General features: G+C 70.7%; 53 protein-coding genes. 18 read left to right on the forward strand and 35 right to left on the reverse strand.

The window, feature by feature from the left end; all coding sequences use genetic code 11:
- Positions 1-807: glycosyltransferase family protein (locus ABT297_RS30855; protein WP_350555913.1), on the reverse strand; the 807-nt coding region annotated here is incomplete at its 3' end.
- Positions 808-1,571: 764 nt separating this feature from the next.
- Between ABT297_RS30855 and ABT297_RS30860 the strand changes: the two genes are divergently transcribed.
- Positions 1,572-3,083, forward strand: coding sequence for a lipopolysaccharide biosynthesis protein (locus ABT297_RS30860; RefSeq protein WP_350555914.1), 1,512 nt, complete (start codon positions 1,572-1,574; stop codon positions 3,081-3,083).
- A gap of 74 nt (positions 3,084-3,157) precedes the next feature.
- On the opposite strand, the gene ABT297_RS30865 is transcribed toward ABT297_RS30860, so the two are convergent.
- The gene (locus ABT297_RS30865) at positions 3,158-4,186 is read right to left on the reverse strand and encodes a hypothetical protein (RefSeq protein WP_350555915.1); all 1,029 of its coding nucleotides are present in this window, start codon (positions 4,184-4,186) and stop codon (positions 3,158-3,160) included.
- A 377-nt stretch (positions 4,187-4,563) separates the two neighbouring features.
- On the opposite strand from ABT297_RS30865, the gene ABT297_RS30870 reads away from it, so the two are divergent.
- Entirely contained in the window at positions 4,564-5,553 is a 990-nt protein-coding gene (locus ABT297_RS30870) for a TIGR03621 family F420-dependent LLM class oxidoreductase (protein WP_350555916.1), read from the forward strand.
- Positions 5,554-5,591: 38 nt separating this feature from the next.
- Here the strand turns inward: ABT297_RS30870 and ABT297_RS30875 are convergent, their stop codons facing one another.
- The gene (locus ABT297_RS30875; RefSeq protein WP_350555917.1) at positions 5,592-7,082 is read right to left on the reverse strand and encodes a sugar transferase; all 1,491 of its coding nucleotides are present in this window, start codon (positions 7,080-7,082) and stop codon (positions 5,592-5,594) included.
- 819 nt (positions 7,083-7,901) lie between these two features.
- Here ABT297_RS30875 and ABT297_RS30880 point away from each other — a divergent pair.
- A complete protein-coding gene (locus tag ABT297_RS30880; protein WP_350555918.1) occupies positions 7,902-8,828 on the forward strand; it encodes a glycosyltransferase family 2 protein in 927 nt (308 codons plus the stop codon).
- Between the two features lie 25 nt (positions 8,829-8,853).
- Here ABT297_RS30880 and ABT297_RS30885 read toward each other — a convergent pair whose 3' ends face one another.
- The 4 genes from ABT297_RS30885 to ABT297_RS30900 form a co-directional block, all read right to left on the reverse strand.
- Complete coding sequence (locus ABT297_RS30885; protein ID WP_350555919.1) at positions 8,854-9,180, reverse strand: Rv1322 family protein; 327 nt, start codon at positions 9,178-9,180, stop codon at positions 8,854-8,856.
- A gap of 23 nt (positions 9,181-9,203) precedes the next feature.
- Entirely contained in the window at positions 9,204-10,991 is a 1,788-nt protein-coding gene (locus tag ABT297_RS30890; protein ID WP_350555920.1) for a 3-hydroxyacyl-CoA dehydrogenase family protein, read from the reverse strand.
- A gap of 140 nt (positions 10,992-11,131) precedes the next feature.
- Positions 11,132-12,142: an alpha/beta fold hydrolase gene (locus ABT297_RS30895; protein ID WP_350555921.1), complete on the reverse strand. Its 1,011-nt coding sequence runs from the start codon at positions 12,140-12,142 to the stop codon at positions 11,132-11,134.
- Between the two features lie 55 nt (positions 12,143-12,197).
- Entirely contained in the window at positions 12,198-12,602 is a 405-nt protein-coding gene (locus ABT297_RS30900) for a DUF7144 family membrane protein (protein ID WP_350555922.1), read from the reverse strand.
- 140 nt (positions 12,603-12,742) lie between these two features.
- Here ABT297_RS30900 and ABT297_RS30905 point away from each other — a divergent pair, with 140 nt between their 5' ends.
- The 4 genes from ABT297_RS30905 to ABT297_RS30920 all read left to right on the forward strand — a co-directional run bounded on the left by ABT297_RS30905 (position 12,743) and on the right by ABT297_RS30920 (position 16,201).
- Complete coding sequence (locus tag ABT297_RS30905) at positions 12,743-13,099, forward strand: DoxX family protein (protein WP_350555923.1); 357 nt, start codon at positions 12,743-12,745, stop codon at positions 13,097-13,099.
- A gap of 56 nt (positions 13,100-13,155) precedes the next feature.
- Positions 13,156-13,680 carry a MarR family winged helix-turn-helix transcriptional regulator gene (locus ABT297_RS30910; RefSeq protein WP_350555924.1) on the forward strand — a complete coding sequence of 175 codons (525 nt, stop codon included), beginning with the start codon at positions 13,156-13,158 and terminating at the stop codon, positions 13,678-13,680.
- 30 nt (positions 13,681-13,710) lie between these two features.
- A complete protein-coding gene (locus ABT297_RS30915) occupies positions 13,711-14,412 on the forward strand; it encodes an SDR family NAD(P)-dependent oxidoreductase (RefSeq protein WP_350555925.1) in 702 nt (233 codons plus the stop codon).
- 283 nt (positions 14,413-14,695) lie between these two features.
- Positions 14,696-16,201: an aldehyde dehydrogenase family protein gene (locus ABT297_RS30920; RefSeq protein ID WP_350555926.1), complete on the forward strand. Its 1,506-nt coding sequence runs from the start codon at positions 14,696-14,698 to the stop codon at positions 16,199-16,201.
- Positions 16,202-16,204: 3 nt separating this feature from the next.
- On the opposite strand, the gene nucS is transcribed toward ABT297_RS30920, so the two are convergent.
- A complete protein-coding gene (gene nucS, locus ABT297_RS30925) occupies positions 16,205-16,864 on the reverse strand; it encodes an endonuclease NucS (protein ID WP_350555927.1) in 660 nt (219 codons plus the stop codon).
- Between the two features lie 50 nt (positions 16,865-16,914).
- Between nucS and ABT297_RS30930 the strand changes: the two genes are divergently transcribed.
- The gene (locus tag ABT297_RS30930; protein ID WP_350555928.1) at positions 16,915-17,544 is read left to right on the forward strand and encodes a DUF4126 domain-containing protein; all 630 of its coding nucleotides are present in this window, start codon (positions 16,915-16,917) and stop codon (positions 17,542-17,544) included.
- A gap of 1 nt (position 17,545) precedes the next feature.
- Here ABT297_RS30930 and ABT297_RS30935 read toward each other — a convergent pair whose 3' ends face one another.
- Positions 17,546-19,534 (reverse strand): ethylmalonyl-CoA mutase, encoded by a 1,989-nt coding sequence (locus ABT297_RS30935; protein WP_350555929.1) that lies wholly within the window; start codon positions 19,532-19,534, stop codon positions 17,546-17,548.
- An 82-nt stretch (positions 19,535-19,616) separates the two neighbouring features.
- On the opposite strand from ABT297_RS30935, the gene ABT297_RS30940 reads away from it, so the two are divergent.
- Entirely contained in the window at positions 19,617-20,444 is an 828-nt protein-coding gene (locus ABT297_RS30940) for an ABC transporter ATP-binding protein (protein WP_350555963.1), read from the forward strand.
- Positions 20,441-21,226 (forward strand): ABC transporter permease, encoded by a 786-nt coding sequence (locus ABT297_RS30945; protein WP_350555930.1) that lies wholly within the window; start codon positions 20,441-20,443, stop codon positions 21,224-21,226. The genes ABT297_RS30940 and ABT297_RS30945 overlap by 4 nt, the downstream gene beginning before the upstream one ends.
- A 14-nt stretch (positions 21,227-21,240) precedes the next feature.
- Here ABT297_RS30945 and ABT297_RS30950 read toward each other — a convergent pair whose 3' ends face one another.
- Positions 21,241-22,092: a 3-hydroxyacyl-CoA dehydrogenase family protein gene (locus ABT297_RS30950; RefSeq protein ID WP_350555931.1), complete on the reverse strand. Its 852-nt coding sequence runs from the start codon at positions 22,090-22,092 to the stop codon at positions 21,241-21,243.
- A gap of 89 nt (positions 22,093-22,181) precedes the next feature.
- Here ABT297_RS30950 and ABT297_RS30955 point away from each other — a divergent pair, with 89 nt between their 5' ends.
- Positions 22,182-22,484: a hypothetical protein gene (locus ABT297_RS30955; RefSeq protein WP_350555932.1), complete on the forward strand. Its 303-nt coding sequence runs from the start codon at positions 22,182-22,184 to the stop codon at positions 22,482-22,484.
- Positions 22,485-22,531: 47 nt separating this feature from the next.
- Here the strand turns inward: ABT297_RS30955 and ABT297_RS30960 are convergent, their stop codons facing one another.
- The gene (locus ABT297_RS30960) at positions 22,532-23,491 is read right to left on the reverse strand and encodes a helix-turn-helix transcriptional regulator (protein WP_350555933.1); all 960 of its coding nucleotides are present in this window, start codon (positions 23,489-23,491) and stop codon (positions 22,532-22,534) included.
- Positions 23,492-23,562: 71 nt separating this feature from the next.
- On the opposite strand from ABT297_RS30960, the gene ABT297_RS30965 reads away from it, so the two are divergent.
- Positions 23,563-24,018 carry a VOC family protein gene (locus ABT297_RS30965; RefSeq protein ID WP_350555934.1) on the forward strand — a complete coding sequence of 152 codons (456 nt, stop codon included), beginning with the start codon at positions 23,563-23,565 and terminating at the stop codon, positions 24,016-24,018.
- Positions 24,019-24,039: 21 nt separating this feature from the next.
- Here ABT297_RS30965 and murA read toward each other — a convergent pair whose 3' ends face one another.
- Positions 24,040-25,323, reverse strand: coding sequence for a UDP-N-acetylglucosamine 1-carboxyvinyltransferase (murA, locus tag ABT297_RS30970; RefSeq protein WP_350555935.1), 1,284 nt, complete (start codon positions 25,321-25,323; stop codon positions 24,040-24,042).
- A gap of 28 nt (positions 25,324-25,351) precedes the next feature.
- Between murA and ABT297_RS30975 the strand changes: the two genes are divergently transcribed.
- The gene (locus ABT297_RS30975) at positions 25,352-25,930 is read left to right on the forward strand and encodes a cob(I)yrinic acid a,c-diamide adenosyltransferase (protein WP_350555936.1); all 579 of its coding nucleotides are present in this window, start codon (positions 25,352-25,354) and stop codon (positions 25,928-25,930) included.
- A gap of 3 nt (positions 25,931-25,933) precedes the next feature.
- Here ABT297_RS30975 and ABT297_RS30980 read toward each other — a convergent pair whose 3' ends face one another.
- The 11 genes from ABT297_RS30980 to ABT297_RS31030 all read right to left on the reverse strand — a co-directional run bounded on the left by ABT297_RS30980 (position 25,934) and on the right by ABT297_RS31030 (position 34,384).
- A complete protein-coding gene (locus ABT297_RS30980) occupies positions 25,934-26,389 on the reverse strand; it encodes a DUF2550 domain-containing protein (protein ID WP_350555937.1) in 456 nt (151 codons plus the stop codon).
- A 16-nt stretch (positions 26,390-26,405) separates the two neighbouring features.
- Entirely contained in the window at positions 26,406-26,690 is a 285-nt protein-coding gene (locus tag ABT297_RS30985) for a F0F1 ATP synthase subunit epsilon (protein ID WP_350555938.1), read from the reverse strand.
- A 280-nt stretch (positions 26,691-26,970) separates the two neighbouring features.
- Positions 26,971-28,404, reverse strand: a complete 1,434-nt coding sequence (gene atpD / locus ABT297_RS30990) for a F0F1 ATP synthase subunit beta (RefSeq protein WP_350555939.1) — start codon at positions 28,402-28,404, stop codon at positions 26,971-26,973.
- A complete protein-coding gene (locus ABT297_RS30995) occupies positions 28,404-29,330 on the reverse strand; it encodes a F0F1 ATP synthase subunit gamma (protein ID WP_350555940.1) in 927 nt (308 codons plus the stop codon). Before ABT297_RS30995 ends, atpD begins: the two co-directional genes overlap by 1 nt.
- A gap of 3 nt (positions 29,331-29,333) precedes the next feature.
- A complete protein-coding gene (atpA, locus tag ABT297_RS31000; RefSeq protein WP_350555941.1) occupies positions 29,334-30,971 on the reverse strand; it encodes a F0F1 ATP synthase subunit alpha in 1,638 nt (545 codons plus the stop codon).
- A gap of 38 nt (positions 30,972-31,009) precedes the next feature.
- Entirely contained in the window at positions 31,010-31,831 is an 822-nt protein-coding gene (locus ABT297_RS31005; RefSeq protein WP_350555942.1) for a F0F1 ATP synthase subunit delta, read from the reverse strand.
- Entirely contained in the window at positions 31,828-32,385 is a 558-nt protein-coding gene (locus ABT297_RS31010) for a F0F1 ATP synthase subunit B (RefSeq protein ID WP_350555943.1), read from the reverse strand. The genes ABT297_RS31005 and ABT297_RS31010 overlap by 4 nt, the downstream gene beginning before the upstream one ends.
- 45 nt (positions 32,386-32,430) lie before the next feature.
- Entirely contained in the window at positions 32,431-32,658 is a 228-nt protein-coding gene (atpE, locus tag ABT297_RS31015; protein WP_350555944.1) for an ATP synthase F0 subunit C, read from the reverse strand.
- Between the two features lie 96 nt (positions 32,659-32,754).
- Positions 32,755-33,555 (reverse strand): F0F1 ATP synthase subunit A, encoded by an 801-nt coding sequence (gene atpB, locus ABT297_RS31020; RefSeq protein ID WP_502885675.1) that lies wholly within the window; start codon positions 33,553-33,555, stop codon positions 32,755-32,757.
- 19 nt (positions 33,556-33,574) lie between these two features.
- Positions 33,575-33,787 carry an AtpZ/AtpI family protein gene (locus ABT297_RS31025; protein ID WP_350555945.1) on the reverse strand — a complete coding sequence of 71 codons (213 nt, stop codon included), beginning with the start codon at positions 33,785-33,787 and terminating at the stop codon, positions 33,575-33,577.
- A gap of 207 nt (positions 33,788-33,994) precedes the next feature.
- A complete protein-coding gene (locus ABT297_RS31030) occupies positions 33,995-34,384 on the reverse strand; it encodes a Cg1360 family ATP-synthase-associated protein (RefSeq protein ID WP_350555946.1) in 390 nt (129 codons plus the stop codon).
- 196 nt (positions 34,385-34,580) lie between these two features.
- Between ABT297_RS31030 and ABT297_RS31035 the strand changes: the two genes are divergently transcribed.
- Positions 34,581-35,015 carry a hypothetical protein gene (locus tag ABT297_RS31035; RefSeq protein WP_350555947.1) on the forward strand — a complete coding sequence of 145 codons (435 nt, stop codon included), beginning with the start codon at positions 34,581-34,583 and terminating at the stop codon, positions 35,013-35,015.
- A 24-nt stretch (positions 35,016-35,039) separates the two neighbouring features.
- Here ABT297_RS31035 and glyA read toward each other — a convergent pair whose 3' ends face one another.
- Entirely contained in the window at positions 35,040-36,287 is a 1,248-nt protein-coding gene (glyA, locus tag ABT297_RS31040; protein WP_350555948.1) for a serine hydroxymethyltransferase, read from the reverse strand.
- Positions 36,288-36,330: 43 nt separating this feature from the next.
- Here glyA and ABT297_RS31045 point away from each other — a divergent pair, with 43 nt between their 5' ends.
- Entirely contained in the window at positions 36,331-37,785 is a 1,455-nt protein-coding gene (locus tag ABT297_RS31045; RefSeq protein ID WP_350555949.1) for an SDR family oxidoreductase, read from the forward strand.
- Between the two features lie 16 nt (positions 37,786-37,801).
- Here ABT297_RS31045 and ABT297_RS31050 read toward each other — a convergent pair whose 3' ends face one another.
- From ABT297_RS31050 to prmC, 3 genes are read right to left on the reverse strand one after another with little or no spacing between them, the layout of a single operon-like run.
- Positions 37,802-38,371: an arsenate reductase/protein-tyrosine-phosphatase family protein gene (locus ABT297_RS31050; RefSeq protein WP_350555950.1), complete on the reverse strand. Its 570-nt coding sequence runs from the start codon at positions 38,369-38,371 to the stop codon at positions 37,802-37,804.
- On the reverse strand, positions 38,371-39,009 hold the full coding sequence (locus ABT297_RS31055) for an L-threonylcarbamoyladenylate synthase (protein ID WP_350555965.1): 639 nt from the start codon (positions 39,007-39,009) through the stop codon (positions 38,371-38,373). Before ABT297_RS31055 ends, ABT297_RS31050 begins: the two co-directional genes overlap by 1 nt.
- 9 nt (positions 39,010-39,018) lie before the next feature.
- Complete coding sequence (gene prmC / locus ABT297_RS31060; RefSeq protein WP_350555951.1) at positions 39,019-39,852, reverse strand: peptide chain release factor N(5)-glutamine methyltransferase; 834 nt, start codon at positions 39,850-39,852, stop codon at positions 39,019-39,021.
- Between the two features lie 89 nt (positions 39,853-39,941).
- Between prmC and ABT297_RS31065 the strand changes: the two genes are divergently transcribed.
- The gene (locus ABT297_RS31065; protein ID WP_350555952.1) at positions 39,942-41,474 is read left to right on the forward strand and encodes a diguanylate cyclase domain-containing protein; all 1,533 of its coding nucleotides are present in this window, start codon (positions 39,942-39,944) and stop codon (positions 41,472-41,474) included.
- A 44-nt stretch (positions 41,475-41,518) separates the two neighbouring features.
- On the opposite strand, the gene ABT297_RS31070 is transcribed toward ABT297_RS31065, so the two are convergent.
- The 3 genes from ABT297_RS31070 to rpmE all read right to left on the reverse strand — a co-directional run bounded on the left by ABT297_RS31070 (position 41,519) and on the right by rpmE (position 43,276).
- Positions 41,519-41,734, reverse strand: a complete 216-nt coding sequence (locus tag ABT297_RS31070; RefSeq protein WP_350555953.1) for a hypothetical protein — start codon at positions 41,732-41,734, stop codon at positions 41,519-41,521.
- Positions 41,735-41,856: 122 nt separating this feature from the next.
- A complete protein-coding gene (prfA, locus tag ABT297_RS31075) occupies positions 41,857-42,960 on the reverse strand; it encodes a peptide chain release factor 1 (protein WP_350555954.1) in 1,104 nt (367 codons plus the stop codon).
- Between the two features lie 88 nt (positions 42,961-43,048).
- Positions 43,049-43,276, reverse strand: a complete 228-nt coding sequence (gene rpmE, locus ABT297_RS31080) for a 50S ribosomal protein L31 (protein WP_350555955.1) — start codon at positions 43,274-43,276, stop codon at positions 43,049-43,051.
- A gap of 199 nt (positions 43,277-43,475) precedes the next feature.
- Here rpmE and ABT297_RS31085 point away from each other — a divergent pair, with 199 nt between their 5' ends.
- Entirely contained in the window at positions 43,476-44,522 is a 1,047-nt protein-coding gene (locus tag ABT297_RS31085) for a 2'-5' RNA ligase (RefSeq protein ID WP_350555956.1), read from the forward strand.
- A gap of 109 nt (positions 44,523-44,631) precedes the next feature.
- Positions 44,632-45,534 carry a phosphatase domain-containing protein gene (locus tag ABT297_RS31090; RefSeq protein ID WP_350555957.1) on the forward strand — a complete coding sequence of 301 codons (903 nt, stop codon included), beginning with the start codon at positions 44,632-44,634 and terminating at the stop codon, positions 45,532-45,534.
- A 74-nt stretch (positions 45,535-45,608) separates the two neighbouring features.
- Here the strand turns inward: ABT297_RS31090 and rho are convergent, their stop codons facing one another.
- The 5 genes from rho to ABT297_RS31115 all read right to left on the reverse strand — a co-directional run bounded on the left by rho (position 45,609) and on the right by ABT297_RS31115 (position 51,532).
- Positions 45,609-47,663 (reverse strand): transcription termination factor Rho, encoded by a 2,055-nt coding sequence (gene rho / locus ABT297_RS31095; protein WP_350555958.1) that lies wholly within the window; start codon positions 47,661-47,663, stop codon positions 45,609-45,611.
- A gap of 331 nt (positions 47,664-47,994) precedes the next feature.
- Positions 47,995-48,891 carry a homoserine kinase gene (gene thrB, locus ABT297_RS31100; protein WP_350555959.1) on the reverse strand — a complete coding sequence of 299 codons (897 nt, stop codon included), beginning with the start codon at positions 48,889-48,891 and terminating at the stop codon, positions 47,995-47,997.
- A gap of 29 nt (positions 48,892-48,920) precedes the next feature.
- Positions 48,921-49,118 (reverse strand): type II toxin-antitoxin system antitoxin, encoded by a 198-nt coding sequence (locus ABT297_RS31105; RefSeq protein WP_350555960.1) that lies wholly within the window; start codon positions 49,116-49,118, stop codon positions 48,921-48,923.
- Between the two features lie 2 nt (positions 49,119-49,120).
- On the reverse strand, positions 49,121-49,972 hold the full coding sequence (locus tag ABT297_RS31110; protein WP_350555961.1) for an SPFH domain-containing protein: 852 nt from the start codon (positions 49,970-49,972) through the stop codon (positions 49,121-49,123).
- A 342-nt stretch (positions 49,973-50,314) separates the two neighbouring features.
- Complete coding sequence (locus ABT297_RS31115; protein ID WP_350555962.1) at positions 50,315-51,532, reverse strand: MFS transporter; 1,218 nt, start codon at positions 51,530-51,532, stop codon at positions 50,315-50,317.
- Between the last annotated feature and the right edge of the window lie 647 nt (positions 51,533-52,179).

A 52,179-nucleotide genomic window follows, 5' to 3' on the forward strand; every position in this document is an offset into this window, starting at 1 on the left:
GTCGATCGAACGCAACCACCGGATAGTCCCCGCATCGCCGTGATGCCCCATCACGACCAACGAACCAACCATGCTCGCCGTGGCCTCGACCAGTTCTTTGTCGAGGCGGTCACCGATCGAGCCGGTATACGTGGCGCGCGGCCTCGGAAGCTGATCGATCCGCGCCGGTGCGGGATGACGCGGCCGCCACGCATCGGCGATCACCCCGTTCGGCACAACCCCGGCCCGAGGAGAAATCCGCGCGGCAAGCTCCGCCGACACCGCGAAAATCGTCGCCCCACGTTCCTCGATCCGCCGGTAGGCCTCCTTGAACAGATCCCACCACGGACGCACACCCTCACCGGTCGCCCAGTCATCCTGCCCGAGGTACACAATTTTTCTGATCCACGGCGCGTCAGAGAATGCGGCGGCGAACGGGTGATAGGTGACCAGCGTCGCCGACTCCGGCCGCGGCTGTTCCTCACCACGCGTGCGGGCAAGTGCCCGGCCGAGCAGCACACCATATCGCTGGTAGGCCTGTTCGACAGTGCGCAAGTCCGTCGATTCGACCTTGCGCACCCGGTGCGGGCGGGCTCGTGTGGCGGCCCGGTTGCCGACTGTGAGGTTCTCGACCAGCCTCACCGGGCGGCGGCGCGCGGCGGACACGACATATGGACGAAACGGGTCCGCGACCACAAGATGACCGACCCGCTCGTCCGCGGCGAGCGCGAGGAGCGTCTGATCGGACGGCCAACAAAATTCACGCTTGACGGAGTCGTCAAACATTTCATAAGAAAATGTGAAGACAATATCAGCCCGGGTCGTCAATAGTCTCTCCCGCACTATGAGGGCCGAAAGTCATGTGTGCCGCAACTTGGCACCGTGCACGCTACCACAGCGGCCCGTGGCCGAGCGCAGTCGCCAGATCGGGTTCATTTGCATCCGTAAGCGGCTCAACTCAGCGCAGGTCGCGTAGAGTATGCACGTCCGCCGTCACAAGTCGTCGCATGCCTGACTACCACACGCCGTCGGCACCGCGGGCACAATCCCGTCGCCTTTCCGACGGACATATGACGTTTGTGCCGAAATCTGGCGGCTTCATCAAACACCGTATTTTCGCGTAACGGTCTCAGGACGGTAAGAGAACGGTTGTGGTCCACGCCGCCGACCCTGCGCGCCGCCTACCCGTCTCGCCGGGCGCGGCGTTCGGCCACGGCGTCGGCCGATACCCTCGGCGACAGCCCGCCCCGTCCGAAATGCCCCCGTTCCCGGCCGCATTGTCGGGCCGCCGACCCGTCGTGATGAACCCGCCGACGGTCTGGGATGCTGACGACCACGTGGCGAGAAGGGATGTCGGGATGGACGGGATGGACGGCGCAAATCACCCTCAACGAGCCGGCGCCGGGCCGCTCGTCACCGTCTGAACCCGCCGAACTGTTCGCGTGAGTAACGGCGGCGAGGCCGAACCATCGCCCCGGGCCTCGCCACTCGCCTGGAGCCGCGTGCTCCGCATCGCGGCCGTCAGGGCCGGCTGCCAGGTCCAGCAGGCAGGCCACAAGGGGTTGGCCGTGTCACCAATGGTAGGGAGACCAGTGGGACTCGAGGAAAAGACGGCCGTCGACGATTCTCGCCAGGCCGATGCGCCGCGCATCGCGATGTCGTCCAGCGTGCGCTGGAGCGGAATCTCGGTGGCCGGCCGGCAAGCGTGCCAGGTCCTGTTCACAGTTGTCCTGGCTCGCATGATCGGGCCAGAGAACTTCGGCATCGTGGCACAGGCTGTCGTCTACATCGGAGTCGTCGGCCTGCTTCTGGACCAGGGCTTTTCCAGTGCCCTCATTCAGCGCCCACAGATCGAACGGGACATGCCGGGAGCGGTGGTCACGGTCAACCTGGGCGTCGGACTGCTCCTCACCGTCGTGACCTTCGCGATCGCGCCGGCGTGGGCGGCCTTCATGTCGACGCCGCAGCTGACGCTCGTCCTGGTCGTGCTCGCGCCCACCCTGTTCATCCGGGCCCTGGCGGTCACACCACGGGCGATGCTCCTGCGTGATATGGAATTCCGCAAGATCGGAATAGCGGACATATCAAGCGCGGCGATTGGGGGTCTGCTCGGCGTTATCTGTGCGGCACTCGGGGCGAGCTACTGGGCGCTCGTCGTGCAGATCGTCTCCACGGATCTGGTGCTCGCCATCATCATGTTGCTGGTCGGCGCGGGCCGGTGGCCGAACCTGCACATGCACCGGCTGCGCGAGATCGCCGGATTCTCGTGGCGGGCCTTCGCCGCCGGTATCTTGATCAACTCGGTGTCCCGAAACGTCGACAACGTCTTGGTCGGCAAAGTTCAGGGACCGGAGCAGCTGGCGTTCTACGGCTTGGCATACCGACTGCTGCTGTTACCGGTCCAGTTGGCCAGCACGACGATCGGAGCGGTGCTGTTTCCGGCATTCTCCCGACTTGCCAACAATCTCCCCGCCCTGCGCGCCGAGACCGACCGCGCCACCCGCGCACTCGCCACGCTCATCCTGCCGGCAATGGCGCTGGTAGCCGCGGCTGCACCCCAGATCGTGGTGCTCGTCTTCGGCGACCAGTGGAAGCCCGCCGTCCCGATCGTCCAGGTCCTGGCGATGGCCGGGGCATTTCAGGCCGTGTATTCGGCATCGACGGTGTCGCTGGTCCTGGGGCTGGGGCACGCGGCGCTCAACCTTCGGCTGGCGTGGCTGACGACCCTGGTCTCCACCGCGGCCATCGTGGCCGGCCTGCCGTTCGGCGCGATCGGAGTCGCGATCGGCTACACCGTGGCCACGTTCCTGCTCGTCCCGGTCGAGTGGCTCATCCGGCGGCGGCTGATCAACATGAGCATGGGGAGCCAGGTGGCGTCGCTGGCGCCCGGAGTCCACGTGTCGATCTGGATGGCCGCGGCCTACCTGGCCGTCGCTTACGGCTTCGCCGGCCATGGCCTGCTCGCGCTGGCGCTCGGCGTGCCGGCCGCCGCCGCGGTCGGACTGGTGGTCCTGCGGCTCGTCCACCGGGCTCTGCTGGCCGAACTGATCCACATGGGCGGTCGCCTCGTGGGACGTGTTCGGACGGGCACGGCCGGCGTGTAGTGACACGGCGGCGCTCGCCCCGACGCCGGAGGCCGCCGCGCCGAGCGCGGCGGCCTCGTTGTCACGGTGTGTGGTCAGCCGCGACCGGCGCCCTCTTCGACCTTCTCGAGCCACGCCTCGCGCCAGTACGGCGTGATGGCCCGCGGGCAGTTCGCGTTGAAGGCCCCCTCGCAGATGAGGTTCTCCAGCACGAGGCACGAGCTCTTCATGTAGATCATCCGGCCGGTGTTCTCATCGATGATGTGGTCGATCCGCCGGGCGATGCGCGCCGTCCGGCCGCAGTGCCTGGCCATCTCGGCGTCGAAGCCCATCCCTCGGTTGAGCAGCTTCTCGTTCAGCGTGGGCTCGATCTCCTTGCGGCTCAGCACCCGCACCAGATCGCCCGGCTGCAGGCCCTTGTTCACCTCCGGGGTCTTGCCGACCGCTCGGCCCTTCAGGAAGCCCCAGTGCCGGCCGCCGCGCAGGCGGGCCCACCTCGGCAACACCTTGACGCTGAGCCCCTGGAACCGGTTGTAGAAGCCCGCGCCGACCGCCCGCATCGTCCACGCCACGCCGGCGTTGCCGGTGCGCACGTCGGTGACGAACTGGCCCAGCCGCAGCAGCGGGAGCACCTCGGGCGCGGAGCGCAGCAGCTCGGTGGCCTGGCACCGGAACCGCTCGGCACCGTCCTCGAACTTCGGGCCGCGCGCGTTGAGCGTGATGAGTGGCAGCAGGCGTGCGTCCTCGGGCGCCTCGGGTCCCGTGGTCCGCGCCGGCGGCTCGCCATCGGCCACCTTGCGTAGCCACGCCGTCTTCCAGAAGGTCATGCATGCGGCCTCGCACCCGCCGTGCCCGCCGCCGTCGCAGCGCACTCCCTGCAGGTGCACCGCGTTGTCTATCCTGCGCATTCCCGTGCTGGTCAGGGTATCGCAGGTTTTGTGTGCCGACTTGTACACCCGTAGCCGCTGCCCGCAGTACTGCAGCATTTCTGGCATGAATTGCAGTGACTCGTATTCACCGTGCTCATCAAGGGTGGCGAGAATCTCCTCCTGGCTGAGCACTTCGACCAGGTCGCCGGCCCGCAGGTGCACCGGTACCCGCGGGACCGAAATTTGCGTTTGCAAGTCTGACCGCCTCCGTCAGTGGCTTCGCGGCGCGCCGCGAGTTCGACCTATGGAACTCGTCTCACATCACCCGGCATCGATGCCCGATGGACCCACGGCCCACGCGCGCTACCCAACGACCGCCAGGTATAACGAAAGTTGCACTCACGACGTCGGAACGTCGCGGCAAAGCACGCCGCCGGCCCCAGCGCCGCACCGGACGGAAACTGCGATTCACCGAAAAGCGACATTCCACACCGGCAAGTTACCGATCAAGGCAGTTTCCAACACAGGACGGGCGTACTCTACGCATGGCGCGTAACGCCCCTTGAGAATATGACAAGTTTGCGACGGATTTCCAGTCCAACATGCCGTCGGTTAGGTTAGGTAAGGTTCCCATGTTCGGCCAACCAGCTTGTGAGGGTCTGGTGACCGCGCAAAATCGTCCATTTCGTTTCACGACGTCCATGCCACGCCTGCAACAGCCACTCTCCGCGTGGCGAGACCGTGTCCGGAAAATCGAGGATCTCGGATTTCACACCGTGGCGATCGCCGACCATGTCGGCGATGGCTGGTCCATGGATCCCGTGACCATGATGACGATCGCCGCCGAGGCGACGACGACGCTGCGGGTCTCCACCAGTGTGCTGTGCAACGACTTCTATCACCCGTTCTTCCTGCACCGCTCGATCAGCAACCTGGACGTGATCTCGCAGGGGCGGGTCACCATCGGTCTGGGCGCCGGGTGGCGGCCGCTGGACTACTCCGTTTCCGGAGTCCGCTTCGACCCTGCACCGGTGCGGGTGGCTCGGCTCGCCGAGTCGGTCGCGGTCCTGAAGGGTCTCTTCGCCGGCGAGCGGTTCACCTTCGAGGGGGAGCACTTCAGCATCGAGGAGGCGCTGGGAGCGCCCCGGCCGGTCCAGCTGCCACACCCGCCGATCATGATCGGCGGCGGCGGGCGCCGAATGCTCCAGTTGGCGGGACGGGCGGCCGACATCGTCGGCATCAACCCGCCGCGGCTGAGCGACCGCATGACCCCGGAGGGGATGGCCCGCGAGATCAGCGCCGAGGGGCTGCGCGACAAGGCGGACGTCGCACTCGCGGCCGCGTCCGCCGCCGGGCGTGACCCGAATTCCTTGCTGCTGCAGGCGAACCTGCTCGACCTACGGGTGCGCGACGAGGGGGGCGGCGGCGAAAGCCGCTCCACCTCAAATCTCGTCGACTGGCTACCCGACGGCGCACTGGACAAGTCTCCGCTGGTCATCGACGGTGACGTGGAGCGCTGCATCGATGCGCTGCTGGAGCTGCGCGAGACGGTCGGGATCACGGAAGTCCATCTCGGCCGGGATCCCGACGGCGTCGCGGAGATCGTGAAACGGCTGAGCTGATCGCGGCGGTCGTCCACCCGGGTAGACGCGACTCCCGCTCAGTAGGCGCCGGTGCCGCGGACCACGGCGGTCACCGTGCGCGCCAGGATGCGCAGGTCGAGCAGCGGGGACCAGTTGTCGACGTAGTTGAGATCGAGCCGCACCGACTCCTGCCAGGACAGCTCCGAGCGACCGCTGACCTGCCACAGACCGGTCATCCCGGGCTTGACCAGCAGGCGGCGCCGGACGTCCTCGTCGTAGCCGGCAACCTCGGACATCAGCGGCGGGCGAGGGCCCACCATCGACATCGTGCCGTTGATGACGTTGAGCAGCTGCGGCAGCTCGTCGAGCGAGGTGCGCCGCAGGATCGCGCCCACCTTCGTCACGCGCGGGTCGCGCTTCATCTTGAACAGCAGGCCCTCGGCGTGCTGGTTGAGGTGCGCGATCTCGTCCCGCTTCTTGTCCGCGTCCTTGACCATGGTGCGGAACTTGAAGCAGATGAACTCCTTGCCGTTGATGCCGGCGCGGGGCTGGCGGAACAGTGCGGGGCCCGGCGAGGTCGCGCGGATGAGGATCGCGACGATGAGCATGAACGGCCCGGCCAGGATCAGCAGGATCGTGGCCAGGAGCCGGTCGAGCACGTTCTTCACCGCGCGCTGCGGGCCGGTGAGGACCGGGGCGCGCACGTGCAGCAGCGGCCCGCCGCCGCTGGGCAGCACCGCGACCCGTTCGGGCGCGACCTCGGGCAGCGCCGGCGCGACGAGCAGCTCGATGTCGTTGTCGGACAGCTCCCAGGCCAGGCGGCGCATCCGGTACGGGTCCAGCTCCAGCGGCAGCGCCACGAGCACCGCGGTGCAGCCGGCGCCGAGGGCGGTGCCGGCGACGTCCTTCAGGTCGCCGTAGACCGGGATGGAGTGCGCGGTGATCTTGCGCGCCTCGTCGAGGTCGGTGATGCAGGCGCCGGCCACCCGCAACCCGTAGGACCGGTCACGGCGAAGCGAGGTCAGCAGCCCGACGACCGAGTCGGCGGGACCGATGACGAGGGTGCGCTGGCGGACGTACTCACGCTGCACGGTGCGCAGGATCTGCAGCGTCGCGTAGCGCCCGGCGGTGGTCAGCGTCGCGGCCACCGGAACGGCCAGGATCACCGGCCGCAGCAGGTACAGCATGTCGAACAGCACGCATACCGGCGCCAGGATGGCGACGGCGACGACGGCGGCACGGATGGTCCGGTAGAGCATGCCGGTGCGGTTCTCCAGGAACCAGCGGTCGTACATCCTGCTGCCCGCGAGCAGCAGCAACCAGAACAGCCCGAAGCCGGTGACGGAGTACGCGGGCGGCACGCCCTCCCCCGGCGCGACGAACGCTCCGCCCATCAGGTCGGCAGCCATGAACAGCACGACGGTCGTGATGGCAATCGTCACCGCCAGCACGTCGCCGAGGAAGGCGACGAGCAGGTTGCGCCCGGTCGACCTGAGCCGGCGCCGCTGGACACCCGGAAACGCCGCCATCACCGCGGTCTCGACCGTGGCCGAATCCGCCAAAACCATCCCAACCCCCTTACGTGCTGCTCAAATCCACTTATCGAAGGTGAAATGTGGTGGCGTCCGCCGCCGCGACTGCCGGTACACGGTCGAACCCCGGCCGTAAGGTACCGAGGAAGCCGCATAGCCGGTACCGTCGTGCCGCATTCCCGACGTGGCTGAAGGTGCTATTGACACCACGCGTGCTGCACCTTTGCCCGAACCGTCGTCCAATAAGGGAAAAAAGGACAAGACGCCACGCCTGAAACCCAATCGCCGTTCGCCCTCCACGGCAAACTCCCGGGTTACTCACGCTGCGTCGCCTTAATACAGTTCTATGCTGGGCTTAAAGATCGCAAAGTGACGAGCGGCGATGGCTCGGGACCCGTCCGGCCAGGCGAAACGCTTGATCACCAGGGGCATAACCATGATCACCGTCCGTTCAACGACCGTCACGCACCGCATCGACTAAAACCGAGCGCCACCATCAAGCCGCCGCCACCGACAGCATTTGGCCTACGCACCGCCGCTTGTTTACCAAGTCACTCGCCGAAACGACCAGGAGCACAATGGATCAAGGGATATTTGAATGCAATGGGCACAAATTGCTGGCCGGGCTTTCCTGCGCCGCCGATGGGAGGATAGCAGCGTCCGGCCAGGTGGCGGCAGGCGGATCCGGGATGAGTTCCTGTCCAGATTCTACGTTTTCGCAGCCAGCAGGGCCCGTTGACCGGATCGCGGCCCTCCTGAAGGCGGACTTCTTGCGGTACTTTCGGCTCATTCACCCTCGCCACCGGTACCATCCGGGGAGCTTCAGCCCGCACTGAGCAGTCGTGGGAGCAGCTCGTGAGCAGTAGTAGTAGGACAGCACCCGTCGTCAGCATCGTCTCCGTCGCGCAGAACGCCCGGGAAGGCCTGCTCAAGGGCCTGGCCGCGCTGCAGGCGGGCACCGAGGTGCCGACCGAGATCATCGTCGTGGACAACGGGTCGAACGACAACACCGCGGCGGCGGTGCGGCACTCGTTCCGCGAGGTCGCGCTGGTGCGCCGGGACACGCCCGTGCCGCCGCTCGTGGCGGCCAACCTGGGCGCCGAGAAGGCCCGGGCGCCGTGGCTGCTGTTCCTCGACCCGGGACTGGAGCCGGTCGGCGACGCGATCCGCACGCTGGTGGAGTACGCGGGCGGGAACCCGTCGTACCGCCTCTACGCCGGCCGGACGCTGCGCGGCGACGCGGACGACGGGCGCACGGTGGAGGGCGCGCCGTCGCTGTGGGGCACGGCCTGCCTGGCGGCCGGGTTGCCGTTCGATCCCGAACGACTGCCGCGGCTCGACCGCGCGATCGGCGGCGAGGTCCCGGCGCTCACGCCGCGGATGCTGCTCGTCGAGCGGGGGCTCTGGGGCGCGCTGGGCGGCTTCGACGAGCGCCTGCCGGCCGCCGATCTTTCGCTGCGCGCCCGGGTCCACGGTGCGCGCCCCGTGCTCGTCCCGGACGCGCGGATGGTGTCCCTGACCCCGCCGGCGCCCGCCCGGCCGGTCACGGTCGGCGGGCTGGCCTCGCGAATGGCGTTCGCACACCGTCATTGGACGCCGGGGCGGACCCGGGCCGCGGGCTGGCTGCTGAGCGCCGCCGCGCTGGTCCGCTCGGTGGCCGAGGAACCGTGGCGCACGGCCTGGCGGGAACGGCCCGGGTGGCTGTCCGCGGTGGACGCCTCGGTTTCCGCCCCCGCCCCGCCCCCACGCTCCTCCCAGGAAACGCCGCAATCGCTGGCTTGACGCCGGTGCGCGGCGTATCGAGGGCTCAGCCGTAAGGCGTGCCGCGGCCGCGCTGGATGTTGGGGGCGCGGCGGTCTCGAGCGCGCCAGCAGCCGGCGTGCCAGTGGCGGCGGTCGGTCAGGTCGCCGCGCTCGTCGGCCGGCCAGGCCACGAGGTGCGGGACGCCCGGCGGGATCTCCTGGTCGCAGCCGGGGCAGCGGTACGCCTTCGTCGCGGCCCCGGCGGGAATGTTGCGCACCTGCCACTCGCCGTCGCTCCACGCCTGCACGGCGCCGACACCCCGCTTGATCCGGTCGAGATCGAGCGGCGGCGGAGCGTCGTCGCGCTTGGGGTGGTTGCGCCGAGGTGACACAGTCCCAAGACTAACGAACCGCCTCAGCGCTTCGAGTAGTCGCGGAAGCCGCGGCCCGCCTTGCGGCCGAGGTAGCCGGCCGTCACCAGGTGCTCCAGGAGGGGTGCGGGGGCGAAGCCGGGCTCGCGCAGCTCGAGGTACAGCTCCCGCTGGATCGCCAGCGCGACGTCCAGCCCGACGACGTCGAGCAGCTCGAACGGGCCCATCGGGTAGCCGCAGCCGAGCTTCATCGCGTAGTCGATGTCGTCGGCGGTGGAGTAGGAGGCCTCGACCATCTTGACGGCGTCGTTGAGGTACGGGAACAGCAGCGCGTTGACCACGAACCCGGACCGGTCGGCGCACACCACCGGGTGCTTGGCCAGGGTCTTGCACACCGCGGTCGCCGTGGCCACCGTCGCGTCGGACGTGCGGATCGTGCGCACGACCTCGACCAGCCCCATGACCGGTGCCGGGTTGAAGAAGTGCAGGCCCACGACGTCGGCGGGGCGCTCGGTCGCGACGGCGAGCTCGATGACCGGCAGGCTCGACGTCGTCGTGGCCAGCACCACGCCCGGCTTGCAGATCTCGTCGAGCGAGGCGAACAGCGCCTTCTTGACCGACAGCTCCTCGACGACCGCCTCGACGACGAGGTCGACGTCGGAGAGGTGCTCGATCGTCGCGGACCAGGTGACCCGGCCCAGTGCCGCGTCCCGGTCGGCCTCGGCCAGCTTGCCGCGCACGACGCCCTTGTTCAGCGAGGTCTTCAGCGCCTCGCAGGTGCGCCCGGACTGCTCGGCGCCGCGCGTCACGGACACCACCTCGAAGCCCGCCTTGGCGAAGACCTCGATGATGCCGGTGGCCATGGTCCCGGAGCCGACGACGCCCACCTTGGCGACGGTGCGCGGGGCGGTCGCCGGCTCGGCGTCGGCGCGCGGGGTGGCCTCGTCGGGGACCACGACCGGCGAGCCGGGCTTCTCATACGTGTAGAAGCCGCGCCCGGACTTCCGCCCGAGCAGGCCGGCCGTCACCATCTGCTTGATGAGCGGCACGGGCGCGTGGCGGCGGTCGCGCCCGCCCCGGCGGTACATGGTGTCGAGGACCTCGTAGGCGGTGTCGAGCCCGATGAGGTCCATGAGGGCGAGCGGCCCCATGGGCAGCCCGCATCCGAGCTTCATGGCGGCGTCGATGTCCTCGCGGCTGGCGTACTTCGACTCGACCATGGAGACGGCCTGGTTGAGGTAGCCGAACAACAGCGCGTTGGCGATGAACCCGGCCCGGTCGCCGATCGTGACGTCGACCTTGCCCAGCCGCGCGCACAGCGCCTCGATGTCGGCGACGACGTCGTCGGCCGTGACGACGGTACGCACCACCTCGACCAGCCTCATGATCGGCGCCGGGTTGAAGAAGTGCAGGCCGATGACCTGGTTGGGCCGGCCGGTCGCCACCGAGATCTCGGTGACCGACAGGCTCGAGGTGTTGGTGGCGAGGATGGTCTCGGGCTTGCACACCCGGTCGAGCTCGGCGAAGAGCCGCTGCTTGAGGCCGAGCTGCTCGGGCACGGCCTCGATGACGAGGTCCGCCGAGCGCAGGGCGTCCAGCCCCACGGCGAACGTCACCCGCCGCAGCAGCGCGTCGCGCTCGTCCTCGGAGAGCTTGCCCTTGCGCACGGCCCGCTCGACGGACCCGCGCAGCGTCTCTTCCCCGCGGTGCAGGGCAGCCTCGCCGATCTCGACGGCCAGGACGTCGATCCCGTTGCGAGCGAAGACCTCGACGATGCCGGCGCCCATCGTGCCGAGGCCAACCACGCCCACGGTTGCAAAATCGCGCCCCATCGAAATGATCCTCCCTAACGACCGATCAGGTTACCGGCGAGTCTGCCATGATCCGGTGGATCGATCCTCCTCCTGTGGGAAATCCCGCTGTCCAGGCCGGCCGCGCACACGCCCGCCGGCCGGACAGACCGGGACGGGCGTCAGGAGCCGACGATCTCGCGCAGGATCGCCGCGAAGTCCTTCGGGCGCTCGATGTGCGGGCTGTGTCCGACGCCCTCGTAGACGATCTCGCGGAACGAGCCGCCCTTCTCGGCGTACCGCTGCAGCACCGCCCTCGTCTGTCCGACCATCGGCTGCGGCGGGCACTCGTCCTCGCCGGGCCAGCCCGGAACCAGGCCGAGCTTGCCGAGCTGCGCCAGGTCGAAGAACGAGCCGTCGGAGACGATCGCGTCCCGGTCGCCACGGATCCACGTGACGGGCGGCTTGACCGGCACGTCCACGATGCCCGAGAGGTCCAGCCAGCGCGGGGACAAGGTGTTGAGCACGCCGCGGGTGCCGGGTGCGACGCCGGGCCAGTTGGCACTCTCGGTACTGTCGCCGGGGTATTGACCTTCCGCGACGGCCGTCGAGAGCATCGTGTCGAGCAGGAACTCCTCGTCCGCCCCGAAGTCGAAGCCCGGGGCGGCGTAGAACGCGCGCATGACGTTGCGCGGGCCGGCCTGCTCGTCCGCGCCGCGGTCCTTGGCGCCGAGCAGCCGCACGAAGTCGGGGTTCGCGGAGCCGCCGCCCGTCCCGGCGTAATCGGGCGAGGTCGGCGTGCCGTCCAGGTCACGGGTGCCGCCGAAGCCGTACGGCGAGACCGGCGCCTCCAGCACCAGCGCCCCGATGCGCTCGGGGTGGTCCAGCAGCAGCTGCATGGCGACGCCGCCGCCCAGCGAGTGGCCGGCCACGGTGACCTTGGTGACCTCGCCCGACCTGTCCGACAGATCGCGCAGCAGCGGCGCGATGTCGTCGGCGAAGTCGCGCAGGCCACGCGTGGCGTCGACGCCGAGGGCGGGGCTGTCACCGTATCCACGCAGGTCCGGCGCCACGATCCGCCAGTGCGTCGGCAGGTGGCGCACCAGGGGCTCCCAGAAGCCCGACGAAGAGCAGTTGCCGTGAATGAGCAATACGGGCGGGCCCGACTCGGGCCCGTGGGTAGTGACGTGCATCACCGCATGGTCGCATCGGGCGTGGGCCGGTCACATGTGGCCGGCCCACACAGCTCTAGCGCAGGACGGCCTCGTCGCGACCATATCGGGTCAGTGCCCAGATGACCGCCACGTCGGCCGCGATGATCAGCATCGACCACAGTGGGTAGTACGGCAGGAACAGGAAGTTGGCCACCGCGCTGAGTGAGGCCAGCACGATGCCGAGCACCCTGCCCCACAGCTGCCCGGCGAGCACGGCACCGCCGCCGAGCGCCACCAGCACGCCCAGCGCGAGGTGGATCCAGCCCCAGGCGACGACGTTGAACCCGAACAGATAGTTCTCGGTCAGCATGTAGAAGGTGTGCTGGAAGATCGCCGTCAGCCCGACCACGATCTGGAAGATGCCGATGACGATCATCATGCTGCCGCCAAAGACGGCAAAGCCGGTGACCCAGCGGGACTGCCGCTGCAACGTCTCCATGCACCCACGGTCGACGCCACCGGGGTGAACCCCCCTCACCCGCGCATCAGGACTTCGCGAAGATACTTGACGCTTCAAGTTCATCGTCCGTACAGTCTCCTCGCGAAGTTGAAGCTTAAAGTATGAGGGAGTACGAATCCATGAACATCTTCCTATGGGTCCTGCAGATCGCGCTCGGCGCGGCGTTCATCATGGCCGGCCTCGTGAAGTCCACGCAGCCCAAGGAGAAGCTCGCGGGCAACATGACCTGGGTGAACCGCCGCACGCCGGGGACCGTGAAGTTCGTCGGCGTGACGGAGCTCCTCGGCGGCCTCGGCCTGATCCTGCCCTGGGCCACCGGCATCGCCACGATCCTGACCCCGCTGGCGGCCGTCGGCCTGGCGATCATCATGGTGCTCGCGATCGGCGACCACGTGCGCGCCAAGGAGTACGGCGTCATCGGCATCAACGTGATCCTCGGCGCCCTCGCCGTGGTGATCGCGATCGGCCGGTTCTGACGCCTATCGGACGGGCGATTGGCCCAGTGGCGCAAGATCCAGGCACCATAGGACGCATGACCGACGGGGCACGACGGCTTGACGACACCGAGCACCGCGCTTGGATGTCGCTGCTGGCCATCGTGCTCGTCGGGTTTCCGGAGCTGGAGCGCACGTTCCGCCCGCACGGCCTGGTGCACGTCGAATACGGGTTGCTCGCGGCGCTGGGCAACGCTGGCGACGGGATGCGCATGTCCGACCTCGCCGGGCAGATGAACATGTCGCCGAGCCGGCTGAGCCACCGCATGCGCAAGCTCGTCGAGCTCGGATACGTCGAGATCTCCGGCGACGCCTGCGACGGCCGGGTCAGCATCGCGCGCGTCACCGACTCCGGCCGGGAGTTCGTCGAGCGGGTCGCCCCGGCCCACCTCGCCGACGTGCGCCGGCTCATCTTCGATCATCTCGACCCGGAGCAGACCGCGTCGCTGGCCGACACACTGGGCGCCGTGGCGGCGAAGCTCGGCGAGTCGTGCCCGGGTTCGGCGGGCACGCCCAAAGATCACCGCCGTCCAGCCCACGGGACATATGCACGCGACATATAAATGACCGTCGGACAGGAATAGAGTGACCGCATGCGAGCCGTCGTGATCACTGGAGTGTCCCGCGGCCTGGGGGCCGCTCTCTTCGATGTGTCGAGCGCGCGCGGCGATCGCGTCCTGGCGGTCGGCCGCCACTTCACCCTGGAACAGCGGCAGCTGCGCGACGAGCGCCCGGCCGACGTCACGCTGTTCTCCACCGACCTCGCCGACGCGCACTGGCTGCCCGACTACGACATCCTCCGCGACTTCCTGCGCGACGCCGACGAGGCCGTGCTCATCCACAACGCCGCCGTCGTCGAGCCGATCGGCGCGGTCGGCCGGCTCACCACCGAGGCCATCACGAACGCGATCGCGGTGAACCTCACCGCGCCGGCCGTGCTGACGAACACGTTCCTGCGCGCCGCGCCGATCGAGGCCCGGCTCCGCCTGCTGTTCATCTCCTCGGGCGCGGCGCGCCGCATCATCGACGGCTGGGCGCTGTACTGCACGACCAAGGCCGCCGGCGAGACGTTCTTCGACGCCGTCGCCTCGCAGGTCGGGGACAACGAGCGAATCACCGTCGCGAACATCGACCCAGGGCAGATGGACACCGGCATGCAGGAGAGCATCCGCCGGGCCGCGTCGTCGGGGGCCTACTTCCCCGGCCAGCAGCGCTGGGTCGACGCGCCCGCCGAGGGCAGGCTCGCCGACCCGCTCGCCGTGGCCGAACGCATCCTGAAGGAACACGCCTCGTAGGGGCGCCGCTGTCTTCGGATGTGCCGCCGGCCTCGTCGTCGCGGGCCTTTCCGAGCCTTCCGGGCTTTTCGAGCCTGCTGGCTTTCCGGGCCTGCTGGCTTTCCGGGCCCGCTGAGCCGGCGGCGACGTCTCAGGCCTCGAGGACCTCGCGCAGGCGGGCCGCGAACGGGGCCGCGTCGCCGAAGCCGCCGTGACCGCCGGGGAAGACCTCGAGTTTCTCGACATCGGGCGGCGAGCCGATCAGGGCCTACTCGCGAGTAATCTTCGGGTCTAGACTCGCGCCATGACCGCCACGCGAACGCCCGGTGTCCCCGCCATCGACGAGGGCTCGCTGATCTCGACCAACCCCGCCACGGGCGAGGAGGTCGGCCGCTTCCCGGTAGCCTCGCCCGATCACGTCAGCGCCGCGGTGGCCCGTGCGCGTGACGCGGCCGCGTGGTGGGCCGGGCTCGGCTTCGCCGGGCGCAAGCGCCGGCTGCTGGCGTTCCGCAGCGTGCTCGCCAACCGCCTGGACGAGCTCGCCGGCCTCATGCACCGCGAGGGCGGCAAGCCGCGCGCGGACGCGCTGGTCGAGGCGATCGCGGCCATCGACCACATCGCCTGGGCCGCGCAGCACGCGCGCAAGGTGCTCGGCCGGCGCCGGGTGGGCAGCTCGATCCTGCTCAAGGAGCACGCGTCGTACCTGGAGTACCTGCCGTTCGGCGTGATCGGCGTGATCGGCCCGTGGAACTACCCGATCCTGACGCCGATGGGCTCGATCGCCTACGCCCTGGCCGCCGGCAACGCGGTGGTGTTCAAGCCGAGCGAGTACACCCCGGCGGTCGGCCAGTGGTTCGTGGACCGCTTCGCCGAGGTCGTGCCCGAGCAGCCGGTCCTGCAGATCGTGCACGGCCTGGGTGACGTCGGCGCCGCCCTCTGCCGCGGCGGGGTGGACAAGATCGCGTTCACCGGCTCGACCGCGACCGGCAAGAAGGTCATGGCGGCCGCCGCCGAGACGCTGACCCCCGTGCTGCTCGAGTGCGGCGGCAAGGACGCGATGATCGTCGCCGCCGACGCCGACCTCGACGCCGCGGCCGCCGCCTGCGTCTGGGGCGGCCTGACCAACGCAGGCCAGACGTGCGTGGGCATCGAGCGCGTGTACGTCGCCGACGGGGTGTACGACGACTTCCTCAACCGCATCGTCGCGCGCGCCGCGAAGCTCACCGTCGGCGCCGAGCAGAGCGACGACATCGGCCCGATCACCATGCCCTCGCAGATCGACATCATCCGCCGGCACATCGAGGACGCCCTCACCCGTGGCGGCCGGGCCGTGCTGGGCGGCGCCGAGGCGGTCCAGCCGCCGTTCGTCAGCCCGACGATCCTGGTCGACGTGCCGCAGGACGCGGCCGCGGCGCAGGAGGAGACGTTCGGACCCACGCTGACCGTGACGAGGGTCCGCGACACCGCGGAGGCGGTACGGCTGGCCAACAACACAAGCTACGGCCTGGGCGGCGCCATCTTCTCCCGGTCGCAGGGCCTGGAGCTGGCCCGCCAGGTCCGCTCGGGCATGACGTCGGTCAACTCGACGCTGACCTTCGCCGGCATGCCGGCCCTGCCCTTCGGCGGCGTGGGAAACTCGGGCTTCGGCCGCATCCACGGCGAGGACGGCCTGCGCGAGTTCACCCGCCCGAAGGCCATCGTGAAGCGCCGCGGCCCGACGGTCCTGGCCGCGATGACCTTCGACCGCACCGAGAAGACCATGCAGCAGATCGTCCGCGTGGTGCGGCTCGTCCACGGCCGCGGCAAGTAGCCCTCAGAAGAGCGTCAGCTCGTCCTTCTTGACGCCGCGCAGGGCGTTGTAGTCCAGCACGACACAGCGGATGCCGCGGTCCTCGGCCAGCACCCGGGCCTGCGGCTTGATCTCCTGCGCGGCGAAGATCCCGCTGACCGGGGCGAGCAGCGGGTCGCGCCCGAGCAGCTCCAGGTATCGCGTCAGCTGCTCCACGCCGTCGATCTCGCCGCGGCGCTTGATCTCCACAGCGACCGTCGCGCCGGCGCCGTCACGGCACAGGAGGTCCACCGGGCCGATCGCCGTCATGTACTCGCGGCGGATCAGCGTGAAGCCGGCGCCCAGCGTCTCCGGGGCGGCGGCCAGCAGCTCCTGCAAGTGCGCCTCCACGCCGTCCTTGACCAGGCCCGGATCGATGCCGAGCTCGTGCGACGTGTCGTGCAGGATCTCCTCGATGGTGATCCGCAGCTCCTCGCCGGACTTGTTGACGACCCGCCACTGGCCCTCGGCCTCCTCGAGGCGGCACGGCGGGCTCATCCAGTTCAGCGGCTTGTACGCCCGGTCGTCGGCGTGGATCGAGATCGAGCCGTCGGCCTTGATGAGCAGCAGGCGGGTCGCGGGCGGGAGGTGGGCCGTGAGCCGGCCGATGTAGTCGACCGAGCACTTGGCGATGACGAGGCGCACGGCCGACAGCCTAACCTGTACGGCTGGCACCCCGATGTCATGCTATGGGGGTGTTGGAGTCATTGACCGGTCTGGGCCTCGCGACATCGGCCGGGCTCAACGCGTACATCCCGTTGCTGTCGATCGGTCTGCTCGCGCGGTACACGGACCTCATCACGCTGCCATCGAGCTGGGCCTGGATGGAGAACGGCTGGACCCTGGCGATCATCGCGGTCCTGCTGGCCATCGAGTTCGTCGCCGACAAGGTGCCGATGATCGACCACGTCAACGACTTCCTGCAGACCTTCGTCCGGCCGACCGCCGGCGGACTCGCGTTCGGGGCGGTGTCGGGCGCGCAGACGGTCACGGTCAGCGACCCCGGCTCGTTCTTCACCAGTCATCAGTGGGTGCCGATCGTCGCCGGCGGGGCGATATCGCTCGGCGTGCACGGCATGAAGGCCGTGTCCCGGCCGCTCATCAACGCGACGACCGTCGGCTTCGGCGCGCCGATCGTGAGCACGATCGAGGACTTCGCCAGCGTGGCGCTGTCGGTCGTGGCGATCGTGCTGCCGATCCTGGTCCTGCTGTTCCTGGTGCTGCTCTTCCTCGGCTTCGGCTGGCTGATGCGCCGCCGCAAGCGCCGCAAGCAGGAGCAGGCCGCGGCCAGATGGGCCGCGGCCCAGGGCTGGCGCCCGTCCTGAGCTACACCGCCAGGTGGTGCGCCTCGCGGACGACGGTCACCAGCTCGTCGACCACGTCGGTGATGGCGAAGTCCTTCGGCGTGAACACGCGCGCCACCCCGGACTCGCGCAGCACGGCGGCATCGTCGGGAGGGATGATCCCGCCGACGACCACCGGCAGGTCGCCCAGGCCCTGCGCGCGCAACCCCTGCAGCACCGACGCCACCGCGGCGAGATGCGAGCCCGAGAGCACCGAGAGGCCGACCAGGTCGACGTCCTCCTCCACCGCCGCCGCGACGATCTGCGCCGGGGTCAGTCGGATGCCCTGGTAGACGACCTCGAAGCCGGCGTCGCGGGCGCGCACGGCGATCTGCTCGGCGCCGTTGGAGTGCCCGTCCAGGCCGGGCTTGCCGACCAGCATCCGCAGCCGGCCGGTGCCCAGGTCGCCCGCGGTGCGGCGGACCCGCTCGCGCACCCGGTCGAGGCCGCCGGCCGGGGCCGAGACCGCCGCGGACAGCCCGGTCGGCGCGCGGTACTCCCCGAAGACCTCCCGCAGCACCCCCGCCCACTCGCCGGTGGTCACGCCCGCCGCCACGCAGCCGAGCGTGGCCTCCATGAGGTTGCCGTTGTCCCGTGCCGCCGCCCGCAGCGCGTCCAGCGCCCCGGTCGCGTCGCCGCGCCCGGCCCGCCAGCGCCGCACGCCGTCGGCCGCGGCGTGTTCGACGGCCGGGTCGATCTGCTCGATCGCCGCGGCTCCGGCGGCCAGCAGCGGCGACGGCTCGGTCTCGGTGAACCTGTTCACGCCGACCACCACGTCGTCGCCGGTCTCCATCCGGGCGCGGCGCTCGGCGAGGGAGGCGACGAGGGCGCTCTTGAGATACCCGGACTCGACGGCGGCGACGACCCCGCCCATCTCCAGCACCCGCTCGAGCTCGGCGGTGGCTCCGGCCACGATGCCGTCGACGAGGCCGGCCATGACCGTCGAGCCCTCGAACAGGTCGGGATACTCCAGCAGGTCCGACTCGAACGCGAGCACCTGCTGCATGCGCAGCGACCACTGCTGGTCCCACGGCCGCGGCAGGCCCAGCGCCTCGTTCCAGGCCGGCAGTTGCACCGCGCGGGCCCGTGCGTCCCGCGAGAGCGTCACGCCGAGCATCTCCAGCACGATGCGCTGGACGTTGTTCTCCGGCTGAGCCTCGGTGAGGCCGAGCGAGTTGACCTGCACGCCGTAGCGGAACCGGCGGGCGGTCCGGTCGGTGACGCCGTAGCGATCCGCGGTCAGCCGGTCCCACATCGTCGTGAACGCGCGCATCTTCGCCGTCTCCTCGACGAAGCGCACCGAGGCGTTGACGAAGAACGAGATCCGCCCGACGACGTCGCCGAAGCGCTCGGCCGGCACCTGGCCGGACTCGCGCACCGCGTCGAGCACGGCGATGGCGGTGGCGATCGCGAACGCGACCTCCTGCACCGGCGTGGCGCCGGCCTCCTGCAGGTGGTACGAGCAGATGTTGACCGGGTTCCACTTCGGACAGTTGGCGACCGTCCACGCGATGGTGTCCGTGGTCAGGCGCAGCGACGGGCCGGGCGGGAAGATGTGGGTGCCGCGGGACAGGTACTCCTTGACGATGTCGTTCTGCGTCGTCCCGGAAAGCCGCTCGAGCGCCACGCCCTGTTCCCGGGCGCACGTGACGTACAACGCCAGGAGCCACATCGCCGTGGCGTTGATGGTCATCGAGGTGTTGGCCCGGCCGAGATCGATGCCGTCGAACAGCGTGCGCATGTCCCCGAGGTGCGCGACCGGCACGCCGACCCGCCCCACCTCGCCGCGGGCGAGCTCGGCATCGGGGTCGTACCCGGTCTGGGTGGGCAGGTCGAACGCGACCGAAAGGCCGGTCTGGCCCTTGGCCAGGTTGCGGCGGAAGAGCGCGTTGGACGCGGCGGCCGAGGAATGGCCGGCGTAGGTGCGCATGACCCACGGGCGGTCGCGCTCGGGAAGCCTCTCTGACACCATACGAGCACCTTACTGAAGGGTAACTACCGTCCGTCGGTGAAAGTTGTCACCGCATATAGTGGTCGCCGTGACGGATGCGATCATGGTGCGCGGCCTGCACAAGAGCTACGGGAAGGCTGTCGCCGTCGACGGGGTGGACCTCGACGTTCGCGCCGGTGAGGTGTTCGCCCTCCTCGGCCCCAACGGCGCGGGCAAGACGACCACGGTGGAGATCCTGGAGGGCTTCCGCAAGCGCACCTCCGGCGACGTGCGGGTGCTCGGCGTCGACCCGCAGCAGGGCGACGAGGCCTGGCGGGCCCGGGTCGGCGTGGTGCTGCAGAGCACCGGCGAGTTCGACGATCTCACCGCGCGCGAGGTCGTGCACCACTTCGCGAACTACTACCCGGCCGCCGCCGACCCCGACGAGATCATCACGCGGGTCGGCCTGGCCGAGAAGCAGCACTCCCGCACCCGCACCCTCTCCGGCGGTCAGAAGCGCCGCCTCGACGTCGCGCTGGGCATCGTCGGCCGCCCCGAGCTGCTCTTCCTCGACGAGCCGACCACGGGCTTCGACCCGGAGGCGCGCCGCGAGTTCTGGAGCCTCATCCGCGACCTGGCCCGCGTGGGCACCACGATCCTGCTCACCACCCACTACCTGGACGAGGCCGAGGCGCTCGCCGACCGGGTCGGCGTGCTGGCCGGCGGCAAGCTGGTCGCCGTCGACACCCCCGACCGCCTCGGCGGCCGGGGCGACGGCGGCGTCACGGTCGGCTGGCTGGGCCCCGACGGCCCGGTCACCGAGCGGACCGAGGCCCCGACCGCGCTCGTCGCCCGTCTCGCCGAGACCTTCGGCGGCGAGGTGCCGGGCCTCACCATCACCCGCCCCAGCCTCGAGGATGTGTACCTGCGAATGATCGGCGCCGGCGAATGAACACGCTGCGACTCGGCCTCCTGCGGGGTGGCCTGGAGACCAAGCAGTTCCTGCGCAGCCGCGAGTCGGTGGTCTTCACGCTCGCCTTCCCGCTGATCCTGCTCGCCGTCTTCGGCGCGGTCTTCAGTGGCGAGATCGCCCCCGGCGTGACGCTCACGCAATACTTCGCCGCCGGCATGATCGCGGCCGGCCTGCTGTCCACCGGCTTCCAGAGCCTGGCGATCCAGATCCCGATCGAGCGCGAGAAGGGCATCCTCAAGCGCCTGCGGGGCACCCCGATGCCCCGCGCCGCGTATTTCATCGGCAAGGTCGTCATGGTCCTGGCCATCGGCCTGGTCGAGACGGTCCTGCTGATCTCGGTGGCCGCCCTGTTCTTCGGCGTGAAGCTGCCCGCCACCGCCGGCAGCTGGCTGACGTTCGGCTGGGTGGCGCTGCTCGGGATCACCGCCTGCACGCTGTGCGGGATCGCCTTCTCGTCGCTGGCCCGCTCCGGCCGCAGCGGCCCCGCGGTCGTCACCCCGGTCGCGATCGTGCTGCAGTTCATCTCGGGCGTGTTCTTCGAGTACGCGAGCCTGCCCGAATGGATGCGCGGGATCGCCTCGATCTTCCCGCTCAAGTGGATGACCCAGGGCATGCGCTCGGTGTTCCTGCCGGACTCCTTCGCCGCCAACGAGCCGTCGCACGCGTGGCAGCACGGCACGATCGCGCTGGTGCTGGGCGGCTGGATCGTGCTGGGCCTCGTGCTGTGCCTGCTGACCTTCCGCTGGACCGAGCGCGACTGACTCGTGTCGAAGGTTCACGAGTACGTGTAGAAGCCCTTGCCGCTCTTGCGCCCGAGGTCGCCAGCGGTGAGCATGCGGGCCAGCAGCTCCGGCGGGAAGAACTTCGAGTCGTCGGTGTCGGCGTGGATGTTCTTGGCGGCGTGGTAGAGCACGTCGACGCCGGTCAGGTCGGTCGTCGCCAGCGGCCCCATCGCGTGACCGAAGCCCAGCTTGCACGCGAGGTCGAGGTCCTCGGCGCTGACCACGCCGCTCTCCACCAGCTTGACGGCCTCGACGACCAGCGCCGCGATGAGCCGCGTGGTGACGAACCCGGCGACGTCGCGGTTGACGACGATGCACGTCTTGCCGATCTCCTCGGCGAAGGCGCGGGCCGTGGCCAGCGCGGCGTCGGAGGTCTTGTACCCCCGGACGAGCTCGCACAGCTTCATGACCGGCACTGGCGAGAAGAAGTGCGTGCCCACGACCTGCTCCGGCCGCTGGGTAGCGGTGGCGATCTGGGTCACCGGGATGGCGGAGGTGTTCGTCGCGAGTACCGCATCCGCCTTGCAGATCTTGTCCAGCGCCCGGAAGACCTCGTGCTTGACCTCCAGCCGCTCGAACACCGCCTCGACGACGATGTCCGCGTCGGCGGCCGCGTCGAGCTCCGTGGTCGGCGTGATCCGCCCGAGCGCCGCGTCGACGTCGGCCGCGGCGATGGTGCCCTTGCTCGCGAACTTCTCGAGGCTGGCGCGGATGCCGGCGAGGCCGCGCCGGACCGCCTCGTCGTTCAGGTCCCGCAGCGTCACCTCCCACCCGGCCTGCGCGGCGACCTGGGCGATCCCAGACCCCATGAGCCCCGCTCCGATGACCGCAAGACGACCCGCCATGCTCGCTCCTCCTTGCCTTCCACTTCGTCGTGAACGCTGTTGACCTTATCCACCCCCGTTGCGTGATCGTCCGGTGGCAGACTGTCAACGTGCCCCTCATGTACCTCGCGGGGTGGGCCGCCTCCGCCGGCGCGCTCGCCTCGCTGTTGCTCATCATCCGCCTGCTGAAGTACGGCGGCGGCCCGCTCCCTCCCCCGCCCCCGGCCGGGGCGGACTACGGCCTGCTGTGCTCGGCGTCGATGGTCGGCGACCTGGCCTTCGCGCGGGAGGTGCGCGACCGCCTCCGCACCAACGGCGTTCGCGCGACCCTGGCCACGGGCCCGGACGGCATGGTGCGCATCCTGGTCTTCGCCGACGAGCTGGACCACGCCCGCCGCCTGATCAGCTCCTGAGGACGGCCGGGCTCCCGCGAGCCGCTCGCGCGACGCGGCGGACGCCGTCAGCCGGTCCCGGCCATCGCCGCGAGGCGACGGGCGAGCAGGGCCGCGGCTTCCCGCAGCTCCGCCGGCTCCAGCACCTCGATCTCGAAGTCCAGCCGGGCCACGTGCGAGGCAAGCCAGTTCAGGTCGTCCCCGCCGACGACGAGCACGCACCACCCGTCCCGGTCGTCCTCGACGCGCCCGACCTGGGGTGGCACCAGCTCCCGGACCCGGTCGGGCGGGGCGTGCACCCGCACCCGGGCGAGATACCGGTACGACGCCTCGGTCACCGACCGCTGCACAAAGGCGACCGGCTCCGGATGCTCCCTCGCCCGGAAACGCCAGGTCGTCGCCGCCACATCGTGCATCCGGTCCAGCCGGAAGGTGCGCCAGTCGTCGCGGTCGACGTCCCGGGCCATCAGATACCAGCGGCGGCCGGTGGTGACCATCCGCACCGGCTCGACCGTGCGCTCGCGCTCACCGCCGTCGCGGCCGGCGTACCGAAACCGCAGCCGCACGGCGTCGCGACAGGCCCGCGCGAGCGTCACCAGCAGCTCCGCGTCGATCTCGACCCCGGGACCGACCAGGGTCTCGGTGGCGCCGTGCACCGCCCGCACCTCGGCGCGCAGCCGGGGCGGCATCACCTGGTCGAGCTTCGCGAGCGCCCGCAGTGCCGCCTCGCCCGCCCCGGCGACCGTGCCCACCGACGCCAGCCGCAGCGAAACCGCCGTCGCGATCGCCTCCTCGTCGTCGAGCAGCAGCGGCGGCAGCCGGGTGCCCGCGCCGAGCTGGTAGCCGCCGCCGACGCCCGCCGTCGCGTGCACGGGATAGCCGAGCGCGCGCAGCCGCTCCACGTCGCGGCGCACCGAGCGGTCGGTGACCCGCAGCTCGGCGGCGAGCTCGGCGGCGGTCCAGGACGGCCGTCGCTGCAGCAGCGCCAGCAGCCGAAGCACGCGCCCGGTCGTCGCCTCGACGCTCACGCGCTCATCGTCGCACAGGGCGCGGAGAATCACGGAACGATTCTGTCCGCTATATGCGGCAGGCTGGGGGCATGACCGACGACGAGCACAGCGCCCGCACCGTCCAGATCACCTTCGACTGCGCCGACCCGGCCCGGATGGCGCGGTTCTGGGCCGAGGCCCTCGGCTACCGGCTGCAGGACCCGCCCGAGGGCTTCGGGTCGTGGGAGCAGGCCCTGGAGGCGATGGGTCTGCCGCCCGAGCGCCACAACGACGCCTCGGCGGTGCTCGACCCCGAGGGCGCCGGGCCCCGGCTGTTCTTCCAGCGGGTGCCGGAGGGCAAGCGGGCCAAGAACCGCGTGCACCTCGATGTGCGAGCCGCCCCCGGGCTCGAGGGCGACGCGCGGATGGCGGCCCTGGAGGCGGAGGCGGAGCGGCTCGTGTCCCACGGCGCCACCCGGCTCGGTCACCACGAGCCCGATCCCCCGCTCGGCGCCGGTCACATCGTGATGGCCGACCCCGAGGGCAACGAGTTCTGTCTCGACTGACCGGGCGGGCGGTGCCGCCCGTCAGAAGTCGAACTGGTCCGGCGGGGCCTCCGCGCGCTCCACCTCGACGCCCAGGGCCCGAAGGTCGGACTCGAAGCTTGGGTAGCCGCGGTCGATGTGGTGCACGTGGCGGATCTCCGTGACGCCGTCCGCGCACAGGCCCGCGATCGCCAGGCCGGCGCCCGCACGGATGTCCGTCGCCGTCACGGGGGCGCCCGAGAGGCGGTTCTTGCCGCGCACCACCGCGTGGTGGCCGTCGGTGCGGATGTCGGCGCCCAGGCGGGACATCTCGTTGATGAACATGAACCGGCCGTCGAAGATGTTCTCGGTCACCAGCGACGAGCCCTCGCTCACCGCCGCCAGGCCGACGGCCATCGGCAGCAGGTCGGTGGCGAAGCCGGGGAACGGCAGGGTCACCACGTCGACGGCCTTCGGGCGGGCCGGCATCACGACGCGGAACGAGTCGGTGGACGTGCTCACCTCGCCGCCCGCCGTCGCCACCTTGTCGAGGGCGATCTCCAGGAACGACGGGTCGATGCCGTGCACGGTGACGTCGCCGCGGGTCATGGCGGCGGCGAAGGCCCACGTGCCGGCCACGATGCGGTCGCCGACGGTGCGGTGCTCGACCGGGCGCAGCTCCGGCACGCCCTGGATGACGAGGCGGGAGGAGCCGGCGCCCTGGATGTCGGCGCCCATGTCGGTGAGCATGCGGCAGATGTCGACGATCTCGGGCTCGCGGGCGGCGTTGTCAATCTCGGTGCGGCCGTTGGCGAGGACGGCGGCCATGAGCAGGTTCTCGGTCGCGCCGACGCTGGGGAAGTCGAGCCAGATCGTGGCGCCGTGCAGCTTGGGCGCGGTGGCGATGACGAAGCCGTGCTCGCCGGAGATGTCGGCGCCCATCCGGCGCAGGCCCTCGACGTGCATGTCCAGGCCCCGGGAGCCGATCGCGTCGCCGCCCGGGTGGGCCACGCGCACGTGGCCGCGGCGGGCCAGCAGCGGGCCCAGGACGCAGATGGAGGCGCGCAGGCGGCGCACCAGGTCGTAGTCGGCCTCGGTGCCGAGCTCGTCGGGCACGTCGATGACGACGCGGTCGCCGTCCAGCTCGACCTCACAGCCCAGGCGCCGCAGCACCTCGGCCATGATGGCGATGTCCGTGATACGCGGCACGTTCGTCAGCACGGTGCGGCCGTTGGCCAGCAGGGCCGCCGCCATGAGCTTCAACGCCGAGTTCTTCGCGCCGACCACGGATACGTCGCCGGCGAGCCGGGCCCCGCCCATCACACGGATCACGTCCACGTCGGCCATCGTAGGGGGATTCCGTACCGTGAAAACCATGGCCATTCACCTCACGCGCATCTACACGAAGACCGGCGACACCGGTACCACAGGACTGGGTGACTTCTCGCGGGTGTCCAAGACAGATCCGCGACTCGTCGCGTACGCCGACGTCGACGAGGCCAACGCCGCGCTCGGCGTAGCGCGGGCGATGGGCGCGCTCGACGAGCGCATCGCGGCGGTGCTGCTGGCTGTGCAGAACGATCTCTTCGACGTCGGCGCCGACCTGTGCAACCCGATCACCGAGAACCCGTCCCACCCGCCGCTCCGGGTCACCGCCGAACAGGTCGAACGGCTGGAGCGCTGGTGTGACGAGTTCAACGAGTCACTGCCCAAGCTGGACTCCTTCATCCTGCCCGGCGGCACTCCAGGCGGGGCGCTGCTGCATGTCGCCCGCACCGTCACCCGGCGGGCCGAGCGCAGCGCGTGGGCGCTGTGGGAGGTCGATGCGGAGCGCACCAACGAGGTGGCGCTGCAATACCTCAACCGCCTGTCGGATCTGCTGTTCATCCTGTGCCGCGCGGCGAACCCGGACGGCGACGTGAAGTGGGTGCCCGGCGGCCGGCCGGTGGACTGAGGCTCAGCTCGCGCGATAGCGGTAGGGGCGCGTCTCCGGGGTCGATTCCCCCGGCGGCGCCGCCTCGACCCAGGACAGGAAGCCGGTCAGCGCCCGCTCCGCCATCGCGATCTCGACGGGCGCGTGCCGGCTGATACAGCGCACGATCACCCAGTCGGGCGGCAGGACGAGCAGCTCGGCCGCGTCCGGCGTGCGGCGGCGGTCGACGGCGAGCCCGCGCCGGGAGAACACCCGGCGCGGGCCCGGCCAGAAGCTGAAAATGCGATACCACCGCAGATCGTCGCCGGTGAACCGGGCCAGCCCGGCCGACCAGCCACGGCCCGGGAGAATGGTGCTCAACCGGACGCCAAGCTCGATGGTGCCGCCCCGGCGGGCGATGACGATGCGGCGCAGGAAGAGCACCGCCAAGGCTGTGAGCAGGATCAGAACGCCGATGCCGATTCCCTCGACGATCCTCACCTCCGCCGCCCGGTCGTCAGTGCGCTGCGGAGGCGGACGAGGCGAGGGCGCAGCTCTCGGCGAGGATCGTCACCCCGGTGCCGGTGACGGAGATGAACCCGCCGGCCACGTCGTAGACGAGCTCCTTGCTGGCCTGCTTGATGCGCACCTGGCCCTGCTCGGCGAGCTGGCCGAGGAGCAGCTCGTGGCCGTAAAGGACGCCGAGATCACCCTCAGTCGTGCGCGCCACGACCATGTCCGCGTCGCCGGACCAGACTTTTTCCTCGACGGCTACGAGTTCGACGTGCAGCTGCCTCGCCACGCTAGTTACTCCTCGTGTGCGCGATTCGGTTTGGCCGAGTCTAGTCAATGATCCGACGCGCCGAGCAGTGGGCCTCACCACGTTGGCTCACCTGGTGAACGGCCGGTGCGGCGGCGCGCCGGGAACTGACCGACGGACACTTCAGAGCGTGACGCACGTCACCGCCTCGCGAAGCGTCTTTGCCAAAATTTCAAGTGATGGAAAGCGAAGTGATAGATAGCAAAAAGGGAAGGCGTGCTCCCCCGCTGGGGGCACGCCTTCCCGACGTACGGCCGGAAAATCAGTCCTTCATGAGCTCGTGCGCGTTGCGCTCGAGGTCCTCGAGACCACCGCACATGAAGAACGCCTGCTCGGGGAAGTGGTCGTACTCACCCTCGCTGATCTTCTTGAACGACTCGATCGTCTCCTTGAGCGGAACGGTCGAACCGGGGACGCTGGTGAACTGCTCGGCGGCGTAGGTGTTCTGCGACAGGAAGCGCTCGATGCGGCGGGCGCGGCCCACCGTCACCTTGTCCTCTTCGGACAGCTCGTCCATGCCCAGGATGGCGATGATGTCCTGCAGGTCCTTGTACTTCTGCAGGATCCGCTGCACCTCGCGGGCGACCGTGTAGTGCTCGATGCCGACGTACTCCGGCGCGAGGATGCGCGAGGAGGACGCCAGCGGGTCGACGGCCGGGTAGATGCCCTTGTCCGAGATCGAACGCTCGAGGTTGGTCGTCGCGTCGAGGTGGGCGAACGTGGTGGCCGGCGCCGGGTCGGTGTAGTCGTCGGCGGGCACGTAGATCGCCTGGAGCGAGGTGATGGCCTTGCCCCGCACGGAGGTGATGCGCTCCTGCAGCTGACCCATCTCGTCGGCCAGGGTCGGCTGGTAACCGACGGCCGAGGGCATGCGGCCCAGCAGCGTCGACACCTCGGAGCCGGCCTGGGTGAACCGGAAGATGTTGTCGATGAAGAGCAGCACCTCCTGGTTCTGCACGTCGCGGAAGTACTCCGCCATGGTCAGCGCGGCCAGCGCGACCCGCAGACGGGTGCCCGGGGGCTCGTCCATCTGGCCGAAGACCAGTGCGGTCTTGTCCAGGACGTTGCCCTCGGCCATCTCCAGGATGAGGTCGTTGCCCTCGCGGGTGCGCTCACCCACGCCGGCGAACACCGAGGTACCACCGAAGTTGCGGGCCACCCGGATGATCATCTCCTGGATGAGCACCGTCTTGCCGACGCCGGCACCGCCGAACAGGCCAATCTTGCCACCGCGCACGTAGGGCGCGAGCAGGTCGAGGACCTTGATGCCGGTCTCCAGCATCTCGGTCTTCGGCTCGAGCTCGGCGAACGCGGGCGCCGGGCGGTGGATCTCCCAGCGCTCCTTGATGTCGAGCTTCGAGGCGTCGGCGTTGAGCACGTCGCCGAGGGCGTTGAACACGTGGCCCTTGGTCACATCGCCGACGGGCACCGAGATGCCCGCGCCGGTGTCGCGCACCTCGGCACCGCGGATCAGGCCGTCGGTGGGCTGCATGGAGATGGCGCGCACCATGTTGTCGCCGAGGTGCTGGGCAACCTCGAGCGTCAGCGTCTTGGTGCCCCCGGACAGGGTCACGTCGACGTGGAGCGCGTTGTAGATGTCGGGCATGGCGTCACGCGGGAACTCGGCGTCGACGACCGGGCCGATGACCCGGACCACGCGGCCGACCGCGGTCTTGGTGTCTGCTGGTGCAGTCATCACACATCACTTCCCGCCGCCGCCAGCGCGTTGGCGCCGCCGACGATCTCACTGATTTCCTGGGTGATCGCCGCCTGCCGCGCGGAGTTCATCTCGCGGGTGTACCGCTTCAGCAGGTCGTCGGCGTTGTCGGAGGCACTCTTCATGGCACGCCGGCGGGCGGCCGACTCGCTGGCCGCGGAGTCCAGCAACGCCGCGAAGATGCGCGTGTTGATGTACTTCGGCAGCAGCGCCTCAAGCAGCTGCTCGGCGTCCGGCTCGAAATCGTAGGCCGGCAGCGGCCCGCTGACCTCCTGCTCCTCAACCTCCAGCGGCGCGACGATCCGCGCGACGGGAGTCTGGGTCATCAGTGAGCGGAACTGCGTGTGGACCATGTAGAGCTCGTCGATGCCGAGCACGCCGTCCGGGCCGGGACCGTCGACCGAGTCGTCGGCGCCGTGGACGAAGGCCTGGATGAGCGTCTCGCCGATCTCCGCCGCGTTCTCATACCGCGGCTGCTCGGAGAAGCCCGTCCAGCTCCCGGCGATCTCGCGACCCCGGAAGCGGTAGTAGGTCACGCCCTTGCGGCCGGCGATGTACAGCGCCACCTGCTTGCCGTCCTGGCGCAGCTTGGAGATCAGCTGCTCCGTGGTGCGGATCGCGTTGGCGTTGTACCCGCCGCACAACCCGCGGTCGCTGGTGACCAGCAGCACGCCGGCCCGGCGGACCGCACTGCGCGGCACCAGCAGGGGGTGGTCGATGTTGGCGCTGCTCGCCAGTGCCGTCAGCACATCCGTGATCGCGTCGGCGTAGGGCAGGGATGCGGCTACCCGCTCCTGCGCCCGGCCGATGCGGCTCGTGGCGACGAGCTCCTGCGCCTTGGTGATCTTCTTGGTCGACTTGACCGTGCGGATCCTCCGGCGCAGTGCCTGTACCTGACCGGCCATGCGTCAGCCCGACTTCCGGACCTGGCGGGTGACGGTCTCGCGAGCCTGCTCACCCTCGATGGCCTTGGCCGGCGCCTCGTTGACGTTGAGCTCGTCGCCCTTGGCCGAGAACACCTGCTTGAAGTTGTTGATCGCGTCGGTCAGGCCGGCGATCGTGTCCTGCTCCAGCTTCTTGCTCTCGGCGATCGCGTCGAGCAGCTCCTTGCGGCTGGAGCGCAGGTGCTGCAGGAACTCGCTCTCGAACCGCCGGATCTCGCCGACCGGGATGCTGTCGAGCTGGCCCGTGGTGCCGGCCCACACCGAGACGACCTCCTCCTCGACCGAGAAGGGCGAATACTGCGGCTGCTTGAGCAGCTCGACCAGGCGAGCGCCCTTCTCCAGCTGCGCGCGGGAGGCCTTGTCCAGGTCGGAGGCGAAGGCGGAGAACGCCTCGAGCTCGCGATACTGCGCCAGGTCGAGCCGCAGCCGGCCGGCGACGTCCTTCATGCCCTTGACCTGGGCCGAGCCGCCGACCCGGGACACCGAGGTGCCGACGTTGATCGCCGGGCGGACGCCCTGGTTGAACAGGTCTGACTCCAGGAAGACCTGGCCGTCGGTGATCGAGATGACGTTGGTCGGGATGTAGGCCGAGATGTCGTTGGCCTTCGTCTCGATGATCGGCAGGCCGGTCATCGAGCCGCCGCCCAGCTCGTTGGAGAGCTTGGCGCAGCGCTCCAGCAGGCGCGAGTGCAAGTAGAAGACGTCGCCCGGGTAGGCCTCGCGGCCCGGCGGGCGGCGCAGCAGCAGCGAGACCGCGCGGTAGGCCTCGGCCTGCTTGGTCAGGTCGTCGAAGACGATCAGGACGTGCTTGCCGCCATACATCCAGTGCTGGCCGATGGCCGAGCCGGCGTAGGGGGCGAGGTACTTGAAGCCGGCCGGGTCGGACGCCGGGGAGGCCACGATCGTCGTGTACTCCATGGCGCCGTGCTCCTCCAGCGTCGCGCGCGTGGCGGCGATCGTGGAGGCCTTCTGACCGATGGCGACGTAGATGCAGCGGACCTGCTTCTTCGGGTCGCCGGACTTCCAGTTGTCCCGCTGGTTGATGATCGTGTCCAGCGCGACCGTGGTCTTGCCGGTCTTGCGGTCACCGATGATCAGCTGGCGCTGGCCCCGGCCGATGGCGGTCATGGCGTCGATCGCCTTGATGCCGGTCTGCAGGGGCTCCTTGACCGGCTGGCGGGCCATGACGTTCGGGGCCTGCAGCTCGAGCTCGCGGAAGCCCTCGTTGGGGATGTCGCCGCGGTCGTCGATGGCCTCACCCAGCGGGTTGACCACGCGGCCCAGGAAGGCGTCGCCGACCGGGACCGAGAGCACGCGGCCGGTCCGCTTGACCTGCTGACCCTCCTCGATGCCCTCGAACTTGCCGAGGACGACGACGCCGATCTCGCGGACGTCGAGGTTGAGCGAGACGCCGAGCGTGCCGTCCTCGAACTCGAGCAGCTCGTTGGCCATGGTCGAGGGCAGCCCCTCGACCTGGGCGATACCGTCGCCGGCGTACGAGACGACGCCGACCTCCTCGCGGGAGATCCGTGAATCAACGGACGAGACGTAGCGCTCGAGTGCGCCCCGAATGTCGTCCGAGGAGATGGTCAGCTCGGCCATCCTCAACCTTCTATCTGGAGTAACAAGCTTCGGGGTAATTACTTCGCGAGCGCCGTCTTCGCCTCGGTGAGGCGGCGGGCGACCGTGCCGTCGTAGAGGTCTGCGCCGACCTTGACCCGCACGCCTCCGATGATGCGCGGATCGACGTCAACCTTGAGGGAGACATCCCGACCGTACAGCGCGGCAAGACGGTCGGCCAGGCGCTGCTCCTCCGCGTCGCTCAGCGCGACGGCGGTGGTCACGTAGGCGACCGACCGGTCCCGCTTCGCGGCGGCCAGCTCGACGAGGCGGTTCAGCGAGCTGTCGAACCCGCGGCCGCCGAACCCGGCGAGCGCGAGCTGCGCGAGGCTGACCGTCGCCGGCTTCGCCTTGCCCGTGAGCAGATCGCGGACCAGCTCGGTCCGCGAGGCAATCGGCGCGGTGGAGTCGCTCAGCGCGCCGGCGAGCCGGCCGTCGCCCGCGACGATCTGGCTGAAGCGGAAGAGCTCGTCCTCCACGTCGGCCAGCTCCCCGCCGCGATCGGCCGCGGCCAGCAGGGCGTCCACGCCGAGCCGCTCGGCGCCGTCCAGCAGCGCGCCCGGCCCGGACCAGCGCCCGGACACCAGCGCGGCCAGCAGCTCGACGGTGTCGTCGCCGACCTTGCCCGACAGGATCGAGCTGATCAGCCCGGCCCGCTCCTCGGCGGGGCGGGCCGGGTCGGCCAGCGCGCGACGCAGCCGGGGCTCCCGCCGCAGCAGATCGGCCACCGCGAGGATCTCGTCGGCGACCTTGGCGATCCGCTGCACGTCAGCGCTCGCCGAGAACTCGGCGAGCTTGTCGGCGGCGGCCCCGTAGGCCTCGCGGTTGGTGGTGTCCATCAACGCCGCCCGGCGGCGCCGGCCACGTCGCCGTCGCCGATCTCCTGGAGGAACCGCTCGACCGTGCCACGGCGGCGGGCCTCTTCCTCGAGGGACTCGCCGACGATCCGGCCGGCCAGGTCGACCGCGAGCGAGCCGATCTCCGTCCGCAGCTGGCGGACGATGGTCTGCCGCTCGGTCTGCAGCGCGTCCCGGCCCGCCGCGATGATGCGGTCGCTCTCCTCGCGGGCCTTGGCGAGGATGTCCTCGCGGATGCCCGTCGCGTCGGCGCGCGCCTCGTCACGGATCCGGGCCGCCTCGGTGCGGGCCTCCGCCAGCTGCTCCTTGTACCGCTCGAGCAGTTGGTTGGCCTCGGCCTGCGCCTCCTCGGCGCGCTTGATGCCGCCCTCGATCGCCTCCACCCGCGCGCGGAAGGTCTCCTCCATGCGCGGGAAGACGAACTTCATGAGCACGAAGCAGAGCAGAGCGAAGGCGATCGTCCCGACGATGATCTCAGGCACGTGCGGGAAGATGACGCTGCCGCCGCCCTCTTCCTCTGCGGCAAAGTAGTTGATCATGATGCGCTCCTCCTGTCCGGTCGCGTGGTGATTACCAGCGAAGAACTAGCTGAGGGCGAACGCGAGCACGAGGCCGAAGAGCGCGAGCGCCTCGACAACGGCGAAGCCGAAGATCAGCCAGGTGCGGTTGAAGCCGGCCGACTCGGGCTGACGGGCACTGGCCTGGATGTATGCGGCGAAGATGATACCGACGCCGATCGCGGGGCCGATGGCGGCGAGGCCGTAACCGATCACCGAGACGTTGCCGTTGATCACGGCGAGAACGCTGTCCATCTGTTGGTTCCTCCTGAGGTTCGCGCGTGACTTTCACGCGTGACGAGGGGGTGGAGCGGAATTGCGGAAGTAGAAGTGAACGAGAGGCTCTTGGTTTCAGTGCTCGTCGGCGAGCGCGCCCTGGACGTAGCTGGCGGTCAGCATCGTAAGGACGTACGCCTGCAGGACGATGACCATGAGCTCGAAGAACGTCATCACGATGGCCATCAGGAAGGACGTCACCGATAGGCCCTGGATGAAGATGTTGCTGCTGTTCAGCATCGCCACGCCGCCGAGGGTGAAGACCAGCAGCATGAGGTGGCCGGCGAACATGTTCGCGAAGAGACGGACCGCCAGCGTGACGGGGCGCATGATGAAGGTCGAGATCAACTCGATGGGCGTGACGAGGAAGTAGATCGGCCACGGGATGCCGGGCACGAAGAGGTTCGTCTTGAAGTACTTCACGAACCCGTGCTTGCGGATGCCGACCACGATGAACAGCACGTAGCTGATGACGCCCAGCACGACCGGGAAGGCTATGTGCGCGTTCGGCGAGATCTGGAAGAACGGGATGATCGCGAACGCGTTGGTCATCGCGACGAAGCAGAACAGCGTGGCGAGGTAGGGCGCGAAGCGGACTCCCTCATGCCCGATGACGTCCTTGGCGACGCTGTTGCGGACGAACCCGTAGAGCGACTCGGCCAGCCACTGCTTCTTGGTCGGAACCACCTTCGGGTTCCGGTAGGAGACCAGGAAGTACACGATGATGACCGCGACCGCCAGCCAGACCATGAATGTGATCTTGGTGAAGGCAAGGCCCCACTCCGAACCCCGCAGCGACGGAATCCAGCTCTGGAAGTCGAAATCCTTGACGCCGGGAGGGAACCCCTCGGCCAGGAATGTCGGCTGTTGACCCACCGAACCACCCTTCACTGCGTTATCCGAACCGCTTGACGACCAGGTATAGCGCCGCGCAGATACCGACGATCATGCCTACGAGCAGACCGAGATGACGGGGGATGTCGAGCCACCGGTCCAGCGCGTAGCCGATACCGCCCCAGGCGATGACGCCGCCGAGGAGCGTGCCAAGAGCAGTCCAGCCCGCATTGGCGCCGGAGTCCGGTCGCTGAGGGGGCTGCTTGTCCGCCATGACGCCGTGACGATATCAGCCTGGGAATTCCAGCATTAACTCGACCCCCGCGTGCTCGACGCGCGGGGGTTCAGTCGTCTTCGGGCCATCAACCGGCGGCCGTAGACGTTACTACGCCCCCGGCCCGCCAAGCGTCAACTTCCCGACTGACGCATGGGTGAATGCGGCGGCGGCACCCCACAATGCCGCCCGCCGAAGGACGGCCGGCTACGGCTGGACGTAGGGGATCTTGGCGCGCAGGATCCAGTACAACTGCGCGCCGGTCCACACGATCGTCGCCACGATCACGGTCACGCCCATCACCCGCAGCCCGGCCCAGCCCGTCTCGCTGACCCGGTACATGGCCAGGCCGAACACCGCGAACTTGAGCGCGTACGTGAGCAGGACGACGGGCAGCAGGAGGTTTCGGGCCACCGCGTCGACCCAGGCGACGACCAGGCTGGACACCAGGTAGCTGAGCACCACCAGGGCGACGCCCGCGACCGCGCCGAGCGCGGCCGTGCCGTCGCCGATCGGCCAGGCGACCGCCACGGCGACCACCAGCAGCACGGCGGACGCGACGAGAGCCGTCGGCAGGTGGTGCAGGCGCTGGGTCACAAGGGAGCAGGATACGCCGGTAACTCCGCACCAGGGCGGCGACCTGCTCCGAGACGTCCTCGCCACGCACCGCGACCCCGATCGGCGCGGCGATCTCGCGCATCCGCGACTGAGTCATGAGTGAATGTTGCGCACGGTCACTCCCGGGCGGTTAGCTGAGTATCCAGCATTAACGATGCGTATAGGAGCGGCTACCTTGCGCAACGCCGTCGTCGCCTTCTTCCTGATCGTCGCCGTGGTCGTGGTCACGAAGACCGGCCGCGACGAGACACCTCGCCGGACCAGCGGCACCGCCGCGCTGATGTGTTCCGTATCACCGCAGCGCGTCACGGGCGGTAACGGAAAGCTCGCCGCCGGGGCGCAGTTCCGCTGCGACTCCCCCGGCCCCGACCACCTCACGCTGATCGTCCGGCTGCAGCGCAGCACGGACGGAGGCTGGGTCAACGTGGCCGAGCAGGCGTTCACGGCAACGAAGGGCGAGACGTCGCACTCCGTGGCGGCGGCACAGCGCACACGGCAGGTCAGCGCACCCTGCCACGCCGGGGTCTACCGCACCCAGGCGGCCTGGTCGGTCAACGGCGGCCACACCAACACGGCACTGGGATCCGAACGGCGCAATCCCTGCGGGTAGAGATCTCGACGTACGGAAAGGCGATCATGGCGAGGGATACGCGGGGAACGCGGCGGTCAGCTCCCGCACTTGCTCGCCGACCGCCTCGCCGCGCACGGCGCCGGCGATCAGGGCCGCGATGCGCCGCATCTCGGGCTCCTTCATGCCCTGCGTGGTCACCGACGGGGTGCCGACGCGGATGCCCGACGCGGTCATCGGCTTCTCCGGGTCGTACGGGATGGCGTTCTTGTTCAGCGTGATCCCCGAGGCGTCGCAGCGCTCCTCGGCCTCGCGCCCGGTGATCCGCAGGGCCCGCAGGTCGATCAGGGCCAGGTGGGTGTCGGTGCCGCCGGAGACCGGCCGCATGCCCTCGCTCTCCAGGCCCTCGGCGAGCGCCCTCGCGTTGGCCACCACCTGGCGGGCGTAGTCGGCGTACGCGGGCTGCGCCGCCTCCTGCAGCGCGACCGCCTTCGCGGCGACGGCGTGCATGAGCGGGCCGCCCTGCGTGAACGGGAACACCGCCTTATCGATGCGCTGCGCGAGGCCCTCCCGGCACAGGATCATCCCGCCGCGCGGGCCGCGCAGCACCTTGTGCGTGGTCGCGCAGACCACGTCGGCGTGCGGCACCGGCGACGGGATCGCCCCGCCCGCGACGAGCCCGATGAAGTGCGCCGCGTCGACCAGCAGATAGGCGCCGACCTCGTCGGCGATCTCGCGGAACCGGGCGAAGTCGATCAGCCGCGGATACGCCGTCGCCCCGCAGATGATCATCTTGGGCCGGTGCGCCAGGGCCAGCGCGCGCACCTCGTCGAAGTCGATGAGCTCGTCCTCCTTGCGCACCGGGTAGCCGACCGTGTTGAACCACTTGCCGGAGAAGTTGACCTTGCTGCCGTGCGTGAGGTGCCCGCCGTGCGGCAACTCCATGGCCAGCACCGTGTCGCCGGGCATGAGCAGCGCGGCGTACGCGGCCAGGTTGGCGCTCGCCCCGCTGTGCGGCTGCAGGTTGGCGTGCTCGGCGCCGAAGAGCGACTTGGCCCGCTCGATGCCCAGGGACTCGGCCCGGTCCACCTCGGCGCAGCCGCCGTAGTACCGCCGGCCGGGATAGCCCTCCGCGTACTTGTTCGTGAGGGTCGAGCCCAGCACCGCGAGCACGGCCGGCGAGGTGAGGTTCTCGCTCGCGATCAGCTGCAGTCCGGCGCGCAGGCGCCGAAGCTCGGCGAGGACGACGTCGGCGATCTCCGGGTCGGTGGCCTGGAGCGCGTCGAAGTCGGGTCCCCAGTACGTGTCGCCCATGAAATGAGTCTAGGGTCCGATTGCGCAGGGTAAGCATGAACTCATGCGATGTCTGGTGACCGGCGCGACCGGATACGTCGGCGGACGCCTGGTCCCCCGCCTGCTGGCGGCCGGCCACGAGGTGCGCTGCCTGACCCGCGACCCGCGCCGGTTGCGTGACGTGCCGTGGGCGCCGAAGGTCGAGATCGCCGAGGGCGACGTGGCCGAGGACGCCGGGCTCGCCGAGGCCATGCGCGGCATCGAGGTGGCGTACTACCTCGTGCACGCCCTGGGCCGCGACGCCTTCGAGGACGTCGACCGGCTCAGCGCGCTGAACTTCGCCATCGCCTGCGAGGCGGCGGGCGTCGAGCGCATCGTGTATCTCGGCGGCCCCGTGCCATCGTCCGGGAAGGCCTCCGCGCACCTGCGCTCGCGCGGCGAGGTCGGCGACATCTTCCTGCGCTGCGCGGTGCCGGCCGTCGTCTTGCGGGCCGCGGTCATCATCGGGTCGGGGTCCGCGTCGTTCGAGATGCTGCGGTACCTCACCGAGCGCCTGCCGGTGATGGTGACGCCGGCGTGGGTGGGCAACCGGATTCAGCCCATTGCCATCCGGGATGTGCTGCGCTACCTGGTCGCCGCGGCCACGGTCTTCCCGCCACCGGTCAACCGGGCCTTCGACATCGGCGGGCCGGACGTGCTCAGCTATGCCGAGCTCATGCAGCGGTACGCCAGGATCGCCGAGCTGCCGCGCAGGATCCTCGTGCCGGTGCGCGCGCTCACACCATGGCTGTCGTCGCACTGGGTGGGCCTGGTGACGCCGGTGCCGAACCGGATCGCGCGCCCGCTCGTCGGCAGCCTCATCCACGAGGCGGTCTGCCATGAGCACGACATCGCCGAGTACGTTCCCGACCCGCACGACGGCCTGACCGGCTTCGACACCGCCGTGACGCTCGCGCTGCGCCGCATCCGCGACGCCGAGGTCGAGACCCGGTGGGCCAACGCCGCCCTGGCCGGCGCGCCCAGCGACCCGCTCCCGACCGACCCGTCGTGGTCCGGCGGCACCGTGTACCGCGACGAGCGCGCCCGCGCCGTCTCCGCCCCGCCGGACCGGCTCTGGCGGGTCATCGAGGCGATCGGCGGCGAGAACGGCTGGCACTCGTTCCCGCTCGCGTGGTCGGTCCGCGGCTGGCTGGACCGCCTGGCCGGCGGCGTGGGGCTGAGCCGGGGCCGCCGCCACCCGCAGCGCCTGTACGTCGGCGAGGCCCTCGACTTCTGGCGGGTCGAGGAGATCGTGCCCGGCTCGCTGCTGCGCCTGCGCGCGGAGATGCGGCTGCCGGGCCGCGCGTGGCTGGAGATGCGCGCCCGCGAGGACGGGCGCGGCGGGGCCGTCTACGAGCAGCGGGCGGTGTTCCTGCCCCACGGCCTGGCCGGCCACGCGTACTGGTGGGCGGTGGCCCCGTTCCACGCGTTCGTGTTCGGCGGGATGGCGCGCAACATCGCCCGCTCCGCGCAACGCTGAGGGGCCCCGGGCGCGATCAGGCGGCGAACAGCGCCTCGGCCAGCGGCTTCGTGGTGGCGTGGATCTCGTCGGCGACGCGGCTGAAGTACGCGTCCGGGCGGCCCCACGGGTCGTCCAGCTCGTCCGACGGCACCGGGGGCCGCCCCGCCCGCGCCGCGTCGGCCGCCTCGACCAGGGCGACGCCTCGCTCGTACACGTCGTGGTCCCGCGGCGGCTCGGCGCCGCGGATGAGCCGGCCGAACTCGCCGAAGACGAACGTGCGCGGGGCCGCGTCCGGGCGCAGCGCGGTGACGAAGTCGACCTGCTCGATGGTCGCGGTCAGGATCAGGTCCGAGGCGTCGACGTGCTCGGCGAGGAGCCGGCGCGCCCGGAAGCCGGACACGTCGCCACCTCGGTTGAGGACCTGCTTCGCGGCCTGCGGATCCATCGGCGCGCCGGCGTGCCAGCCGCCGGTGCCGGCGCCGTGGACATACAGCCGGTCGGAGTCACCGCCCAGCGCCAGCGCGTCGGCGACCAGCAGCCGCTCGGCCATCGGCGACCGGCAGATGTTGCCCATGCAGACGCACAGGACGCTGAACGGCGCCATCAGGGCTCGAGCTCGATGAGGTCCGGCACGACCTCGCGCAGCTTCTCGATCGGGATCGCGCCGGTGCGCAGCACGCGGTGCTCGTTGCCGACGACCGAGATGATCGTGCTGGCCACGGGCTCCGGGCAGGGACCGCCCTCCAGGTAGGCGCTCACCGAGTAGCCGAGCTGCTCGCGCGCCTCGGCGGCGGTCTCGGCCGGCGGCTGGCCGTGCTTGTTCGCCGAGGACACCGCCATCGGGCCCGTCTCGCGCAGGACCTCCAGGGCGATCGGGTGCAGCGGCATGCGCACCGCCACGGTGCCGTCGGTGCTGCCCAGGTCCCACTGCAGGCTCGGGGCGTGCTCGACCACGATCGTCAGGGCGCCCGGCCAGAACGCGTCGACCAGGTCGCGCGCCGCCTGCGGCAGTCCGAAGACCAGCCCGTCGAGCGTGTGCCGCGAGCCGACGAGCACCGGAACCGGCGTCGTTCGCCCCTTGGCGTTGTTGAGCGCCGTCACCGCCCAGGACTTGAACGCGTCCGCGCCGATGCCGTACACCGTGTCGGTCGGCATCACGATCAGGTCCCCGCGGCCGACGGCCTCGATCGCAGCGGCGATGCCGCGCTCGCGCTCCGCGAGCCGGCTGCAGTCGTAGAGCATCACGAGGAGCTAGTCTGCCACTCGCCTCGCGGTGGTGAAGCGCGGGCGGCCGGCCAGGTCGCGATGATCCTCGACCTCGTCGAAGAGCGAGGTGGCGCGCAGCAGGGACGGCAGCGACCCGCCCTGGGTGTCGTCGTGCTCGATGCCCAGCCGACCGCCGGGTCGCAGGAGGCGTGCCGCCGTGCGGGCGATCGCCGGCATCAGCGCCAGGCCGTCGTCGCCGGCGAAGACCGCCTCGTGCGGATCGTGCTCCGCCACCTCGACGTCGACCCTCGTCGCCTCGGGGACGTAGGGCGGGTTGCAGAGCACCAGATCCACCGTGCCGGACAAATCGGAAAGGACCGATCCGTCGGTCACGTCGGCCTCGACGACCCGGACCCGCGGTGCCAGCCGGGAGACGTTCTCGCGCAGCCAGGGCAGCGCCCGCTCGGAGCGCTCCACGCAGTACACCTGCGCCTCGGGACGCCGCGTGGCGACGGCCAGTGCGATGGCCCCCGAGCCGGAACACAGGTCGACGACGCGCCGGGCCCCGTCCCAGCAGCCCGGGCGCGCCAGCGCCCACTCCACCAGTAGCTCGGTCTCGAACCTGGGGATGAACACGCCCGGGCCGACGGCCAGGTCCAGGCCGTAGAACGGGGCCGTGCCGGTCAGGTGCTGCAGCGGCACCCGCGCCGCGCGGCGGGCCACCAGCCGGTCGAACTCCTCGGCCTGCGCGCCGGTGACGGCGGCGGTCAGCAGGCGGGAGCGGGGCACGTCCAGCACGTGGGCGGCCAGCAGCTCGGCGTCGACGCGCGGGGAGGCCACACCGGCGCGGGCCAGGGTCGCGGCGGCCGTGGTGATCAACTCCGAAAGCTTGGGCAACCGGTGTTCCGGCGTGTCATCTTCGACTCGGTGCACCCCATAATCATGAGGCGCGCCGGAAGGGGGTCCCGATGGCGGTGGGCGACCGCACGTCGGATTTGCAGCGCGCCCGCCGGCTGATCTTCGACGACCGGCTCGGCGAGGCGATGACGGTCGTCGACCGGGTGCTGAAGGGCGACCAGTCGCCGCACGAGCGGGTCGACGCGCTGAAGCTGCGCCTGATCGTGCTGATCAACCTCGGGCGTTTCGAGGAGTACGCCGCGGTGCTCGACGCCGGGCTCGCAGCCGCCCGGCAGGTGCAGGACCCCGCGCAGTACGGCGAGCTGCAGGCCCTGGCCGCGATCGTGGCCCTGCGGGCCGGCTCGCTCGACCGCTGCGTGCGCGCGCTGGTGCACGGCTCCCGGGCGCTCGCCGCGGTCGAGCTCACCGACGAGAACACCGCGTGGGGCTGGCACAACCTGGCGATGGCGTACTCGTACACCGGCTTCCACGGCCACGCCCTCTCCGCCATGGAGCGCGCCCGGGAGGTCGCCGAGCAGGTGGGGGTGGCGACGGCGAGCACCGACTTCGCGGCGCCGCAGATCCGCCTGCGCCTCGCCGTGGACCTGGACCACCGCGGGGACAGCGAGGGGTGCCTGCGGATCCTGCGCGACATCACGATCGACCTGGAGCGCCGGGTGCGCGACGACGAGATCGGGCGGCTGCGGCCGGTGGCTCGCGGCGCGATGGGATACGCGCTGGTGCGCCTCGGCACGCTCGGGGCCACGGCGCCCAGCATCGACCCGTGGCCGCTGCTGGAGTCGGCCGGGCTCTCGACCCGCGCGAGCGACCTGCGCACGCTGGGTGCGGTCTGCCAGGCGATCGCCGAGAGCCGGCCGATCGAGGCGGTGGCCCGGCTGGACACGGCGCAGGTCAGCGACGACTCCCTGGGCGCGGCCGAGCGGCACCGGCTACGCGCGCTGGCGCATCTGGGCGCCGGGGACTACCGCGCGGCATACCATGCGGACCGCGGCGCCTACCGGGCCGCCAACGAGCAACTCGACCTGCTGCGCGACCTGTTCGTCGACGGCGTCGCCGCGCTGGTCGACCACGAGGACCTGATCCGCAAGGTCGACTTCCACCGGGGCGAGGCGCAGACCGACCCGCTCACCGGGCTGCCCAACCGCCGGTACCTCGAGGAGCACATCACCAAGCTCTTCGCGGCCGGCGGCCACGCGGCGATCGGCGTCTGCGACCTCGACGGGTTCAAGGAGGTCAACACCGCCCACGGACACCTGTCCGGCGACCTGGTCCTGCAACGGGTGGCCGGGGTGCTCAACCGCGTCATGCGCAAGGGTGACTTCGTGGCCCGCTACGGCGGCGACGAGTTCGTGGTGGTGCTCCCGACGACGTCGCCGGCCGAGGCGCGGGAGATCTCCCGGCGGATCGTGAACGCGGTGGCCGCGGAGGACTGGCAGTCGCTGGTGCCCGGCACGCCGGTCGGGGTGACGATCGGTTGGGCCGGCCTGGCCGGCGAGGGCTTCCAGAGCGTCGCGGAGGCCTTCGAGGCCGCCGACCACGCGATGCTGCGGGCCAAGACCCCGCGCCCGCGAGCGGCCCCCTGACGGGCCGCAGGGGGCGGCTCAGCGGGCGGCTTCGGCGGGCAGGTTCAGCGAGCTATGGCCGTCAGGATCACCCGGGCGTCCTCCTCGCGGATCCGGGCGCGCTCCTGGTCGGCGCAGACCGCGGCCCACGCGTTCGCCTTCGCCGTCGGCACGCGGTCGGCGCCCAGCACCGAGCGGCCCACCTTGAAGATCAGCTCCGCGGCGGTGCCCACCACGGCACGCGGGGCCGCCGAGATGTCGACGGGGGACGACGACGGCATGACTACCCTCCCGGATAGTGTCAGCAATCACGTTGGGTGCTGGTCGTTCGGCACGAAACGCTACCGGAGACCAGCGTGCCGCCGCACCGTTTCCGGAATGTGACATCCGCGTTAGACCCCCGTCACCCCCGGCTGAGCTGGTCCTCACCCGCGAGCCTGGCCTTGCGGTCGGCCTCTGCCAGGGCGTCCAACACCCCGTCGAGCTCACCGCCCAGGGCGAGATCCAGGTTGTACGCCGTGTAACCGATCCGATGGTCGGAAATCCGATTCTGCGGGAAGTTGTACGTCCGGATGCGCTCCGAGCGGTCCACCGTGCGCACCTGGGAGCGCCGCGCGTCCCCGGCCGCCGCGGCCGCCTGCTCCTCGGCCAGGGCGACGAGCTTCGCGCGCAGCATCCGCATCGCGCGGTCCTTGTTCTGCAGCTGCGACCGCTCGTTCTGACAGGACACGACGATCCCGGTCGGCAGGTGCGTGATGCGCACGGCCGAGTCGGTGGTGTTGACGCTCTGCCCGCCCGGCCCCGAGGAGCGGAACACGTCCACGCGCAGGTCGTTGGGGTCGACCTCGATCTCGCCGGTCTCCTCGGCCTCGGGCGTGACGAGCACGCCGGCCGCGGAGGTGTGGATGCGCCCCTGCGACTCGGTGGCCGGCACCCGCTGGACGCGGTGCACGCCGCCCTCCCACTTCAGCCGGGACCACACGCCGTTGCCGCCGTCCGGAATGCCGCGGGTCTTGATCGCGACCGCGACGTCCTTGAAGCCGCCGAGGTCGGACTCCTGCGAGTCGAGGACCTCGGTGAGCCAGCCGTGGCGCTCGGCGTAGCGCAGGTACATGCGCAGCAGGTCGCCCGCGAACAGCGCCGACTCCTCGCCGCCCTCGCCGGCCTTGATCTCCAGGATCACGTCCTTGGCGTCGCTGGGGTCGCGCGGGGCGAGCAACTCGGCGAGGCGCTCCTCCAGCTGCGGGATGCGCGCCTCCAGCTCGTCGGCCTCCCCGCCGAACGCCGGGTCCTCGGCCGCCAGCTCACGCGCGGCCGTGAGGTCGTCGCGGGCCTGCCCGAGGTCGGCGGCCGTCTTGGCGATCGGCGACAGCTCGGCGAAGCGCCGGCCGGTCTTGCGGGCCAGCGCCTGGTCGGCGTGGATGCCGGGGTCGGCCAGCTTCCGCTCGAGCTCCTGGTACTCCGCCAGGAGCGTGGCGAGCCGCTGCCCGCTGGTGTCGCTGCTCATCGCTTCTCTCCGTGTCGTTTGGGCCCCAACAGACGCGGCGCCCGCACCGAGCCCCGGGCGGGGGACGATGCGGGCGCCGGAAGCGCAGCTACTTGCCGGCCTGCTTGGCCTGGGCCTTGGCGTACTTCTGCTGGAACTTCGCGACCCGGCCCGCGGTGTCGAGCACGCGCTGCTTGCCCGTGTAGAACGGGTGGCAGACGGAGCACGTCTCCACGTGGATCTGCCCGCCCTTGGCGGTGCTGCGGGTGGTGAAGGAGTTGCCGCACGAGCAGGTGACCTCGGTGGTCACGTACTCCGGGTGGATGTCCGGCTTCATGGCCGCGGTCCTTTCGATAGTCGGTCGCCGGGTCGCCCGGGCGCGGGCGTGAACCGGAACCTGAGTTGGCCGTCGGTCAAGTCTGCCACGAGCTTGTCATGGCTCCTCGACCGGTCTGTGTAACGCGCGCACCCCCGCCGGCATTCCCGCCTCAATTGCATCGCGGCCGTCGGCGTGACTCACCTACGCTGACCGCGCTATGAGCCTCCACATCGACGAACTCTGCGATCCGAAGCTGCTAGCCGACATGATCGGCGGCGGATACGTCCACACCCAGCGCCACCCCTCGCTGCCGCTGCTGATCCACAACTACACGGCGAAGGCGCAGTACGAGAACGTGTGGAACGCGGCGACGCTGGCCTGCCGCGGGCTCGTCGTCCACGCGGAGACGGGCACGGTGCTGGCGCGGCCGTTCGCGAAGTTCTTCAACCACGGCCAGCCGGGTGCCCCCGCCCTGGATCCGCACGGCCCGGTCTCGGTGACCGACAAGGCCGACGGCTGCTTTCCGCGCGGAACCGCCCTAAACCTGTGGGGTGGTGGCTCGATTCGCATCGAGAAGGTCGCACCGGCTACGACATCACGACGACGACGAACAACTACCTCGCCCGCGTGCTCGTCCACAACTCGCTGGGCGGTGGCGACCCGCGGCTCGTTCGACTCCGAGCAGGCGCGGCACGCGACGCGGGTGTGGCTTTCGCGGTACGCCGGGCGCTTCACGCCGCCGCCCGGGCACACCGTGCTGTTCGAGATCATCTACCCCGGCAACCGGATCGTGCTCGACTACGGCGGCCTGGACGACCTCGTCCTGCTCGGCGCCGTCGAGATCGCGACCGGCCGCAGCCACGGCCCCGAGGCGGTCCCCGGCTGGCCCGGGCCGGCCGTCGAGACGTTCGGCTACACGACCCTGGCAGAGGCGCTGGCGGCGCCGCCGCGCGACAATCGGGAGGGGCTGGTCGTGCACTTCACCGGGCCCGACGCCCGGGTGAAGATCAAATACTCGGAGTACGTGCGGCTACACCGCATCGTCACCGGCCTCAACCCGCGCGTCGTGTGGGAGGCCATGGTGAACGGCGCCCTCGACGAGCTGCTCGAGCCGCTGCCGGACGAATTCCACGCCTGGGCCACCGGGCCTCACCGAGCGGGTCGACGGGCTCGTGGCCGAGGTGGAGCGGGAGTACGCCGCGATCGTGGCCGGGCTGGCGCCGGGCTGGACGCGCAAGGACTTCGCGGTCGCCGTGGCGCGTGACCCGCGCCGCGGCTGCCTGTTCCTGCGCCTGGACGGCAAGGACTACACCCCGCTGCTGTGGCAGCGGGTGCGCCCGCCGGTGGGCGAGCCCGCCGTGGAGGATTCGTAGATGGCCACGCTGACGATCACCCGGGGCCTGCCGGGCTCCGGCAAGACCACCTGGGCCAAGCAGCAGCCGCACCTGGTCCGGGTCAACCGCGACGACATGCGCCGCATGCTGCACGGCGGCCGCGTCGAGGACCCGGACCGGCGCGGCCGCGCCGAGCGGGAGGTCACGGTCGCGCACCACGCCGCGGTCGAGGCCCTGCTGCGCGCGGGCGCGGACGTGGTCTGCGACGACACCAACCTGCGCGGCCGGGTGGTGCGCGAGTTCGCCGAGCTCGCGGCCAAGTGCGGGGCGCATTTCACGGTGCGCGACTTCACCGACGTTGCGGTCGAGGAGTGCATCCGCCGGGACGCGCTGCGCGAGGGCGACGGCCACGTCGGGGAGGACGTGATCCGCTCGATGCATCAGCGGTACCTCGCGGGCCGCACCCTGCCGCTGCCGCTCCCGGTCATCGACCCGGCCCACGGCGCCCCCTACGAGCCCCCGCCGGACGCGCCGCGGGCGGTCCTGGTCGACATCGACGGCACGGTGGCGCTGTTCAACGGCCGCAGCCCGTATGACATGTCCCGGGTCTCGCAGGACCGGCCGAACGCCCCGGTGATCGCCGCCGTGCGCGCCATGCACGCCGCGGGCCACGAGGTCGTCTTCTGCTCGGGCCGCACGGACGACTGCCGCGAGGCGACGCAGGCGTGGCTGGCCGAGCACGTCGGCGTGCCCTACCGGGCGCTGTTCATGCGTGTGACGGGCGACCAGCGCCGCGACTCGGTGGTGAAGGCCGAGATCTTCGACAAGGAGATCCGCAGCCGCTACCACGTCGTGGGCGTCTTCGACGATCGCCGCCAGGTGGTCCGCATGTGGCGCTCCCTCGGCCTGACCGTGTTCCAGGTGGCCGAGGGCGACTTCTGACGTGGAGTGAGCCGCCGAATGAACGGCGAACGCCCCCGGGCGGGTGGGCCCAGGGGCGTTCGGCGTCGGATCTCCTACTCGCCCGGCGTGGTCTGGGCGATCTGCATGAGGAACTCGACGTTGGTCCGGGTCTTCTTGAGCTTGTCCAGCAGGAGGTTGAGCGCCTCCTGCGAGTCGAGTGCGTGCAGCACCTTGCGCAGCTTGATGACGATCGCGAGCTCGTCCGGGGCCAGGAGGATCTCCTCCTTGCGGGTGCCGGACGGGTCGATGTCGATCGCCGGGAAGATGCGCCGGTCGGCGATCTTCCGGTCGAGCTTGAGCTCGGCGTTGCCGGTGCCTTTGAACTCCTCGAAGATGACCGTGTCGCCGGTGGACCCGGTCTCGACCAGGGCCGTGGCGATGATGGTCAGCGAGCCGCCGTTCTCGATGTTGCGGGCGGCGCCGAGGAAGCGCTTGGGCGGGTACAGCGCCGTCGAGTCGATACCGCCGGACAGGATGCGGCCGGAGGCGGGCGACGCGTTGTTGTAGGCGCGGCCCAGACGCGTGATCGAGTCGAGGAGCACGACCACGTCGTGGCCCAGCTCGACCAGGCGCTTGGCCCGCTCGATCGACAGCTCGGCGACCGTGGCGTGGTCCGTCGGCGGCCGGTCGAAGGTCGAGGCGATGACCTCGCCCTTCACCGAGCGCTGCATGTCGGTGACCTCTTCGGGCCGCTCGTCGACCAGGACCACCATCAGGTGGCACTCGGGGTTGTTGCGGGTGATCGCGTTGGCGATCGCCTGCAGCACCATGGTCTTGCCGGCCTTCGGCGGCGACACGATGAGCGCGCGCTGGCCCTTGCCGATCGGCATCACCAGGTCGATGACGCGCGTGGTGAGGATGTTCGGCTCGGTCTCCAGCCGCAGGCGGTCCTGCGGGTAGAGCGGGGTCAGCTTGTAGAACTCGGGGCGGCGCTTGGCCTCCTCCGGGTCCATGCCGTTGACGGTGTCGAGCCGCACGAGCGGGTTGTACTTGTCCCGCCGCTGCTCGCCGTCGCGAGGCTGGCGCACCGCGCCGGTGACGGCGTCGCCGCGGCGCAGGCCGTAGCGCTTGACCTGCGACATGGCGACATAGACGTCGTTGGAGCCGGACAGGTATCCCGTGGTGCGCACGAACGCGTAGTTGTCCAGCACGTCGAGGATGCCGGCCACGGGCACGAGGACGTCGTCCTCGCTGACCTGCGGCTCGTTGCCACGGCCGGTGGCCTCGGCGCCGTCGCGGTCGCGGCCCCGGCGGCGGTCGCGGAACCGGCTGCGCCGCCCGCGACGGCCGGTGCCGTCGTCGTCGCCCTCGTCGTCGGCGAAGCCGCCGCGCTGGTTGCGGTCGCCCCTGTCGGCACGGTCGCCCCGGTCGGCACGGTCGGCGCCGTTGCGCTCCGCCCGCTCCTGACGGTCGGCGCGCTCGGCCCGGTCGTTGCGCTCAGCGCGCTCGGCCGTGCGTTCGCCCCGCTCGGGGCGCTCGGTCCGCTCCGCACGCTCGGTGGCACCGCGCTCGGCCCGCTCGGCCCGCTCGGCCGCGCGTTCGCCCCGCTCGGGGCGCTCGGCCCGCTCCGCACGCTCAGTGGTACCACGCTCGGCCCGCTCGGCCGCGCGCTCGGCACGGCTGGGGCGCTCGGCCCGCTCGGCGACGGGCGCCGCGGCGGCCGGCTCGGCAGCGGCCGCCGGCTCGGCGGCCTCTTCGCGAACGGCCCGCGGCGACGGCGGACCGGCGGCCCGGGTGGCCCGACGAGGGGTGCGGGCCGGCGCTTCGGTGACCTCGGTGGCCGAGGGCCACTCGGCCTCGGGAGTCTCCGCGGGGGCCTCCGCGCGGGTCTCGCTCCGCCTGGCCCGCGTGGTCCGGGCGGGCGCGGCCGCGGGGCGCGACTCGCCCGCCTGACGCTCCTGAATGGCGGTTACGAGCTCGCCCTTGCGCATGCGCGCGGTGCCGGAGATGCCCAACGAGGCGGCCAGGCTCTGCAACTCAGGCAGCAGCATGCCGGCCAACCCCGTGCCCGAGCGCCGCCGACGCGTCGCGCCGGCCTCGGCGCCGTCGGTCTCGACCGCGGTGCGGTCGGTGGAGACATCCGACGTGACGTCGGTGGTGTCGCTCAATGGATTCCTTCCCTCGTTAGGCCGGGGCTGCCCGGATGCAAGAACGATGGCCGGGTGGCCCACGGGTGCTCCCGCCTCGCGCGCGATGCGGGAGGTGTTGCAGCGCTGCCGGTGGGCGTGGACGCCATCATTTGCGTCACTGGCCCAGCCGTGCGCGCGCGATCACACGAAACGCGGGTTGGCGGCCGGGCGTGCGCAAGGGGTGCCACGGAATTCGGAGCACGCCGCCCCGCATGAGATCGCCGCACTGAGCGGCTGCTGTAGGACTAGAGAGTAATCAACTCCATGAGTCAGCGGCAACAGGGTCCCGCTCGGCGTGTTCCAGCGTACCTCATCCCAGGTCACCGCCGAGCCGCGCGCCCCTCATATCGACATCCAGCGGCAGAACACGCCAACCCGGCACCGCCCGCGGCGTCCAGCCGCCGGTGCCGAACGCGAGCACGCTGGGGCCCGCGCCGGACACCACGGCGGCCACCCCCTCGTCGCGCAGCCGCGCCAGAAGGCTTGCCGTCAACGGCATTCCCTCCGCTCGGTACCCCTGGTGCAGCCGATCCTCCGTCGCCGCGAACAGCAGCCCCGGGGCGCTCGTCAGCGCGTGCACCAGCAGCGCGGAGCGCCCGGCGTTGAAGGCGGCGTCGGCGTGCGGCACGGTCTTGGGCAACGCCGCGCGGGCCTCCTCGGTCAGCCCGCGCACCTCCGGCACGAAGAGCACCGGGTGGACGTCCTCGGCTGGTTCCAGGCGCACGGCGGCGGCCCGCCCGCGCTCGCCCCAGGCGATCGTGAAGCCGCCGAGCAGGCACGGCGCCACGTTGTCGGGATGGCCCTCGATCTCGTCGGCGAGCGCGAGCGCGGCGACGTCGTCCAGCCGCTCGGCGCCGTCCTGCACGAGGGCGCGCGCCAGCACGATGCCGGCGACGATCGCGGCGGAGGACGAGCCGAGTCCGCGCGCCTGGGGAATGCGGTTGCGACAGCGCAGCGCGAGCCCGGCCGGGTGCTCGCCCAACCGGTCGAACGCCCGGCGCATCGCCCGCACCACGAGGTGGCTCGCGTCGCCGGGCAGCTGGCCCTCGCCCTCGCCGGTCACCTCGACGTTCACCCCGTCGGTGGTCACGCGCGCCTCGACCTCGTCGTAGAGCGTCAGGGCGAGGCCCAGCGCGTCGAAGCCCGGACCGAGGTTGGCGCTGGTGGCGGGCACGCGAACGACGACGGGATCGAGCAGTAGGGCCATGCGGACATCTCACCATGACACGTGTGCGCTCAGTCTTCGGGATCGACGTCTTCTGACGCTACTGCGTCCCGACCCCGCCTGACCTCACGCCCGGCCTGGCGCAGGGCGAGGCGCAACGCGAACTCGATCTGGCCGTTCACGCTGCGCAGTTCGTCGCCGGCCCAGCGCGCGATCGCGTCGTAGACCTGGGGATCGAGCCGCAGGAGCAGCTTCTTGCGCTCGGGCACGGTCAGCCGTACAGCGTGCCGGTGTTCACGACGGGCTGCACGTTGCGGTCCCCGCACAGCACGACCAGCAGGTTGGCCACCATCTGCGCCTTGCGCTCCTCGTCGAGCTCGACCACCTCCAGCTCCCCGAGGCGCTCCAGCGCGCTCTGCACCATGCCGACCGCGCCCTCGACGATCTTGTACCGCGCGCCGACGATCGCGCTCGCCTGCTGCCGGGCGAGCATCGCCTGGGCGATCTCCGGCGCGTACGCGAGATGGGTGATGCGCGACTCGAGCACCTCGACGCCGGCGAGCGCGACCCGCTCCCCCAGCTCGGTGGTCAGCTCCTCGCTCACCACGTTGCCCTCGCGCAGGCTGGCCCGGCCGTCCTCGTGCGACTCGTAGGGATAGCTCGTGGCGAGATGGCGCACCGCCGCCTCGGCCTGCACGGCGACGTAAGAGATGTGGTCGTCGACGCCGAACGAAGCCTTGAACGTGTCGACCACGCGCCAGACGACGACGGCCGCGATCTCGACCGGGTTGCCGTCGGCGTCGGAGACCTTGAGCCGGTCGGTCTCGAAGTTGCGCACCCGCCTCGACAGGCGGTGCTTCGCGCTCAGCGGGACGGTCCAGTGGAAGCCGGCCTCGGAGACGGTGCCGGCGTAGCGCCCGAAGAACTGGATGACCCGCGCCTCGTTCGGGTTGACCACGGTGAATCCGGACAGGATCACGGCGCCGACCACGGACAGCGCGGCGATCGTCGCGCCCCCGGGCCCTTCCGCGAGGTTGACGCCGGCCACGACCGCGGCGACCGCGAGGATGACCAGCACACCGAGCATCGTGAACCCGGCGACACGGAACGCCCGTCGCTCCATATGACTACTCCTTGTGGGGGCTATCGAAGTGATATCACTACGATAGCTGTGCCGCGCAAGTCCCTTGCGGCACGCCGCCGAGGTGGCGCAGAGGACGACAAGTCGGGCAATTTATGCCCGACTTGTCGTATTTTTCGCCTGTCAGGCGGTAACAGTGCCCATTGGGCGCTTGGCGTCGCGAGCCGAGTTCGGACTGCGCTGGCCGCGGCTGCGCTCCGCGTCGACCAGCCATCATGTTCGTCATGATCACGGAGTGAACATGCACCAAAAGCAGCACGTTCACTCCGCGATAATGGAGAACCCCGCGCATCGTGGACGCCAGGCGCTGCCAATCGACGGTCGCTACCCCTGCGGGGCCGCCGGGGCGGAGCGGCGCAGGGTGACCGCGGCCCAGCCGGCCGCGTAGAGCACGGTCACCGCGCCCGAGGCGGCGACCAGCAGGCGGGGGTCGGTGTGGTCGACGAAGGCGCCGACCGCGAGCTGGCTGGCGGCGATCGACAGGGTGGCGAGCATGAAGTCGGTGGCGAACACGCGGCCGCGCAGGGCGTCGGGGACCTCGGACTGCAGCACGAAGTTTGACATCATCCAGTTACTGCCGCCCGCCACGTGGGCCAGCACCACGCCGGCCAGGACGAGCGGGAGCCAGGTCACCAGGCTGACGCCCACGTAGGCGAGGCCGTAGAGGGTCATCGACAGCGCGAGGCCGGGCAGCAGCCAGGCGCGGTGGGACAGCACCCGGCGCAGCAGGAGCGGGCCGATCAGGGCGCCCAGGCCGCGGGCGGCGAAGAGCAGGCCGGTGCCCAGCGGACCGGCGCCCAGCGCGGCGGCCAGGACGGGAAAGACCGTGAGGACGCCGTTGCCGAGGCCGACCGCCGACTTGACGGTCACCAGGGACGCGACGCGGGGGTTTCCGCGGATGTACCGCAGGGCCTCGGCGATGGCGGCGAACGCGCGCGACGGCTCGGCGTCGCGCTCGGCCTGCAGCGGCCGGCGGACCCGCCAGACCTGCAGCGCCGACAGCACCAGCAGGGCGGCGGCGAGCGCGAAGCACGGATAGGGGCCGAACGCCTGCGAGGCGATGCCGCCCAGGGAGGCGCCGATCACGAGCATCGTGCCCCACGCCGAGCCGCTCAGCGCGTTGGCCGCGGAGAGGTCGCCGGCTTCCACGACGTTGGGCAGCGCGGCCTGGGCAGCCGGGGCGAAGAACGCCTTGGCGACGGCGATCGCGCCGACGGCGACGAGGGCCACCCAGGCCGTCGCCGGGGTGCGGACCAGCAGCAGGGCAAGGGCGCAGGCGGCCATGGCGAGGTCCGCGATGATGAGGATGCGGCGGCGGTCGAGGCGGTCGGCGACGGTTCCGGTGTACGGCAGCAGCAGCGCGGTCACGCCGGTGTCGGCGGCCAGGACGAAGGCGCCCCACAGGCCGCTCCCGGTCAGGTGCGGCAGGAGCGTGAGCAGCGGGATCATCACGAACCAGTCGGCACCCAGGCCGATCAGGTCCGCGGCGAAGAGGTTGCGGAAGTCCTTGTTACGGATGAGAACCGAAAGGGCGGGCGGCACCCCCATACCGTAGTTGCCACCGCGACCGCGCCGACGCCCGCCCGCACTGCCAGAATGCGTTCGGCGGGTGAGCACCGTGGTCAATTCCCATTGCCCCGGCGTCGGTCCCGGATCGGTCGCCGACGACACCCGGCTCATACGTCGCCGTGGTGCGGCTGCGGCTGCTGGTCGCGTCGACCGCGGAGCCCGAAATACACCAACCAGACAATCCGCCGCCTCACTGTGATTTCCGCAACTCGCCGAGAATTACGTTCGCACGTACTGCGGCGGTGTCCCCGATTTCTCCGTTGTCCATTCGCATCCGAAGGTCGATGGCCGGCAATTCGGTTGGGAGCGGGTCGCATGAGCAACAGCGTTTCAGGACCGGCGAGTGGCGCAGCCCGTGGCGGGCGAGATGATGGCGTCCGAGCGGACCGACCTCAACGCCGTGCGCGACGATCAGCAGGGCTTCGGCGGCGAGCACACCGGGCCGGCCTCATGGTGAACCGCAACGGCCGCAGTCTGCTGCAGGCGCGGGAGGCCAAGCGCGGGAGGCCAAGCGCGGGAGGCCAAGCGCGGGAGGCCAAGCGCGGGAGGCCAAGCGCGGGAGGCCAAGCGCGGGAGGCCAAGCGTCGGCACGCTATCGCGGCCGAACCGCTCGGCACGGT

Source organism: Dactylosporangium sp. NPDC000555, from assembly GCF_040300025.1.
Classification (GTDB): Bacteria; Actinomycetota; Actinomycetes; order Mycobacteriales; family Micromonosporaceae; genus Dactylosporangium.

Excerpts from the sequence above, each read along its gene's own strand:
- atpA (WP_350555941.1), bottom strand. The coding sequence starts at position 30,971 with ATGGCCGAGCTGACCATCTCCTCGGACGACATTCGGGGCGCACTCGAG.
- ABT297_RS30935 (WP_350555929.1), bottom strand. The coding sequence starts at position 19,534 with ATGGTGTCAGAGAGGCTTCCCGAGCGCGACCGCCCGTGGGTCATGCGC.
- ABT297_RS30975 (WP_350555936.1), top strand. The coding sequence starts at position 25,352 with ATGGCCATTCACCTCACGCGCATCTACACGAAGACCGGCGACACCGGT.
- ABT297_RS31025 (WP_350555945.1), bottom strand. The coding sequence starts at position 33,787 with ATGGCGGACAAGCAGCCCCCTCAGCGACCGGACTCCGGCGCCAATGCG.
- ABT297_RS31055 (WP_350555965.1), bottom strand. The coding sequence starts at position 39,009 with ATGCTCTACGACTGCAGCCGGCTCGCGGAGCGCGAGCGCGGCATCGCC.
- ABT297_RS30875 (WP_350555917.1), bottom strand. The coding sequence starts at position 7,082 with ATGGTTTTGGCGGATTCGGCCACGGTCGAGACCGCGGTGATGGCGGCG.
- thrB (WP_350555959.1), bottom strand. The coding sequence starts at position 48,891 with ATGGCCCTACTGCTCGATCCCGTCGTCGTTCGCGTGCCCGCCACCAGC.
- ABT297_RS30945 (WP_350555930.1), top strand. The coding sequence starts at position 20,441 with ATGAACACGCTGCGACTCGGCCTCCTGCGGGGTGGCCTGGAGACCAAG.
- ABT297_RS31070 (WP_350555953.1), bottom strand. The coding sequence starts at position 41,734 with ATGCCGTCGTCGTCCCCCGTCGACATCTCGGCGGCCCCGCGTGCCGTG.
- ABT297_RS30890 (WP_350555920.1), bottom strand. The coding sequence starts at position 10,991 with ATGGGGCGCGATTTTGCAACCGTGGGCGTGGTTGGCCTCGGCACGATG.
- ABT297_RS31090 (WP_350555957.1), top strand. The coding sequence starts at position 44,632 with ATGGCCACGCTGACGATCACCCGGGGCCTGCCGGGCTCCGGCAAGACC.
- ABT297_RS30870 (WP_350555916.1), top strand. The coding sequence starts at position 4,564 with ATGTTCGGCCAACCAGCTTGTGAGGGTCTGGTGACCGCGCAAAATCGT.
- rpmE (WP_350555955.1), bottom strand. The coding sequence starts at position 43,276 with ATGAAGCCGGACATCCACCCGGAGTACGTGACCACCGAGGTCACCTGC.
- ABT297_RS30920 (WP_350555926.1), top strand. The coding sequence starts at position 14,696 with ATGACCGCCACGCGAACGCCCGGTGTCCCCGCCATCGACGAGGGCTCG.
- ABT297_RS31085 (WP_350555956.1), top strand. The coding sequence starts at position 43,476 with ATGAGCCTCCACATCGACGAACTCTGCGATCCGAAGCTGCTAGCCGAC.
- ABT297_RS30905 (WP_350555923.1), top strand. The coding sequence starts at position 12,743 with ATGAACATCTTCCTATGGGTCCTGCAGATCGCGCTCGGCGCGGCGTTC.
- ABT297_RS30895 (WP_350555921.1), bottom strand. The coding sequence starts at position 12,142 with ATGCACGTCACTACCCACGGGCCCGAGTCGGGCCCGCCCGTATTGCTC.
- ABT297_RS30940 (WP_350555963.1), top strand. The coding sequence starts at position 19,617 with ATGGTGCGCGGCCTGCACAAGAGCTACGGGAAGGCTGTCGCCGTCGAC.
- ABT297_RS30965 (WP_350555934.1), top strand. The coding sequence starts at position 23,563 with ATGACCGACGACGAGCACAGCGCCCGCACCGTCCAGATCACCTTCGAC.
- ABT297_RS30995 (WP_350555940.1), bottom strand. The coding sequence starts at position 29,330 with ATGGCCGGTCAGGTACAGGCACTGCGCCGGAGGATCCGCACGGTCAAG.
- ABT297_RS30910 (WP_350555924.1), top strand. The coding sequence starts at position 13,156 with ATGACCGACGGGGCACGACGGCTTGACGACACCGAGCACCGCGCTTGG.
- ABT297_RS31045 (WP_350555949.1), top strand. The coding sequence starts at position 36,331 with ATGCGATGTCTGGTGACCGGCGCGACCGGATACGTCGGCGGACGCCTG.
- ABT297_RS30915 (WP_350555925.1), top strand. The coding sequence starts at position 13,711 with ATGCGAGCCGTCGTGATCACTGGAGTGTCCCGCGGCCTGGGGGCCGCT.
- ABT297_RS31050 (WP_350555950.1), bottom strand. The coding sequence starts at position 38,371 with ATGGCGCCGTTCAGCGTCCTGTGCGTCTGCATGGGCAACATCTGCCGG.
- ABT297_RS30950 (WP_350555931.1), bottom strand. The coding sequence starts at position 22,092 with ATGGCGGGTCGTCTTGCGGTCATCGGAGCGGGGCTCATGGGGTCTGGG.
- prfA (WP_350555954.1), bottom strand. The coding sequence starts at position 42,960 with ATGAGCAGCGACACCAGCGGGCAGCGGCTCGCCACGCTCCTGGCGGAG.
- glyA (WP_350555948.1), bottom strand. The coding sequence starts at position 36,287 with ATGGGCGACACGTACTGGGGACCCGACTTCGACGCGCTCCAGGCCACC.
- ABT297_RS30900 (WP_350555922.1), bottom strand. The coding sequence starts at position 12,602 with ATGGAGACGTTGCAGCGGCAGTCCCGCTGGGTCACCGGCTTTGCCGTC.
- ABT297_RS31010 (WP_350555943.1), bottom strand. The coding sequence starts at position 32,385 with ATGATCAACTACTTTGCCGCAGAGGAAGAGGGCGGCGGCAGCGTCATC.
- ABT297_RS31065 (WP_350555952.1), top strand. The coding sequence starts at position 39,942 with ATGGCGGTGGGCGACCGCACGTCGGATTTGCAGCGCGCCCGCCGGCTG.
- atpD (WP_350555939.1), bottom strand. The coding sequence starts at position 28,404 with ATGACTGCACCAGCAGACACCAAGACCGCGGTCGGCCGCGTGGTCCGG.
- murA (WP_350555935.1), bottom strand. The coding sequence starts at position 25,323 with ATGGCCGACGTGGACGTGATCCGTGTGATGGGCGGGGCCCGGCTCGCC.
- ABT297_RS31110 (WP_350555961.1), bottom strand. The coding sequence starts at position 49,972 with ATGGAGCGACGGGCGTTCCGTGTCGCCGGGTTCACGATGCTCGGTGTG.
- atpE (WP_350555944.1), bottom strand. The coding sequence starts at position 32,658 with ATGGACAGCGTTCTCGCCGTGATCAACGGCAACGTCTCGGTGATCGGT.